This window comes from Nocardia sp. NPDC050412, from assembly GCF_044458825.1.
In the GTDB taxonomy this organism is placed as follows: Bacteria; Actinomycetota; Actinomycetes; order Mycobacteriales; family Mycobacteriaceae; genus Nocardia.
Genome location: NZ_JBITIJ010000001.1, coordinates 288071 through 343735, shown reverse-complemented (window position 1 = coordinate 343735; position 55665 = coordinate 288071). Strand labels below are relative to the sequence as shown.

Sequence of the window (55665 nt, the reverse complement as noted above, 5' to 3'; positions counted from 1 at the left end):
GTACACATTGAATCCCCCGGTGATGATCATGTCTTTGGCGCGGTCGACGATATAGAGGTAGTTGTCGGCATCGAGGTAGCCGATGTCCCCAGTGTGATGCCAGTCGTACCGCGACACCTCGGCGGTCGCATCCGGATTCTTGTGGTACCCGGCCATTACCAGCGGACCCCTGACCACGATTTCGCCGCGCTCCCCCGCGGCAAGCAGCTGACCATCGGCGGCCATGATGGCCACCTGGGTGAGCGGGGTCGGCCGTCCGGCCGATGACAGTCGTTCGGTGGCGATCGAGCCGTCGGGACGGAAGTGTTCTTTCGGCGCCAGCGTGGCAACCATCATGGGCGCTTCGGACTGCCCGAACAGCTGCCCCATGACCGGTCCGATCCGATCCAGCGCCGCCGCCAGCCGGGCGGTCGACATCGGCGCAGCGCCGTACCAAAGACACTGCAGCGAGCCGAGATCGGCTTCCGACAGCGCCGGATGATCCAGCAGCATGTAGATGAGTGTCGGAGGCAGGAAGGTGTGGGTGATCCGGTGTCGTTCGATCAGTGTGAGGAATTCACCGAGATCTGGGGCGGGCATCACCACGATCTCACCGCCGAGGGTCAGGATCGGAAAGCACAGCACGCCCGCCGCGTGGGTCAGGGGTGCCAGTGCCAGGTAGCGGGGCCGGGGTTCGAACGGATAACTCATCAGGGTCAGTGCGGTCATCGTCTCGATATTGTGGCCGGTGAGCCGGACCCCCTTCGGCCGTCCGGTCGTGCCACCGGTGCCGACAAGCATGGCGAGTTCATCGAGCGGCTCGACCTGCCACGGATCATCAGGACATTCCCGCACCCAGTCGTCGAAAGATGATGCGTCGGAGGCATTTCCGTCCAAACAGACCAGTGTCCGCAGCCCGGGTAGGCGCGGTGCGACGGCGGATACCAGTGGCGCGAAGGCGGATTGGAATATCAGGCAGGTGCAGTCGAAGAGGTCGAGCAGTTCGTGATTCTCCGCCGCCTCGTTGCGCGGATTGATCGGACACCACACCGCACCGGCGCGCGCGATGCCGAAAACGCAGGCGAAGGCCAGTGTGTCGTTCGCTGACAGGATCGCGACCCGTTCACCGGGCCGGATACCGGATCGCGCCAGTGCCCGGGCGATGCGCCACGACAACTGTTGCACCTGCGCATAGGTCAACGTGTGCCCGTTCATGGTCAGGCAGGGCGCAGTGGCGCCGAGCGAGGCGCCCTTGTCGAGATAGTCGGTCAAACGCACGGCAATCCTCTATGGAAGCTGTTGTGGAAATGGCTAATTCGGGCCACGGGGGGCAAATTCCCCCGCGGCCCGAGGCCCTGATCAGCGGTGGACGTTCAGTACCGGTTCACCGACCAGCCCGAAACCGCGCAGCACCCCCAACAGCTCCCGATGGCCGAAGGCCTGGCACGCCGATGCGAACCCGGTTCGCATCGGTGCGGTCTGCAGCAGCGCGTTCGCGGCGAACGCCTGCAGCACACCGGTCTGCTTGTAGTTGCAATTCCCGTGGATCACGCAGTGGGCACGCCCCAGCGGTCCGGACGCGTGCACGGAATCGAGCGAGGTGTTGATGCGCGGATTCTCCCGCGGCGGCATCTCGTCGCGAACCAGTGCGGCCTGTTCGGCAAGGACACGGTATTTCTCCTGCACCGGAAGGTCTTTTACCTGTTCGACGACCGCCTGCACGATCTGCGGCACGCCCTGCATCAACGGCCGATTGAATACACCGCCGAGCACCTTCACATTCGCGACCCGCGGATCGCGTTTGAACCACACCGGATGGGAGGTGCCGCCCCAGGGCAATGCGAGCCCGATCTCATGCTGACCGGGCACGACCACATCGTAGAGTCCACCGTCCGCGGGCCACTCCACATACTGGTTCTGTTCGAGGTAGTAGGCCTTGGACAGTGCGGCATTGACCAGGATCGTCTTCGTGGACGCGACCGTCGGGAATCCCTTCCAGAAGACCTGGATATCGAGGGTGTCCAGACCGGGTGTTTCCAAGCAGATGTTCGCGGCGATCTCACCGGTGGTGTACATCTGCGCAACGCCCGGCGCGAGCAGCAGCCCTCGCGCGGCCATCTCGGCGCCGTATTGCTCATCGCAGTCGATCAGCCAATCCTGTTCGCCGGTGGTGTCGAGGTAGTGGGTCCCCGCGGCCACGCAGGCCTGCACCACCTCGTGGCCGTACTGCGCGAACGGCCCGACGGTATTGCAGACAACCGCGGCGCCACGAAACAGCTCGCTCAAGGGTGCGACCTCGTGCGCGACCTCGACGACCTCATGCGCCACGGTGTCGATGCCGGGAATCTTGTCGATCGCCTCCTGCAGCCGGGTCTTGTCCCGGCCCGCGGCAACGAATGGAATATTGAATTCGCGGAGGTACTCACAGACCAGTCGGCCGGTGTATCCGGATGCGCCGTAGACGACGACGGGCTTATCGGTGCTCATGGGATCTCGAACCTTTCGTTGTCATCGGTGCTCACATGCCCATGCCGCCATCGACCGGCAGACCAGCACCGGTGATGAAGCGCGCGGCATCGGAGGCGAGGAACACCACCGCGTCGGCCATATCGGTGACCTCGCCCAGCCGCCCCTGCGGTGTCTGTTCGATGACCGCGCCGACAGCCGCTTCGGCACTGGGGAACAAGCCGATCCGAGCGACATCGTCGGCCAGCCGGGCACCCATCTCGGTCGGCACGAGTCCCGGGTACACGCAGTTCACGCGCACGCCGTAGCCGAGTTTCCCGGACTCCATCGCCGCGACCCTGGTGAGCCGATCCACTGCGGACTTGGTCGCCGAGTACACCGATATGCCGGGAAAGGCGATGGTCGCGGCGACCGAGGCGATATTCACGATGGCGCCGCCGCGGCCCGCCGCGCCGCCGGGGCGCATCGCGCGCAACGCGTGCTTGATGCCCAGCGCGGTGCCGAGCACATTCACCTCGAGCATCCGGCGCACTTCTTCCGGGTCGAGATCGACTATGAGGCTGGTGATTTCGACACCGGCGTTGTTCACCACGATGTCCAGACCGCCGAGCGTGGCGACGGTATCGGTGACCGCCTGGGCCCAGTGCGCGTCGTCGGTGATATCGAGCGGCACGAATTCAGCCGTCGCGCCGCTGGCCCGCAACGCCTCAACCGTGTCTTTGCCCAGATCCTCGCGCACATCGCCGATCGCGACCGCCGCTCCGGCGCGGGCCAGCGCCTCGGCCATACCCGCGCCGAGCCCTCGCGCACCACCGGTTACCAGGGCCGTGCGCCCGGTCAGGTCGTACCCACTCATCCGCCCACCTCTTCCTCGAGATCGTCCATTCGGCTTTCGCATTCGACTGATCGGATGCGACGTGGATCACAGTGTGCGCGCATCCTTGACAACCGTCAAGGATTTTTTTGACAGTCGTCAAGCTTTTCTTGCACGACCGTCAAACCAGCTGGTCGCCCTTTCCCGATACCGCGATACACTGGGCGAATTCACATGAGCGGTGACGGAGAGAAGCCACGATGACCGAAATCGTCGAGTCCAGGCGGGCTCGCATCGCGCGCCGGCAGGTCGACAAGTTCGGCGAGCGGCGCGCACAGCTGGCCGCCGCCGCGCTGCATACCCTCGCCGAACTCGGTTACGCCCGGACCAGCCTGCGCGAGATCGCGCAGAAATCCGAGTTCACCCACGGGGTGCTGCACTACTACTTCAACGACAAGGTCGAACTGATCACCCACGCGGTGCGGCAGTACGAGCAGGTGTGCGTCACCCGTTACGACGACATCGTCGCCGCCGCGACAACGGCCGAGCAGCTCCGGCACGACTTCGGCGCCGCGATGGCGGCCACGCTGGACGCCGACGCGCTACTGCACCGGCTCTGGTACGACTTGCGCAACCAGAGTCTGTTCGAGGAGTCCTTCCGCGATGACGTGCTCGAAATCGACGGCCATCGCGAGGAGATGATCCGCAACGTCGTCGACCGCTTCGCCGAACTGTCGGGTCAACCGCTCCTGGTCCCCTCCGCCACGGCCTACGCCATCTTCGACGGTTTATTCCAACAGGCGCTGCTGCGCAAACTCGCCGGACACAGCGATGCCGTCGACATGCTCGCCATCGAAGCCGCCGCCCTGCTCGACGTGGTGATCGGACAGCGCAAGCCCTAGCCAACCTCCGGAATTGCACTGTTGCACAGCCATTTACGGCCGCGCATAAGGCGCTGTCCGCGCGACGCGTCCGTTACGTCACTCGTTTGCGGGGGGTCAAGGCGCACCGGGGATGATCAGGTCCACATGGTCGCGTGTGTGTTCGGTGGCGAAATGGGCGTCTTCGGCGGCCATCCACTGCTCCCACAAGGGCAGGGTGTGCGCGCCGTCGCGTTCGAGACCGCGCGCCAGGCGCACCGCGCGCGGGGTGTCGATCCATACCGCGAGCGATAGCCGATCGCGGACGACAGCGCGAGCCGAGGAGACACCTTCGAGAATGAGCACTCCCCCGGGCCTGACATCGTGCCATTCGGCCAAATCCCGCTTGTTCCAGTCGTATCGCTGATATCGACCGACTCGGCCCTGGGCGATCGGCACCAGCACCTGCTGTTCGAGCCGCGGCCACCAGGGGAGTTCGTTGTTTCCGGCCGCGAAGTCGTCGGCGTGTACCACCTGGGCATCGCACAGTGCCGCCAAAGACGCTGCGAACGTTGACTTTCCAGCTCCAGCCGGCCCGTCCACCGCTACCAGGCGGGTCGAACCGAGTCGCGGCGCGAGAACGGCGACCCGACCCGCGATCTTCTCGACCACCGGACTCCTACCCAGCGGCACAGGCCGACCGGTCGGTCACAGCTCGTGGACGAGTTGCACCAGGGCGCTCAGCACGCCCGGATCGGTATCGGGCAGCACACCGTGTCCGAGGTTGAAGATGTGCCCCGCCGCACCCATGGTGATCGCCTCGTCCGCCTCGTGCGCTATGCGCCGCGCCTCAGCCTCGACGGCGGCGGATCCGGCGAATAGCACGGCGGGATCCAGGTTGCCCTGCAACGCTTTTCCGGGTCCGACCCGGCGCACCGCCTCGGTCAGCGGCACCCGCCAATCGACGCCGACGACATCGGCGCCCGCCTCCCCCATCGCACCGAGCAACTCACCGGTCCCGACCCCGAAGTGGATCCGCGGCACCCCGGCCTCGGCGACCTCCGCGAACACCCGCTCCGAATGCGGCAGCACAAATTCGCGATAGTCGGCCAGCGAGAGCGCACCGGCCCAGGAATCGAACAATTGCACCGCGTCCACACCGGCGGCCAACTGCGCCTGCAGGAAGGCGATGGTGATATCGGTGAGAACGCCGAGCAACTCGTGCCAGGTCGCCGGGTCGGCGTGCATCATCGCCTTGGTGCGCTCGTGGTTCTTACTCGGCCCACCCTCGACCAGATACGACGCGAGCGTGAACGGCGCACCGGCGAATCCGATCAGCGGCGTGTCGCCGAGCGCGTCGGTCAGCAGCCGCACCCCGTCGGTCACGGCGCCCACCTCTTCGGGCCGCAGCCGCGGCAGTGCGCGCACATCCGCGATGGTGCGCACCGGCGCGGCGATCACCGGTCCGACGCCGGCCACGATATCGAGATCGATACCGGCGGCCTTCAGCGGAACGACGATGTCGGAGAACAAGATCGCCGCATCGACACCGTGGCGCCGGATCGGCTGCATGGTGATCTCACACACCAGCTCCGGATCGAAGCACGACTCCAGCATGCCGATGCCCTTGCGCAGTGCGCGGTACTCGGGCAGCGACCGTCCGGCCTGCCGCATGAACCACACCGGACGACGGCTCGGTGCGGCGCCGGTGGCGGCGGCCAGGAACGGGGCATCGGTCAACCGGCGACGGGTATGAGTGCTCATCACCGCCTATCGTATGCGGCCCGCAAGGCCATCTAGCGGCGCGCCTCCGACTGCGCCGGGCACGCAAGGTCTACCGTCGCTTCCGTGACACCGCTCGACTTCCGCGACGGAGCCGCACCGACCGAAGGACCCAACGGCGAGCCAGCTCAATTTCGCGCCGCGGTCGATGCGATGGGCACCGCAACCGTGCATCCTCGAATCGAGCTGGCACCGATCCGACCGCCACAACGCCTGGCACCGTTTTCCTACGCACTAGGCGCGGAAGTCAAACACCCCGAAACGAATGTGGTGCCGGTCGATTCCGAGGGCGATGCCTTCGGCAGGCTGATCCTGCTGCACGATCCCGATGGCGCCGAGGCCTGGCACGGCATCTTCCGCTTGGTCGCCTACATCCAGGCCGATATCGATGCCGCATTGGCCACCGACCCACTGCTGCCGGAGGTCGCCTGGAGCTGGCTGGTCGACGCGCTCGAAACCCGCGGTGAGCCGTTCACCGCGCTCGGCGGTACCGTCACCTCCACCAGTTCGGTGCGCTACGGCGATATCGCCGGACCCCCGCGCGCACACCAGTTGGAGCTGCGCGCCTCCTGGACCGCGATGACCACCGATATGCGTCCGCATGTGGAAGGCTTCTGCGAAGTGCTGGCCTACGCGGCCGGTTTGCCGCCCGCCGGAATCACTCATCTGCGACCGGAGTCGTATACCAGCAACGACCACACCTGATCGCCACGTAAAGTTCAGGTTTATGTCGTTAGCAGACGAGTCCGAGCAAAGCAACACGCCACCAGAAAGCACGGCAGAGCCGCTGCTCATGCCAGCTGACGGTGTACCGCCCGTGCTCGTCACCGCCGATGAGGTCGCCGATGCCGCCGCGCGGCTCGCAGCGGGCACCGGTCCGCTGGCCGTCGATGCCGAACGCGCCTCCGGTTTCCGGTATTCGGCGCGCGCATACCTGATCCAATTGCGGCGGGCGGGTGCGGGCACCTTCCTGATCGATCCGATTCCGGTCACCGACGCGCTCGAACCGCTGGCCGCCGCGATCAACAATCTGGAATGGGTACTGCATTCGGCGGACCAGGATCTGCCCGGGCTCGCCGAACTCGGTCTGCGGCCCGCGCGCCTGTTCGACACCGAATTGGGGGGCAGGCTGGCCGGATTCGAACGCGTCGGACTGGCGGCCATGGTGGAGCGACTGCTCGGCCGGGCGCTGCGCAAGGGTCACGGCGCGGCCGACTGGTCGACCCGGCCGCTGCCCGACGATTGGCTGAACTACGCGGCACTCGATGTCGAATTGCTGCTCGAGCTGCGCGACGAGGTGGCCGCCTCGCTCGAGGCCCAGCACAAGACCGACTGGGCCACACAGGAATTCGAACACGTCCGGATCACCGAACCCGGCACACCCAAGGCCGACCGCTGGCGGCGCACCTCCGGCATCCACACCCTGCGCCGCACCCGCCAACTGGCCATTGTGCGCGAACTGTGGACCACCAGGGATACCCTCGCGCGTACCCGCGATGTCGCACCCGCCCGCATTCTCCCGGATGCCGCGATCATCGCCGCCGCGAATGCCGAACCGCGCACCATCGCCCAACTGCGCACCCTGCCGGTCTTCGGCGGACCACGCCAACGCCGCTATTCCCGCGACTGGCTCGCCGCCGTCGACCGCGGCCGCACCCTTCCCGACACCGATCTACCACCCCTGACCCAACCGTTCGAGGGTCCGCCGCCGGTCAACCGATGGGAGCGCCGCGATCCGGCCGCCGCCGCACGACTGCTTCGAGCGCGCGCGGCAATGGGTGAACTGTCCACCGAGTATGCGATTCCAGTCGAAAATCTGGTCTCCCCCGACCTGGTGCGCCGCTTGTGCTGGGACGGACTCCCCGATTACGACCGTGTCGGCGATCCGGACGACCTATCCGCTGCGATCGACGGGTTCCTCAAGTCGGGCGGCGCCCGGCCTTGGCAGCGCGAGCTCGCAGTCCCCCGGCTCGCCGCCGCCCTTACCCCGACCCCCGAGTAGGCCAACGACTTAGTTGGTGGCGGGCCATCATCGAGGCGATTCAGCTCGCCAGGCGCTGACAACGCCCGTGTCCCTCACCTCGAACGCCGCGTCGCCCGGTGCACGCGGAGCGTCGTCGACGCGCGAGTCGAAGGATTGCCCCCCAGGCGTGCGCTCCAGGCGCGCGCGGCGCTCCTCTACACGTCGATCGCCGGGCTGAGCGGCGACCGAACTCTGCTCTCAGGACGAGGTCGAGGCGGCAGTCTCGACGGTCTGCTTGAAGACCTGCAGGCCGTGCTCCATGGACGCCCCGAATGCGTCGGCGAGTTCGTGCGGCAGGGTGTCGTGGATCCAGACGAAGCGGCTGCCGTCGGAGTGCGGGAAAACCTGCATGGACGAGTTGTCGTGCGCCGGGGTGACGCTCCCGCCGACGATGGAGAACACGATCCGGCGTTCGGTTTCGTCGAGTGCGATGAACCGTTCGTGCAGCACCGTGCCGTTCGCGAAGGTGACGACGCGCAGGTCCGGATCATCGAGGGTGCTGTCGGTGACGAAGCCGGGCGCCATTCGGATCGGGCCCTGTGCGAAGTCGCCGATGATCTTCCACAACTCCTCGGCAGGCGCCTCGACGATGATCTCCCGCTCGACCGATCCCATGACTGATCCTCCTGTGCCGGAGCGGAGTCCCGCTCGGGATAACTACTGTTCGATAAACGGTAGTTACCTAACTAGCCATCGTCAATGGACAGTTATTATGGATTTCATGTCCGACATGGTCGATGCCGCACCTGCGGCGCTCGCTCGTCTGGTGGAATTCGTCAACACCCGCCGCGCGGACGGCGACACCATCGGGACACCCGAAGAATTGACGAGTTGGCTACACGCCCACGAATTGCTGCCAATAGGCGCGGCCGACACGGCCGCACAAGAGCGAGCCGTCCGTGTCCGCGAGGGGCTGCGTGCCCTGCTCGCCACGAACAATGCCGAACCTGTCACCAGCCCGCGCCCGGACGGCCTGAACCCGGGGGCCCGCGCCGAACTGGCCGCCCTCACCGCGACGCTACCGCTGAGTTTGGACGTGACCAGCACCCCACCCCGCCTCGTCCCCAACACCGACGACGTGGTCGACCACGCCCTGACCACCCTGCTCGCCGACGTCGCCACCGCCGTCGCGGCGGGCACCTGGTCACGCCTCAAGACCTGCCGAGAACCGAGCTGCCGCTGGGCCTTCTACGACCATTCCCGCAACCGCGGCCGTACCTGGTGCTCCATGGACGTCTGCGGCAATCGCGTGAAAGTCCGTGCATCCCATCGCCGTAACGCCACGCGTTAGTCGCCCGCGCACAGACACAGACAGACAATCGCCGATGAAATGGCGACCAGAGCGTGCCGAAACGGAACGGCACCGAGGACCCGTCGTGCGATCCCGCAATCACCAGCCGAAGCACCGAATCATGCCGCCCGGCCCCAGGCCCCGGGCGGCGTGCGCGCTCAGCGTGCGTCGAGCCAGCCCGAGATGCGGCGGGCGATATCGGGAGCCGTCAGACCGAGCTCCTCGTGCACCTCATTGCGCGACGCATGGTCGAGGAAGTGCTGCGGCACACCGAGATCACGGGTAGGCACATCCAAACCCGCACCGCGCAACCGAGCGGAAACGGTGGACCCGATCCCGCCGTGCAGTCCGCCGTCTTCCAAAGTCACCACGAGACGGTAGTTTTCGGCGAGCTTGACGACGGTATCGGAAACCGGCAGCACCCAACGCGGATCGATGACAGTGACCGAAATACCTTCCGGTTCCAATAAATCCGCGATCGCGACCGCGGTCGACGCGAAGGGCCCGACCGCGACCAGCAGCACATCGCCGCGCTGAGCTCGAGCAGAGCCGCCCTCGCGCTCGGGCAGCCGCAGCACATCGACCCCATCGAGCCGCTCGACGGCCGAAATATCCTCGGCCACACTGCCCTTCGGGAAGCGGATGGCGGTCGGCCCGTCGCTCACCGCGAGCGCCTCGGCCAACTCCTCACGCAACGTCGCCGCATCACGCGGGGCCGCGACGCGCATGCCGGGAATGATGCCGAGCACCGACAGATCCCACATACCATTGTGCGAGGCACCGTCCGGACCGGTGATCCCGGCACGATCGAGCACCACGGTAACCGGCTGCTTCAGCAGCGCGACATCCATCAGCAACTGGTCGAACGCACGGTTGAGGAATGTCGAGTAGATCGCCACCACCGGATGCATGCCACCGAGAGCGAGTCCGGCCGCCGAGGCCATCGCGTGCTGTTCGGCGATGCCGACATCGAACATCCGTTCCGGGAAGCGCTCCCCGAATGCCGCTAGACCGGTCGGTCCGGGCATGGCCGCGGTGATCGCGACGATATCGTCGCGCTTCTCCGCCTGCGCGATCAGCTCCTCCGAGAACACCGACGTCCACCCGAGCGCCTTCGGGCCGCCCAGCGGGCGTCCGGTCAGCGGGTCGATCGGATCGCAGGCGTGCATCTGATCGGCGACGTGGTTCTCGGCGTGCGAGTAGCCGCGCCCCTTCTGCGTCACCACATGCACGACCACGGGCCCGCCGAAATCCTTCGCCCGACGCAGCGCCGCCTCCAACGCGACGGTGTCGTGACCGTCCACCGGTCCGACATACTTCAGCCCGAGATCACTGAACAGCTCCTGCGGGCTCACCGCATCCTTGATCCCGGCCTTCACCGCATGCACCATCGAGTACGCGGATTCACCGACGCGCGGAATGCTTTTGAGGATCCGCTTACCCGCATCCAACGCGTGCTCATAGGCGGGCTGGGTGCGCAGCGCGGTCAACCGGTCGGCGAGACCGCCGATGGTCGGGGCGTAGGAGCGCCCGTTGTCGTTGACCACCACGACGACGGGCCGGTCCGGTGCGGCGGCGATATTGTTCAGCGCCTCCCAGCACATACCTCCGGTGAGCGCGCCGTCGCCGACCACCGCGACCACATGCCGGTTCTGACCGGTCAGCGCGAAGGCCTTCGCCAGACCGTCGGCATAGGACAGCGAGGCCGAGGCGTGCGAGGACTCGACCCAGTCGTGGGCGCTCTCGGACCGGCTCGGGTAGCCGGACAACCCACCCTGCTTGCGCAGCGTGTCGAACTGATCCTTGCGACCGGTCAGGATCTTGTGCACGTAGGCCTGATGCCCGGTGTCGAAGATCAACGGATCGGCCGGCGAGTCGAAGATCCGGTGTAGTGCGATCGTCAGCTCGACCACGCCGAGATTGGGGCCGAGGTGCCCGCCGGTGACGGCGACCTTCTGCACCAGGAACTCGCGAATCTCCTCTGCCAGTTCACCCAATTCGGCAACGGCTAGCCGTCGCAGGTCTTCGGGCGTATCGACCCGGGAAAGCACTCCCACCTGAACTCGCTCCCTCCGGAAAGCGCATCTGATCCGATCAGTCTACGGAGCCGCGCCAGTGGCTCCGCACGACATTGCCCCGCCACCAGCCGACTTCGCGCGGAAGTGTGAGCCTCCACACGAATCGCCAGCCCGTCCGCAGACACGCTCGGGCGGACGAGTTCGCCTGTCACCTTAGAGCGTATCCGAGGACGCGGGACGGAATCGTGTGGCACAGTCGGTCACCCGGGGTTCGCCGTTGCTGTCGGTGGCCGGTGTCACACTCGCCGGTGATGAGCCGCCACACCACGTTCCGGTACTGCCTCGACCCTGTGCGTGTCTGCCGGAACGATTCGACGTGCTCACCCAGCAGGCACCGCAACTGGAACTCGCTATGCTCGAGCGCCTCGCCGCGGGTGCGTATGCGCAGATGGATGCGGCGGTACGCGCGAGCGCCGTGCGCGGCGGCGGCTATCGACCGGTTTCACCCGTCCCGAGGGACATTTCCGAAGCATCGACCGTTGCATCTGCAACCGAGGAAGTCAGGAGAGCGCCGTGAGCAAGAAGAAGTCCGACGACACCGCTGGCATGGTCACCACCTTCGGATCCGGCAGCGCCCGTGCTACTGCGGATCTGATGCGCGTCACGATCTCCATCGAGACCCGGGCCAGCAAGGTCGCGCTCGCCTACGGCCAGGCCGGCGAGCGCGTCGCCGCCGTCACCGATTCACTGCGCTCCGATGGCGTTCCCGGCACCGATATCGCCACCAGCGGACTGTCGGTGCGCACCGAAACCGTCTGGCTCGAAGGCGGCGGCTCCAAGATCACCGGTTACGTCGCGACCACCGACCTCACCGTCGTGCTGCGTGAAATCGGCGAAACGGCTGATCCGGGCCCCGCCACGATCATCGCCAACTGTGTCGAGGCCGGTGGTGACGATGTCCGTCTCGGCGGCCTCAATCTCGGTTTCGCCGATCAGGAGAACCTGCTCATCCGGGCCCGCGATGCCGCATGGGACAACGCGCTCGCCAAGGCCGAGCAGTATGCGGGCCGCGCACGGCGCAGCCTCGGCGCGGTTCTCGAAATCACCGAGAACGCCACCGCTACCCCGCCCACCACACCCCGACTCATGGCCATGTCGGCCCCGATGAACGAGTCGTACGGCGGCGCTCCCGTTCCGGTCGAACTCGGCGAATCCGAAATCTCGGCGACCATCCGCGCGACCTGGCAGCTCGACTGATTGCAGCTAACCTAACGCTTGCTTGGGTATAGTGAGGACCTCATCGCGTCTGATTAGGGGTCCCGCATGTCGTTCGTGCTCATCGAGAAACCGCGACCGCAGGTCGCGCTGGTCACACTCAACCGGCCGGAACGGATGAACGCGATGGCCTTCGATGTGATGATCCCGCTGCGCGAGGCCCTCGAAGCGGTCAGCGCCGATAACGAGGTACGAGTCGTGGTGCTCACCGGCGCGGGCGACGGCTTCTGCTCTGGCGCGGATCTGCAGAACGCGGGCCGGATTCCCAATACCGAGGGCCTGACCAAGACGAGCGTCGCGCGGCGCTCGATGGATCTGCTCAACGATGTGATGATCACGCTGCGACGAATGAACCAACCGGTCATCGGCGCGATCAACGGCGCGGCGATCGGCGGCGGATTCTGTCTCAGCGTCGCCGCCGATATCCGAATCGCGGGCGAGGACGCCTACTTTCGTGCGGCGGGCATCAATAACGGCCTCACCTCAGCGGAATTGGGCATCAGCTATCTGCTGCCGCGCGCAATCGGCGCATCCCGTGCCTTCGAAATCATGCTGTCCGGGCGAGATGTCGACGCGGTCGAGGCCGAACGCATCGGTCTCGTCTCGCGCGTCGTGCCCACCGCCGAACTTCTCGACACCTGCTACGACCTGGCCGAGCGGATCATCAGTTTCAGCCGGGTCGGCACCGAGCTCACCAAACGCATGCTGTGGAGCGGTATGGAGGCAGGCGGTTTCGAATCCCATATGCAGCACGAGGGCATGTCCCAGCTCTATGTCCGCCTCACCACCGAGAATTTCGACGAGGCCATCCGGGCGCGGCGCGACCGTCGGCCACCGGTGTACGAAGACTGACCTTCACGAGCGCCGATCGATGCCCTTGACCAGCAGCGTCACCGTATCCGAGCCCGCATGTCGGTCCTTCGAGATCTCCTGGTACTCAGGGGAATCCGCCCACTCACGAAACGACGGCTCGTCCGGGAACGACATCAGCACGACCTTCTCGCGATCCGAATCGCCCTCGATCACCTGCGGGGATTCGTCGGAGGCAAGCAGGGTGCCGGAGTAGCGGGTGAACACCTCGAGGAAGCGTGCACGGTAGCGATCGTAGGCGGCGCGATCGGTGAACGTCAGCTGTGCGACGACGTACACGGTCATGGTGCGACTCTAAGCCGCGCGCGTTACAGGTCTCAACGCTCCAATAGGGCGAGGCATTCGACATGATGGGTGGCGGGGAACGCATCGAAGGCGCGCAGATCGGCGAGGTGGTAGCCCGCCGATTGGTAGAGGCCGAGGTCGCGGGCGAATGAGGCCGGATCGCAACCGATGTGGATGATGCGCGACGGGCCGCTGGTGGTCACGGCGGTGACGACCTCCTTGCCCGCGCCCGCGCGAGGTGGATCCAGGACGACCACCTCCGGGGCGGCGCTGCTGGCATGTTCGGCCAGCCAGTGTTCGACGCGCTGGGCGCGCAGGTCCAACCAGGACAGATCGCGCAGCGCGGCATTGCCGTCGGCGACCGCGGACCGCGTCGATTCCACCGCGAGCACCGAACCGGTCCGACCGACCTGTCCGGCCAACCGGGCCGCGAAAACCCCGACGCCGCTGTACAGATCCCACGCCCGCTCCCCGGGACCGAGCCCGGCCCACCCGGCGACCACATCCGAATAACATTGCGCCGCACCACGATGCGCCTGCCAGAACCCGGTCGCCGCCAGCTCCCACCGACGCCCGGCCACGTATTCGACCGTCCGACCGCTACCTCCCATCACCCACTCGTCCCGGGCCGCATGCGTCGCCGCCCGCCGCGCCGCCGCCCGCCGCCGTTCGTCGCCGAGTCCACGTGCACCGGCACGCGGCCCAGGTCCCCGCTCGGCGGTACGACGTTTCCCCGCGCGCCGATCTGTCTCCCGCCTGCCACGCCGATCCTCACCGCGCGCCGAGGGCCGTTCACCCCCATGCTCAGCTGGTCCCGCAACCGCCGACGGAGCCAACTCGACGATGTGCCGCATCCCGTCGCCGTCCACCGCGACCACCAGATCCGCACCGGGCGTCCACATTCGGTCCGCGATACCGTCCATCGCGCCCGAAACCGGTTGGGGGCAGCGCAGATCGGCGATCACCTCGGTACTGCGATACCCGTGCACTCCGGCTCGGCCCGCGGCGTCGACGGCCAGCCGGACGCGGCTGCGCCAACCGCCGGTGGCGTCGGCCGTATATCCGGCGATCGGCTCCACGGTGATATCGCGTTCGATTCCGGCGATGCGGCGCAACTGCTCCGCGACCACCGCCGCCTTCAGCGCCCGCTGCGCGGCGGGGGTGGCGAAGGAAAAATCGCAGCAGCCCGCGCCACCGGGACCGGAGACGGGGCAGGTAGCGGGGACGCGATCCGGGGATGCCTGCAGAATCTCGATCGCATCGGCCCGGCAGAACGAACCCCCGCGATCCTCGGTGACCCGCACTCGAACCAGTTCATCGGGCAGCCCGTGTCGTACGAACACAACCCGGCCCTCGTGCCGGGCGACACAGAACCCGCCGTGCCCGGGTGGTCCGAGCCGGACCTCGAAGGTGTTCGAACGCCAGTCGGTCACCCTCGGTCCTCGTACCCACGCCGCACCGCACCCGGGGCGTTCACCACGCCCGCCTGCCTGGCCTTCGCGGACGACGTCAACTGCCACGGCACACTCGTCACCATGACTCCGGGCTCGAACAGCAATCGGCCCTTGAGCCGCAACGCGCTCTGGTTGTGCAGAATCTGCTCCCACCAGTGTCCGACAACGTATTCCGGAATGAATACGGTCACCACATCGCGCGGCGAATCGCGCCGCACCCGCTTGACGTAATCCAATACCGGCTTGGTGATTTCGCGATAGGGCGATTCGATCACCTTGAGCGGCACCGTGATATCGCTGCGCTCCCATTCCCGCACCAGCGACCTGGTATCGGCCTCGTCGACGTTCACCGTCACCGCCTCCAAGGTATCGGGGCGGGTCGCGCGCGCGTAGGCCAGCGCCCGGCGCGTCGGCAGATGCAGTTTGGACACCAGCACAATCGAATGCGACCGACTCGGCAGCACGCCGTCCCACTCCTGCTCATCGAGTTCGCGGGAAACCGAATCATAGTGCCGCCGAATGAGTTTCATCACAATAAAGATCGACACCATGGTGCAGATCGCGATCCAGGCACCGGCGAAGAACTTGGTGATCAACACGATGACCAGCACCGTCCCGGTGGCGCTGAGCCCGATCGCGTTGATCACTCGGGACCGCTTCATCCGCGCCCGCTGCGCGGGATCGGTTTCGGTGCGCAACAGCCGGGTCCAGTGTCGCAGCATGCCGGTCTGGCTGAGCACGAACGAGACGAACACCCCGACGATGTAGAGCTGGATGAGCTTGGTCACCTCGGCACCGAACACCACGACGAATGCGACGGCCGCGCCCGAGAGGAACAGAATGCCGTTGCTGAACGCCAACCGGTCGCCGCGAGTATGCAACTGCCGTGGCAGGTAACGATCCTGCGCCAGAATCGAACCCAGCACCGGGAAGCCGTTGAACGCGGTATTCGCCGCGAGCACGAGGATCAGCGCGGTCACCGTGGTGATGAAGAAGAAGCCGAGCGGGAAGCCGTGGAATACGGTCTCTGCCAGCTGTGCGATCAGCGTCTTCTGGTGGTAGTCCGCGGGCGCGCCGATCAACTCGGATTCGTTGTGCGCGTATACGATCCCGATCTTCTGGGCCAGCACGATAATGCCCAGCAGCAGTGCGATCGCGATGCTGCCGAGCATCAGCAGCGTGGTCGCGGCATTGCGCGACTTGGGTTTCCGGAATGCGGGCACGCCATTGCTGATCGCCTCCACACCGGTCAGCGCGGCACAGCCGGAGGAGAACGCCCGCGCGATCAGGAATGTGAACGCGAGTCCGTATAGGTGCTCGTCCTCGGCATTGAGCTGGAAGCCGGCCGATTCGGCGCGCAGGTCGTCGCCGAGTACGAAGATGCGGAACAGGCCCCAGCCGAGCATCGCGAACATGCCGACGATGAAGGCGTAGGTCGGAATCGCGAAGGCAACACCCGATTCCCGGATGCCGCGCAGATTGATCGATGTCAGCACCACGATGGCGACCACCGCGAACAACACCTTGTGCGTGGCGACGAACGGAATCGCCGACCCGATATTCGACGCCGCCGAGGAGATTGATACCGCCACCGTGAGCACATAATCGACCAGCAGCGCACTGCCGACGGTAAGCCCGGCATTGGGCCCGAGATTGGTGGTGGCGACCTCGTAGTCACCGCCGCCGGAGGGATAGGCGTGCACATTCTGCCGATAGCTGGCGACCACCACCGCCATCACGAATGCGACGGCCAGACCCACCCAGGGCGCATAGACGTAGGCAGAAATACCTGCCACCGAAAGGACGAGGAAGATTTCCTCCGGAGCGTAGGCCACCGAGGACATCGCATCGGAGGCGAACACCGGAAGCGCGATTCGCTTCGGCAGCAGGGTATGGCCCAGCGCATCGCTACGGAAAGGCCTGCCCAGCAGCACACGTTTGGCTGCCGTCGTCAACTTGGACACTGGAGCGAGCATAGATCCCCGCAGGATGGAGCGCTCCCTCGGCCGGTTCGCGTCGTATGTTTGGTTGACGGGCGGAGGGGAAATTGGGCCATGGAAACATCTGGCGGGTACGGTTCGATGCCGAGGTAAGCAAACCGAACGCCCTGCGGCGTGAGCTCAGGGCCGGAGGAGGAAGCTTGCGTAACCACGTAGGGCCCGCGAGCGCCGCCAATTGAACACAGTTTCCAGGAACGAGGTTGCGGTGTACGTAGTGATCATGGGTTGCGGACGGGTCGGCTCATCGCTGGCACGCGCCCTGGTCCGGGTCGGCCACGAGGTCACCGTGATCGATCGGGACCCCAGCGCCTTCCTGCGCCTCGGCGAAGACTTTCCTGGCGAGCGGGTGGTCGGCGTCGGTTTCGACCGGGATGTGCTGACCCGCGCGGGAATCGAGCGGGCCGACGCCTTCGCCGCGGTCTCCTCCGGCGACAACTCCAACATCATCTCCGCGCGGGTGGCCCGGGAAATGTTCGGCGTACAGCGCGTGGTCGCGCGCATCTACGATGCCAAACGCGCCGCCGTCTACGAGCGCCTGGGCATCCCGACCATCGCCACCGTGCCGTGGACCACCGACCGCTTCCTCACCACGCTGATCGGCGACGGCGGCACTACCACCTGGCGCGACCCGACGGGCACCGTGGCGGTAGCCCAGTTGCCGCTGCACGAGGAGTGGTACGGGCGCACCGTGCGCGATCTGGAGAGCAATGTGGGCGCCAGGGTGGCCTTCATCATCCGGTTCGGTCAGGGCCTGCTCCCCGAGAGCAAGACCGTGGTCCAAGCCGACGACATCGTCTATGTCGCAGCCACCTCCGGCTCCGTCGGCGAGGCCGTCGCCTTGGCCGGTAAGCCCCCAGCAAGCGAGGACTGAACATGAAAGTGGCGATCGCCGGAGCCGGCGCCGTCGGCCGATCGATAGCCAGGGAGCTATTGCGCGGCGGCCATCGGGTGATGCTGCTCGAGCGCCAGCTCGACCACATCGACCCCGCCGCCATCCCGGATGCCGTCTGGGTCCATGCCGACGCGTGCGAACTCGCACTACTGGAGGACGCCGGTCTGCAGACCTACGAAGTGGTCATCGCCGCCACCGGCGACGATAAGGCGAATCTGGTGCACAGCCTGCTCGCCAAGACCGAATTCGGCGTGCGCCGGGTGGTGGCGCGGGTCAACGATCCGCGCAACGAATGGCTCTTCGACGCGTCCTGGGGCATCGATGTCGCGGTGTCGACACCGCGGCTGCTGGCCTCGCTGGTGGAAGAGGCGGTATCGGTCGGCGATCTGGTCCGGTTGATGACGCTGCGGCAGGGGCAAGCCAATCTGGTCGAGATCACCCTGCCCAGCGATACCGCCTTGGCGGGCAAGCCGGTCCGCACGCTCACCCTGCCGCGCGACGCCGCCCTGGTGACGATTCTGCGCGGCGGCCGAGTGATCGTGCCGCAGCCCGACGACCCCTTCGAGGGCGATGACGAGCTGTTGTTCGTGACCTCCGTGGAGGCCGAGGAAGACCTGCGGGTGGCGCTGGCCACGCACGGCATCAAACCCTGACTCCCCGACAAGGCTGACACGATCAGCGCCTTTACCGACCTCAGGCTGCGGCCGCGAGCTCCGCACGCAGCTTGTTGAGCGCGCGATGCTGCATCACTCGAACCACGCCGGGACTGGTGCCAATGGCCTCGGCGGTCTGCGCCGCGGTCCAGCCGAGCACGATCCGCATCACCAGGACCTCACGATGCGCGGGCGCCAGGATCTTCATCAATTCCCGGGTGGCCTCACGACGTTCGGACGCGATCGCCCACTCCTCCGGACCGGCTGCGGTCGACGCCCTATCGGGCACGTGGTCGACCGGGTACATCGGGTGCAGCTGCGAACGCCGGAACGCGTCGGCTACCTTATTGGCCGCGATGCCGTAGACGAAGGCCAGAAACGACTTGCCCTGATCGCGGTAGCGCGGGATGGCGTTGACGGTGGCCAACAGGATCTCCTGCACCACATCGTCGGCCGTGACGTGCAGATGTGCGGTATTGCCAAGGCGCGCACCGCAATACCGGCGCACGAGCGGGTGGACCAGCCGGATGATCTCGGAGACCGCCGAACGGTCGCCCGCGGCCGCCGGAGCGATCAACTTTTCCAGTTCACCCGATACCCGACGGCTCTCCGACAGGGCCGGGTTGTGGTGGGCTTGGTTCTTCGACAGTGTCGCAATGTTGTGCTCGGTAGCCAACGTCCGAGTCCTTCCTCGCCGATCGTGCATTTTTTTGCTTGCACTGATCGTCTGATGAACTCGATCGCCCAACCAGGCACCCCAGGGTGCGTACTCCCCCACCTCCGGCTGCGATTCGTTAACACCCCAGCGAAATTGGGGCCGGAATTCCTAGGCCGTTTCGGCGGCCGCACCCCGGCTCACCGGCAGATGTCCGGCCCGGCGCACAGCCCACACCGTGACGGCCAGCGCGACGGCGGTCAGCGGCCAGCCCATCGCGATGCGCGCGAAGGCCAGCCAGCCGGTGCGATCGGTGTCGTAGAGCTGGGACTGCACCAGGTAGCGCGCGCCGAATACGATCACCCAGGTGGTGGTCGCGAGGTCGTAGAGGCGCACGATGCGGCGGTCGGACCGCCATTCGGTGCCGTGGCCGTTGAGCACACCCCAGATCACGCCGACCAGCGGCCAGCGCACCAGCATCGAAACCAGGAACACCCCGGCGTACACCAGGCTGGTGTAGATGCCGAACAGGAAGAAGCCTTTCGCCTCACCCATGCGGTAGGCGATCAACGCGCAGATGCCGACCCCGAGGAAGCCTGAGATCGCCGGCTGGATCGGACTGCGCCGCACCAGCCGCCACACCAGAATCGCGGCGGCCACACCGAGTGCGGACCAGATCGCCGCAGTGAGCCCGGCGAAGGTGTTCACGGGCACGAAGACCAGCACCGGCAAGGTCGAGTAGATCAGGCCGCTGAAGCCGCCCAGCTGCTCGAGGAGGGTTTGTTCGGCCTCTTCGGTTTCGGCGTCTACGGAGCGATCTACGACGTCGGACGGGCCCTTGTCGATCGGCTCACGACCTGCGGTGTGGATCTCGGCGGCGTTCTCGTTGCTCGATGGCATACGTCAGCTGTTCTCACGCAATTCGTAGTAGGGGTTGTAGATCACCTTACGACCATCCCGGTCACCCACTCGACCGCGGACGAGGATCTTGCGGCCCGGTTCGATGCCGGGAATGCGGCGGCGGCCGATCCACACCAGACTGATGGCATCGGTGCCATCGAAGAATTCTGCCTGAACACTGGCACCGACGGACTTCGGACACGCCTCGACGCTGCGTAGTCGGCCGAGCATGGTCGCCTCGTCACCGCGCTGACAGTCCGAGGCCCGGCAGGCACCCGACGCATCGGCCGATTCGGCGAGTTCCTCGGCGTCCAACTGATCGATATCCTCGGTCAGCCTGCGGCTCAGACGGCGAAAATAACCTGAGGCGGCTGATGACATTTGACGCTCTCCTGCGTGGAGCAAGACGACGTGGGTCACACGCCATCGTGGTTGTTCCGGTGACGACCGGCTTAAGGCCGTATACCCGCCACTGTAGATGGGCAACCCTCCCCCCGCTACGCTCGGACCGGTGTTCGACTCCCCACATTTCGCGCCGGACCGCAGCGGCCCCGCCCCGATCGCCGTGGCGTTGCCGGGAACCGGATCGGATGCCGACTTCGCCCGCCGCGCCTTCGGACTGGCTTGTGCGGCACGCGGAATCGAATTCATCGCCGTCGAACCCGACCCGTCCGGCGTGGTTGCCGGGTACCGTGCGGCGCTCGATCAGGCCGCCATGCGCGGGCCGATTCTGGCCACCGGGATCTCCCTCGGCGCGGCGGTCGCGCTCGAATGGGCGGCTGAACATCCCGAGGCAGCAAGCGGCGTAGTGGCGGCGCTACCGGCCTGGACCGGCCCCGATACCGCCGCGTGCCCGGCCGCGCTCAGCGCCGCCGCCACCGCGGCCCAGTTGCGTACGGACGGGCTCGACGCGGTGGTCGAACGCATGCGCGCGAGCAGCCCGCGTTGGCTCGCCGACGCGCTCACTCAGTCCTGGCATTCGCAGTGGCCGCGGCTGCCCGAGGCGCTGCAGGAGGCCGCCGACTACAAGTGGCCCGACGCGGAACGGCTCGGCACTGTCGAGGTACCCGTCGCCATCGTCACCGCCGTCGACGATCCGGTGCATCCGCTGTCGGTCGCCGAAGAATGGGCCGAGCTGATCCCGCACGCCGAATTGATCCGGATCACCCTCGATGAACTCGGCGCGAATCCCGCGATCCTCGGAAACGCGGGACTCGCGGCGTTCTAGTTCAGTCCGAGCTGCTGCATGGCCGAGCCGTCCGCGCCGCGGCGCGGTTCATTCGGCATGCGCGGCGGGACCAGCGGCTGTGGTGTGGGCTGGACCGCGGCCTGCTGTGCGGCCATTGCCTGCTGCTGGGCCTCCACCTGCGCCTGATGCGCGGCGGCCAGCTGCTCGGCCAGCTCCGGTGGCAGCACGACGGCCAACGGCTCGCGCACCGGCATCGGCTCGTCGCCACGCCGAATCACGGTTTCGGTCAAGATCGCTCGCGCGGCCCGCACCAGCGGCGCACCGTCATCGGCGGCGCCCTGCGGCCCCGCGGCCACCAGCCGCACCATCCACCGCGGACCGTCCACTCCGATGAAGCGCAGATCCGCGCCCTCGGTGATGGCGAGCAGTTCCCGGCCCCATGGTCCGGTCTCCACGGCGACCCTGGCGCCGTCCTTGCGTAGCGACTCGGCGAGATCGGCTGCCACCGAACGCCATTGGCCCGCTGACTTGGGTGCGGCGTAGGCCGCGACGGTGATCCGACCGTGTTCGGTCGCCAGGTGCACCGCCTGCGGCGTGCCGTCCGGGGTCATCTCGACCTGCAATTGGCCGCCCGGCGGCACCGGCAGGATCACCGAACCCAGATCGAGGCGCTGATCGGTGACATTGTCCAACAGCTCGGCCACTTCGTCGTAGTCGTAGGGGCCGGATTTGGGCATTTCCACGACGTCGTCATCGTCGTAGTCGGCCTCGTCGTACTCGGCCTCGCCGTACTCGGACTCGCCGTACTCGGGCTCGCCGTAGTCGGGTTCGTCGTGGTAGTGCGCTGCGACGTACTCGGCCGGGACGATCGGATTCTCGTCGGTGATCGGATCGATGATGGGATTCTCATCGGTGATCGGCTCATCGTCGTAATCCGCGTCGCCGTAGGCGCGGTACTCATCGGCGTATTCGTCGTTGTAGCGGTCCTCGACGTATTCGTCACGTCCGCCGGACTTGCGTCTCTTTCCGAACATTCTCGTCATGCCTCCTTGCCGAGAGTGCCCGCCTCGTCGGCCGACGCGGCCAGACTCGCGTGGCCACCGCTCGACCCGTAACCGCCCGCACCCCGCGTGGTGTCATCGAGTGCCTCGACCTCCACGAAATCGACCAGTTCCACCCGCTGCACCAGCAGCTGCGCGATCCGATCACCGCGACGCAGTTCGATCGGGGTGCGCGGATCGTGATTGATCAGGCACACCTTGATTTCACCTCGATAGCCCGCATCCACGGTGCCCGGCGTATTCACCACGGACAGACCGGTTTTCGCGGCGAGTCCGGACCTGGGATGGATCAGGCCGACCGTGCCGACCGGCAGTGCCACCGCGACACCGGTGCCGACCAGCACACGCTCCCCCGGCTCGATGATGACGTCCTCCGTAGTGCACAGGTCCACGCCCGCGTCTCCGTGGTGAGCACGCGTTGGCACGGGGATGCCGGGATCAAGCCGCAGCAAAGGTATGGGTGAAAGGGCGCTCATGACCGCGCCTCGCTGACGCTCGGCTCCGTCATGACCGCCCGGGCTGCGGTGTTCAATATTCGCTCGCTGCGCTCGCTCACGTTGTCCGAGCCTACGCGTAAGCCCTCGACCTCCGTGAATTAGTGTTGAGTCGTGTCGGACCAGCCCAACCCAGTGCCTATGGACGAACAACAGCGGAGCTTCGAGCCCTATCGCGAGCGCCTCTGGGTGCCGCTGTGGTGGTGGCCGATCGCGTTCGCCATCGCCGGGTTGCTGGCCGCCGAAATCCATATGGGCGCACCGGGACTGCGCGCCTGGTTGCCCTACGCGTTGCTGTTTCCGGTGCCGGTGTGGGTGCTGTTGTGGCTGAGCCGCCATCGGGTGGAAGTCGCCCGGGAAGCCTCCGGTATCCGCGAACTCCGCGCCGATCGCGCGCATCTGCCGGTGAACTTCGTGGCCAGATCGGCCACGGTGGCCCCTACCGCCAAGAGTGCGGCGCTGGGCCGCCAACTCGACCCCGCCGCCTATGTCCAACATCGGCCTTGGGTGGGGCCGATGGTGCTACTTGTACTCGACGACCCGGACGATCCGACGCCGTACTGGCTGATCAGTACGCGACGGCCGGACCGGGTCTTGGCCGCGCTTGGCATACCTGGCTGAAGCCGGGCGTGCCGAGCGCGGGCTGACCATTGATCTCGGCTGGAGATCAGATCTCGCGCCGCAGATCAGGCTGCGCAGTCCATGCAGATCAGCTGACCGCCACTCTCACTGGCCAGCCTGCTCCGGTGATGGACCAGGAAACAGCTGGAACAGGTGAACTCGTCGGCCTGCTTCGGGATCACCCGAACTGTCAGGACTTCCTCGGACAAGTCCGCGCCGGGAAGCTCGAACGACTCCGCGGTATCGGATTCGTCGATATCCACGACGGCGGACTGTGCCTCGTTGCGACGAGCCTTCAGCTCCTCCAGCGAATCTTCCGACACTTCGTCGGATTCAGTGCGCCTCGGTGCGTCATAGTCGGTTGCCATGTCGTCTTCCCCTCGTCCTTACTCCGTATATCCCGGACCGGGCCACTCACACCGATTCCCTCGAATCGGAATGACCAGCACCGCCCCGCCGGTGGTGCACGTCACACGTACACCGGTCCCCTATCAGGGCGGATCATGCGGACCCACCTTTGATAGCGCTCGGTAAACGCAGGACATGCCCTTCTTGTTCCCGCGACCGACCACCGATTTGGGCTGCGATGTTTCGATCTGGGCCGCCAGACAATAGCGGACGCCAGAGCAAAAGTCGCAATCAAAACACAGACGATTCGAAACTGAGGGGTAATCGACATCAACCGTGAACTCGCCGAGACCTTACGCACCGCATTCACACCCAGCTCGCCCGGCCCGCCGTCGCCCTGGCGCGGACACATTTTCGTAGAGTATGCCCGTGGTTTCACTCATCACCGAAGGCAGCGCAACGGATCGAACGGGTCAACCCTTCCTCCGGCGACGCAACCAGCCATGGTTGATCTTGGTCGGCGTCCTACTCCTGATCTGCACCGTGGTGTGGATCAAGGCCCTGACCACCGAGGACAGCAGCGGAACCGCGATGGCGTGCAATTCGCCGAGCCCGGCTACCGACGCGAAGTCGCCCCAACCCGCCCCGATGGGGCAGCGGGTCGGCCAGTCGCGGCTGACCGACGTCGAACCGGCTGCGCTGGCCTCGTCAAAGGTCCGCGTGCTGAACGCGAACAACAAGAGCGGGCAGGCCTCGCACATCGCCTCGGCGCTCGGCGACCTCGGCTTCGCGAGCGGGCCGGGGCAGCAGTTCGGTAACGATCCGGTCTATGTCAACGGCGACCTGAACTGCACTGGCCAGATCCGCTTCGGTGTGAACGGCCGACCGGCCGCCGCCTCGGTTCAGCTGGTCGCGCCGTGCGCCGAGCTGATCGAGGATCAGCGCAACGACGACACGGTGGACCTGGTGCTCGGTTCGGTATTCGGCGAGTCGCTGCGGCCGAGCCCGGACGCCGAGGAAGTGCTGAAATCGCTGAAGAATCCTGCCCCGGGCGGATCGACGTCCATCGATCCCAAACTGCTGTCCGCGGCACGCACGGCACGCTGCTGACCTCGCCTGACCGACCTTCATCGCCCCGGTGTGCCGCTTCGGCAGACCGGGGCGATCCGTTTTCAGACGTCCGGAATCGCGGTTGTCGCGCCGACGCGTTCGAGCAGTTCGGTCAATTCGTTCGCTACACCCGGTGCGGCGGCGACGACCAACTCACCTGCCGTACCCGGGCTGGTCGCCGCGGGCAAGCGCAGCTGCGCACCCGCCTCGGCGGCGATCAACGCGCCCGCGGCCCAGTCCCAGGCGTTGAGTCCGTGTTCGTAGTACGCGTCTATGCGACCCTCGGCGACGAAGCACAGATCCAGTGCCGCCGCGCCGAGGCGACGGATATCGCGGATCTGCGGCAGGATCTGCGCGACCAGTTCCGCCTGCTTGGCCCTGCGGTGCTTGCCGTAGGCGAATCCGGTGGCCACCAAGGCCATCGACGCCGATCGCACCGGTGTGCAGCGCAGATGTTCCACCGCGCCGTCACCGGTCACCTTCGTGGCTCCCATCCGCACCGCGGCGCTATAGGTCGCGGCCCGCGCGACATCGACCACCGCACCGGCGATGGGCTGTCCGGCGCGCACCGCGGCCACCGAAATCGCGTAGCCCGGAATGCCGTACAGGAAGTTCACGGTGCCGTCGATCGGGTCGACCACCCAGTGCACGGTGTCCTCGTCACCGCCGGCCAGGCTGCCGCCGCCCTCCTCGCCGAGGATCGGATCACCGGGGCGCGCTTCGGCGAGCAGGCGCCGGATCAGCTCCTCGGTCTCCGTATCGACGATGGTCACCGGGTCGGTAGGGTGGCCTTTGGTCTGCACGGCACCGTCGCGCGCACCCTCCGGACCGAATATCTCGGGGCGGCGCGAGCGCACATGCGCGGCCGCGGTTTCGGCGAGTTGGACCGCGATCCGACGCAATTCGGCAACATCCTCGGATGGCGTCGCGGTCGGTCGGTCGGTAACTGACGCTCTGGTCTCCGGCATGCCCCCATGCCATCACAGATCCTCGGCGAACGGGAACCGATACCCGCCCATTACTCTTGTCGTGCACGACACAACGCCGTCGTCGGGCACATCGCCGCATGCTCCGCGACCAGCCGGTGGTGAGCTCCTGTGCGGCGGCGCGTTCATCACATCGGCCAGCACAGGGAACGAGGGAACGTCATGTCCGCTCGGGGGCACGCATTCGGTATCGATATCGGTGGCAGCGGCGTCAAGGGCGCCGCGGTGGATCTGACCACCGGAGCATTGGTCCACGAGCGGATAAAGATTCTGACACCGCATCCCTCGACACCGCAGGCGGTCGCCGACGCTGTCGCCAAACTGGTCGCCCAGGCCGATTGGGAGGGCCCGGTCGGCATCACACTGCCCTCGGTCGTGCTAGGGGGCGTCGCGCAGACGGCCGCCAATATCGATAAGGCGTGGATCGGTACCGACGCGCGGGCGCTGTTCTCCACCGCACTCGACGGTCGTGCCGTCACCGTGCTCAACGACGCCGACGCGGCCGGTCTGGCCGAAGATCACTACGGCGCGGCAAAGGATTTCGACGGCCTGGTGCTGCTGCTGACCTTCGGCACCGGCATCGGCTCGGCGCTGCTGTTCCACGGCACGCTGGTGCCCAATACCGAACTCGGCCATCTGGAGATCGGCGGTATGGAGACCGAACATCGCGCCGCCGCCTCGATCAAGGATCGCGACGGCCTGACCTACGAGCAGTGGGCAGCACAGGTCAGCATTGTGCTCAGCGGGCTGGAGAATTTGTTCTGGCCGAAGGTCTTCGTCGCAGGTGGGGGCATCAGTCGAGATGCCGAGCAATGGATTCCGTTGCTCACCAACCGAACCCCCGTGATTCCCGCGCGGCTGGAGAACACCGCGGGCATCGTCGGCGCGGCCATGGCGATCGATGCCGGCATCGCGCCGTAGACGCGCGGAGGGTATGGCATTAGCCGTTGCCGGGATCGTGCCGTAGGTACCCTGGTTCGATCGTTACAATGGAACGTACTCCGGCCGCGAGCCGGAAACCCCAGACCCGGCGCTCAGCCGGTGAAACCCGACAGACCGCTCCGCCGGAACACCACTCTGGCGTGACGCCGCACGAGACCGTCACGAAAGGGCGTACGTGGTAGCCACGACCCGTCAGACCGCCGAATCGGCCGACGCCGACTCCGCAGATGTAACCGAAGCACGGCCGGTCCGCAAGGCTGCCGCGAAGAAGGCTCCGGCCAAGAAGGCCGCCGCCAAGAAGGCCCCGGCCAAGAAGGCCGCCGCCGCGAAGGCGACGAAGGGCCCAGCCAAGAAAGCCGGACCGAAGAAGGCCGGTCCGGAGGGCGAACCCGGCGACGAGAACGCCGAGACCGAGGATCTGGATCTGGAGGATCTCGGCGATCTCGAGGTGTCCGAGGACGATCTCGCCGATGAGGCCGAGGAACTCGTCGAGGAAGTCGCCGAGGGGGTCGAGGAGGGCGAGGCCGACGAACCGTCCGCCGCGGACAAGGCCTCCGGCGACTTCGTCTGGGACGAGGAGGAATCCGAGGCGCTGCGCCAGGCCCGCAAGGATGCCGAGCTCACCGCATCGGCCGACTCCGTGCGTGCCTACCTCAAGCAGATCGGCAAGGTCGCACTGCTCAACGCCGAAGAGGAGGTCGAACTCGCCAAGCGGATCGAGGCCGGACTCTATGCGGCGGAGAAGGTGCGCGAATTCGCCGAGCAGGGTGAAAAGCTGCCGGTCGCTATGCGCCGCGACTACACCTGGATCGTGCGCGACGGCAACCGTGCGAAGAACCACCTGCTGGAAGCCAACCTGCGTCTGGTGGTCTCGTTGGCCAAGCGCTACACCGGTCGCGGTATGGCATTCCTGGACCTGATCCAGGAGGGCAACCTCGGTCTGATCCGCGCGGTGGAGAAGTTCGACTACACCAAGGGCTACAAATTCTCCACGTACGCCACCTGGTGGATCCGGCAGGCCATCACCCGCGCCATGGCCGATCAGGCCCGCACCATCCGCATCCCGGTGCATATGGTCGAGGTCATCAATAAGCTCGGCCGCATCCAGCGCGAGCTGCTTCAGGATCTGGGCCGCGAGCCCACCCCGGAGGAGCTGGCCAAGGAAATGGACATCACGCCGGAGAAGGTCCTCGAGATCCAGCAATACGCGCGTGAGCCCATCTCGCTGGATCAGACCATCGGCGATGAGGGCGACAGCCAGCTCGGCGACTTCATCGAGGACTCCGAGGCCGTCGTCGCGGTGGACGCGGTGAGCTTCACGCTGCTGCAGGATCAGCTGCAGTCGGTGCTGGAGACGCTGTCCGAGCGCGAGGCGGGCGTGGTCCGGCTGCGCTTCGGCCTGACCGACGGTCAGCCGCGCACCCTCGACGAGATCGGCCAGGTGTACGGGGTCACCCGTGAGCGCATCCGGCAGATCGAGTCGAAGACCATGAGCAAGCTGCGCCACCCGAGCCGCTCACAAGTCCTGCGCGACTACCTCGACTAGTTCGTTCTGCTCGATTTTCGCAAAGCGCCCGCGCCCCACAGCGCGGGCGCTTTGCTTTTCGCACCCGGCCTCCTTGTCGTCGTATCGACCGGCAACTCTGCCCGCATTCAACCCGCCTGCGACCCGGCTACCGTCGAATCAGACTGTGCCCATTGCGGTTTTCCACACTATTGAGCCGAACTGCTTCTGCCACAGAATCTTTCGGCGTTCTGCGGGGCAATCGATCAGCCATGTAGCGGCAACCGAGACAGCGTCCGTTCCGCTAACCAATTCGGGTTTCAATCAAACCTAAAAGTGACCGAAACCACTTCTGCGAACCCAAATTTCGGCCCCCGTTGGTTCGATCGCTGTCGTATCGTCTGACCCTCTGTTGTTTCAATCGCCGATGTTGTTCTTCGGCAGTGGGGGCGTGCGTGCTCGATATCTACCATTTCAGTTACGGTCTGCTGACCCCGCTGCTGGCCTACACCATGTCGGTGACCGGATGCCTGCTCGGCTTGCAGTGCGCCGCGCGCGGCCGCACCGGCAAGGACCGGATCGGCTGGCTGCTCGGCGCGGCCGTCGCCATCGGCGGCACCGGCATCTGGGTTATGCATTTCATTGCGATGCTGGGCTTTTCGATCCGCGGCAGCGAAATACGGTTCGACATTCCACTCACTCTGCTGAGCGCGATCACCGCGGTCGCCGTGGTCGGCATCGGACTTTTCATCGTCGTCAAACCCGAACCGTCGCTGCTCGGCCTGCTGGCCGGCGGTGCGGTCACCGGATTCGGCGTCGCGGCTATGCATTACATGGGCATGTACGCGATGAAGTCGAATGCGATGATCAGCTATGACATGCGCCGCGTCGGGTTGTCGGTGGTCATCGCGGTGGCCGCGGCGACAGTTGCGCTCTGGTTCACGTTGCGGGTCAAGGGATTTCCCGCGACCGTCGGCGCCGGACTGATCATGGGCGTGGCGGTCTGCGGTATGCACTACACCGGGATGTCGGCGATGCACGCGCACACCGGAAATACCCAGACGCCCGATGGAGCCGGCGCCATGGACCTGATCGCACCGCTGATCGTGGTGGCCAGTGTGGTGACCATGCTGCTGCTTATCAGCGTCAGCCTGACCGAGATCGACCGTAATATCGAACTGCCGCCGCTGCGCATCGCACCGCGCGCCAAACTCGATCCGCTACCGCCGCTGCCGCCGGTGGAGTCGGAGATAATGCCGTCGGCGACCGCGTACTGGCCGACGCGGACCGAGGTGCCGCGCCACTGAACCTATCGAAATCGCCTGTGCGACATGCTCTCCGGGCTGAGCGGACTCAGTCCCTGGTCGGCCAGTAGCGCGTCGAGCGCGGTCCGCGCGCACCGTCGTATGCCGGATCGTCGACATCGGTGATGCCGATATGCAATAGCAGCATCATGGTTACCATGCCGACGCCGACCGTCAGCGGAGTCAGCAATTGGGTCGCGCCCGCGCCCGTGGGCGAGTGCATATGGTGGCCGTCCTGCACATGCATCGCGAACATGCCGGTGTAGTGCATGCCGCAGACCGCGACGCCCATGACCAGTGCCGCGCCGATGGTGGCGAGGGTGCCGCGAATATGCAGCGCGAACCACAGTGCCGCCGTCGCGGCGATCACCGCGATCACCATGGACAGCAACACGATTCGTCCGTCGTATTCGATGACCGCATCGGATTTCATCGCATACATGCCGGAATAGTGCATGGCGCCGACGCCTACACCGGTGATCGCACCGCCGATGTACAGCGCCACCGGAGCCAAGCCCGGCATCTGTGCGACCCGTAAGCCGATCCACACCACCACCATCGCGATCACCGCGCTGAGCAGGGTGATCGGCACGTCGTAGCGGATCGAGGCGCCGTGGATCGAAAAGCCCAGCATGGCAATGAAATGCATGACCCAGATACCGGTGCCGCCGATGGCGACCGCCGCGGCGACGAGCCATCCGGCGTGTCCGCTACCGGCCCGCGCTCGGACCACGCACCGCAGCCCTAGCAATGATCCGGTGAATGACATCAGATAGGCCACAACCGGCGTGAGCAACCCGTGGCTGAAGTGGTTGATTTCCAGCACGCGAACTCCCTCGTTGGGCAGACCTCGGCCACTATCTCGACAGCGCGAGCCCGCCCGCTTGTACAAACCAGCAGGTAGGCGATTTACAGTACTACCGTCCGCTAAATTTGTCATGGGATGAATCCAGTCAGTAAGACGGCGCCCGCTACTCGGCGGTGACCATACATACCGAATGGTTCCTCGCCCCCGAATCGTGTAGATTGCCGCTTCCGGCAATCGATCAGCACCGATATTGCTGGGACACAATGCATCTCGCGAATACGACAGTCCACGGCGGGCGTTCGCACATCTGCAAGAACATCGCAGCAATTTCGGTACACATGCCGAGTCTCATTGCGGCCCAGGACCGCCGAGCCGGATCAGCGTCAGTCGCCAACCGGACTTGACCGGCGTCGTGTGCTCGGCACCCGTCGGCAGTATTCGCGTGCGAACTAGCAGAGGTTGCCGAAGGTGGTGGACCTCAGGGTCGTGCCTTCGGCGATCCGTCGCCTGGGGTCACCGAGCAGGATGTATTCGCGGTCGGAATCGTCATACCCGGCATAGAAGGCCGATCGCATGTCGCCGAACGAGCGGGCGCCGTCGGATCGGGCGGGCAGCGTCTCGCCGGTTGCTGATCGTGCAGCAGCCGAGGCCAGTGCGACCACTAATGCGCGCAGCGGCGAGGACAACCGTCCAACAGGAAGTACTCGGTCACCCCCTTGGTCGGCGGACCGACTCTGCGGAGCCGGACATGAATCGCCAACAGGTCCGGAAAGACCAGCTCAGGTGAGCCAGGACACAGACCGGGCGGGTCTACGGGCAGAAGAGCCCTGGAACCGGCAGACTTGTGTATGTGGTTGCCCCCACTTTGCGCCGAATCCACTCCCCCTGGACGCAGACCGTCGACCTCGGTGACGAGTCACGCGCGATCTGGTCGTGGGCACGTCGACCTCGGTTGCTGCGCCGACTGCTGCCCGAACTGCGCCAGCACCTGTCCGGCGCACCGGCCAGCACGGCCTACGCGTTCACTCTGTTCGTCACCTGGTGGACGCTGCGCGGGGTCGGCGATTCGGTGGAGCGCAGGCTGATCTTCTCGGCCTCCACCAATCTCTACAACATGCAGCACAACCCGATCCAGGTGCTGGTGGCCTCGGCGTTCTGGACCCAGGGCCAATTTCCCTGGGTCACCATCGCCGAGATCCTGGTGGTGATGGGCTTCGCCGAACGTTGGCTCGGCACCAGCCGCTGGATTCTGCTGTTCGCGACCGGACATATCGGCGCGACGCTGCTCACCGTCACGGCGATCGACCATGCCATCGATCATCACGTCATCCCGGTGCGCGTGCAGTACGCGGCGGATGTCGGCACCAGCTACGGATTCACCGCAGTGCTGGCGGCCATGGCCTTCCACTTCCGCGGTGTGGTCCGCGCGCTGTGGGCCGGCGTCATCGTCGTATTCCTCGCCTCGGCGCTCTTGATCGGACCGACTTTCACCGACTACGGGCATATGTGCGCGGCCCTGATCGGTTTGGCGGTCGGATTCGTCGCATCGACCTTCTGGCGACGGATCGAACGCCTGCGTGCCGAACGCCAGGCGACTTCCGCCGCGCCGATACCGGTTACGGCGACGAATCCGCTTGCGGCCGCCCGGATTCCCGCGGCAGGTGGCGATTCCGAGCCGAGTTCCGTCGCGGCGCAACCACTATCCGGTGCTGACGGCGGGGTTGAAGCGGCGCTGCACCACGCCGATGACCGGTTCGACGACGCGGGCCGCGATCGGGCCGAGCACCGCCATCAGTAGCACATAAGCCGAGGCCAGTCCGGCAATTTGGGCGTCTACCCCACCCACGCTCACCGCCAGACCCGCGATGACGATGGAGAATTCACCATGCGCGACCAGCGCCGCGCCCGCGCGTGCCCGACCCATCCGGCGGATGCCCTGTCGACTCGCCGCCCACCAGCCGGTCGCGATCTTGGTCACCACGGTGACGACCGCGAGCAGGATCGCCCAACCGAGCACGGGCGGAATGGCACCGGGATCGGTGCTGAGTCCGAAGGCCACGAAGAAGATCGCCGCGAACAGGTCCCGGATCGGTTCCAATAGTTTCGTCGCCTCGTGGGCGGTCGAACCGGAAATAGCGATGCCGAGTAGGAATGCGCCGACCGCCGCCGAGACATTCAGCGCCGACGCCAGCCCGGCGACCAGCAGCGCAGCGCCCAGCAGCTTCAATAGGAAGACCTCGCGGTCGGCGCTGTCCACGATCGCCGAGACGTACCGGCCGTACCGCAGCGCGACGACCAAAACGACGGTCACGCTGGCCAAGGCCAGACCGAGCACGGTCAGCCCACTCAGCAAGCTCGTACCGGCCAGCACCGCGGTGAGGATCGGCAGATACATCGCCATCGCGAGATCCTCGAAGACCAGAATCGACAAGATCACCGGGGTTTCCCGGTTACCGAGGCGTCCGAGGTCGTTGAGCACCTTCGCGACGATGCCCGAGGACGAGATGTAGGTGACTCCGGCCATGGTGATGGCTCCGGTCATTCCCCAGCCGAGCACCAGGGCGACTACCACGCCAGGTGTCGCGTTCGCGACGAGATCGACCAGACCTGCGGCCCAGGAGCGACGCAATCCGGTCACCAACTCGACCGCGGTGTACTCGAGGCCGAGCAATAGCAACAGCAGCACCACACCGATTTCGCCTGCGATATGGCCGAATTCGTTCGCGGCGCCCAGTTCGATGAAACCGCCCTGGCCGAAGGCCAGCCCACCGAGCAGGTAGAGCGGAATCGGGGACATGCCGAATCGTGCCGCCACTCTCCCGAGCATTCCTAGGGCGAATAACACCGCCCCGAGCTCGATGAGGGCGAGCGCGGTTGCGTTCACGCTCTCACCCGTGCGTCAGGATCTTCGCGGCCGCGTCCAGACCGTCGGGGGTTCCGACGACCACGAGTATGTCATCGGCGGTGAAGGTGAAATCCGGTCCCGGCGAGGGATGCAGCTGCCCCGCGCGCATCACCGCGACAATGGAAGCCTTGGTGCGCGTGCGCATTCCGGTCTCGCCGAGGGTTCGGCCCTCGTACGGCGAATCCTCGGCGATGGGTAGCTGGCGGGTGGTGATCCCGGGTAGGTCGCGGTGGTCCTCGCGTAGCTTCGCCACCAGCTGCGGCGAGCCGAGTAGGTTGGCGAGTACCGAGGCCTCGTCGGGAGTCAGCGGCACTTGCGCGGCGCAGGAGTCCGGGTCATCGGGTTTGGAGACGATCAGATCGATGCCGCCGTCGCGGTGATCGACCACACCGATCCGGCGACCCGACCGCAGCTGGAAGTCTTTGCGTACCCCGATCCCGGGTAGGGCGGTGACATCGACGTTCACACCCTCCACCCTAACCGGCAAAAAGGGCTGACCGCCCGAGCGGCTCCGATCAGGTCGGTCGTCGGATCGACCGGAACTCATTCCTTCGGCGGACCCCGGAACGCGGGGCGTGTGCTGTGATGGGGCGATGCGACGGCAGTGGGAAGCTTTGTCGGCGACCGCGCAGGACGCGCTGGTCGCCGCCTTCGCGCTCGTACTCGGCGCCGCGCTCTATCTGACCGGGCTGTCCGAGATGGCCAGTGACCTGAGCCGCCACCCGTCACTGCCGGTGCGGTTCGGGGTGCTCGCGCTGATCTGCGTGACGACCTTCCTGCGGCGGCGCACGCCGATGTCGGCTCTCGCTATCGGGCTGATCCCCTTCGCCATCGATTTCGCACTCGGCCCTACGGTGCCGGTCTGGCTCATCTATTCGGATCTCATCTATGCCGGCGTGCTGTATGCCGCACCCGCGCGTTCGCGCTCGCTGGTCACGGTGTGTGGGGTGGTCTCGGCGGTACTGACCGTGCTGGCACTGGTGCTCGGCGACTGGCGGGTCGCGGTGATCACCATCGCCGCGCTGTTCGCCTTCGTCGCGACCCCGCTGTGGTGGGCCCTGTCGGTGCGCGGGCACAAGGAGATCGCCGAAGCCGAACGCAAACGCGCACAGGCGATGACATTGGTCGCCGAATTGGACCGACGTGCCGCCATCACCGATGAACGCAAGACGATGGCGCGCGATCTGCACGATGTGATCGCAGGACATCTCTCGGCCATCGCCATCCAGTCCGAAGCGGCGCTGGGGGTGCTGGCCCGGCAGGACACCGATCCCACTGTCGCCGGGATCATTTCGTCGATCCGGTCCAATAGTGTCAGCGCGCTGCAGGAAATGCGCACCATGATCGGTCTGCTGCGCCGTGACGACGGCGCCGAGGACGATGCGGCCGCACCGCGCAAACTGGCACAGCTGCGGATTCTCGTCGATGCCGCCCGCGCGGCCGGAATCACCGTGCGCGTGCGGGATGCACTGAACGGGACGGCGCTGCCGAGCGCGGTCGACCAGGCCGCGTACCGAATCGTCCAGGAAGCATTGACGAATGCCATGAAACACGCACCGGGACAGGAGGTCGAGATCGACGTGCGCACGGAGGCAGCGGATTTGGCCCTCTCGGTGCGCAATCCCATACTTGTGCGCAACCGACCGACCGACGACGCGCGCCACAGCGGCCTGATGAATATGCGGGAACGGGCGGTCGCGTTGGGCGGCACCTTCACCGCCGGACCCGGCGCCGACGGCTGGGAAGTCCTTGCTCGGCTGCCGATCTCGACGACGGAGGCGCGATGATCCGGGTACTGATCGCCGACGACCACGGCGCGATCCGGGCCGGACTGCGGATGATCCTGGAGACCGCCGATGGCATCGAGGTGGTCGGCGAGGCCGCCGACGGCGATATCGCGGTGGCACAAGCCAGGGCGCTGCGCCCGGATGTGGTGCTGATGGATGTGCGCATGCCGGGCGTCGACGGCATCACCGCCACCGGCCGCATCACCGACGACGGCCTGGCCAGGGTGCTCATCCTGACAACCTTCGATCTGGACGAGTACGTCTTCCGGACGCTGCGCGCCGGCGCATCCGGCTTCGTGCTGAAATCCGCGTCGGGACAAGCAATTGTCGATGCGGTGCGCGCGGTGGCCGCGGGTGACGGCGTACTCGCCCCCGAGGTGACCGCCGCGGTGATCAATGCGTTCGCCTCGACCGATGGCGAATCGAGCCGGCCCGCACCGGACGGTCTGGACGAGCTGACCGAACGCGAACGCGAGGTGCTCGACTGTCTCGGCGACGGTCTGTCCAATGCGCAGATCGCCGCGCGGCTGTTCATCGGCGAGACAACAGTCAAAACGCATGTCTCGCGAGTACTCACCAAACTCGGTGTGCGGTCCCGCGTTCAGGCCGCGATCGTGGCGCGCGAGGTCAGGGACCGGTAGGTCAGGACGCCGGAAACTTCGGGTCGAGTGCGGCGAAGGTGCCGTCCGGGCTGGGCTGGTACTCGACCACGGCGATGACCGCGCCGACCGGCAGCGGACCGTACAGATGGGGGAACAGCATCGAGTCGGGATCGGTGGGCACGCCCGGTTCCCATTTCACCGGCGCGCCGACGCGGCCCGGATCGATGCGCAGCAGCACCATGTCACGCCTTCCGCCGAAAAGTCGGTTGGCGGGCAGGTGCACCTGCTGTGGGGTGGAGAGATGGATGAATCCGATCTCCTCGAACGACTCCGGGCGGTACTCGCCGGTTTGCCGGGCGGTCAGCCATTCGGCGAGAGTGCAAATGTGAACGAGCGTGTGAGTGTCATGGATCACGGGTAATCTCCCGGTAGACAACTGGATAGGCCTGTTCGTGATCGTGGTCGAGTGGAGTTCGATACCTAACCAGCGATGTTCGCCAGTAGCGAAATCCCAGGTGGTGTTATCGAAAACACACAGAATCACTTCCGGGAACAAAGCCCCCGTCCCGAACGTCTGACAGAGTAGTCATACCCCTGCTGGGAAGTAGCGGTAGCGAGCCCGCGGAGTGACCACGGGCCCCACACCAGGTGAACGGACTGTAGTGCCGGGAGCCAGGACGGAGGAGTCATGCCAGGAACCCTGACAAGCACCCCACTGACCGCGGTCGATCGTTGCGACCGCTGCGGTGCTGCCGCACGAGTTCGTGCTGTATTGCCCGCAGGTGGCGAGTTGCTCTTCTGCCAGCACCACGCGAATGAACACATGGATCGCTTGCGTGAGCTCGAAGCCGTGATCGATACGGAATCGGCTCCCGCGCTCTGACCTATCCTCGCGTCCCGACACAACAGCATCGAACAACAGAACAGCGCTGATAGACGACAGCGGGCGACCTACAGGTCGCCCGCTGTCGACGTGTCCGGTCCCGCTACTCCGGACAGGATGCCGTCGAGCAGTTTTCCGAGGCCGAAGGCGAAGTCGCCCTCCGGGTCCGACGGCGCTTGATAGCGTTCGCCTACCGCCGCACCTACCCGTGAGGCGATCGGAAACTCCTCGGCCGACATGACCTCGGTCAACAGCGGGCCGTGCTGCTCCCACCACTGCGCGTCGGTCAGCTCCGCAGTACTGCGGATTCCGGCGATCGCCATCCGCGCGTTGCCGGTCGCGAATTCCGACAGCACCGCGATCACCCGATCCATAGCCAGATCGGATAACCCGATCCCCTCGATCGCGGCCAGCTGTTGTTCATAGCGGCGCATCCGGCCCGGACCGAGCACCAGCCGCCACGGTGGCACCTCGAGCAGCCACGGATGCGCCATCAGTTCCGCACGGACCTGCTCGGCGATCGCGGACATGCGGTCACGGACCGGGATATCGGTCGGGATGGGTACGTCCTCCAATGCGACCGTATCGACCATCAAAACGGTCAAAGCCTCTTTGCTCGGCACATAGGTGTAGAGGCTCATCGGGCGCAGGCCGAGTTCGGCGGCGACCGCGCGGATCGACACCTTCTCGTACCCCTCCCGATCGGCGAGGGCGATCGCGGCGGCGATGACCGCATCGACACTCACCGTCTGCTTCGGGCCTCGCCCGCCCGGTCGCGGCGGCACAGCATGCCGCCAGAGCAGGCATATGAGCTGTTTCGCCTGGTCGGTCACGTGATCCTCTCGGAATTAATTCGGTACGCTGTACGTTGTTATAATACTCCGTACGCAATACGACGATTTAGGGGACCGCTCTGCCCAGCACACAGGCCACCTACCTACCCGACCGCCATATGTTCGCGCTGTGGACTTGGACCGGCTCCACGCCCGGCCGCGCGCCCGATGGCGATCGAGAAACGCTCTCTTTAGCGGTGCCCACGGGAACTCGGGGCGCGATCGCGGTCATCGATGTCGAGTGCGCACTCGTTGATCCCGACGAACTGTTGAAGCTGGACCTCGGTAACGCGGGCCCATCCGTACATGCTTGGCGCGCGGTGCTGCTGGATGGACTCGAACCATGCGCTACACAGCCGGATTCAGGGATTGCCACACCGACCCAGCACACCCCAGCCCACAACACGTCTCGTCGCGAAGCCGCGGCACCATCCGGCTGCCCGGCCGCGTCTGATCAGGCGGGCGGCATATCGCCGCTGCGATCCGAGGCGGAGGGTCGTCCGGACGATTCGGTACTGCTGCCCATTGCGGCGCACGCTGTCCCTGACGCCGCCGGGACGTCGATCGTGTCCGCCGCGCGAGCGGCGCGGGTGTTGCGTGAAACACGGTGCGTCGGGGCGGAATTGCGGGCGGGGCTGAAGGCGGAGCTGCGGCCCTATCAAGTGCGGGGCGCGGGGTGGTTGCACGAGACCGTCGCGGCGCACGGCGGGGCGGTATTGGCCGACGAGATGGGGCTCGGGAAGACGGTGCAGACCATCGGGTTTCTGCTCGGGCGGGCCGAGCGTGGGACGCAGCTCGTGGTCTGCCCGACGTCCCTGGTCGGGAACTGGGCGCATGAGATGACACGGTTCGCACCGGGACTGCGGCCGGTGCTGTGGCGTGGGGGTGAGGTCGCGGATGAGGCCGGGACCATTGTGGTGACCGGGTATCCGATGTTGCGGTTGCACGGTGGCGTGTTGGCCGATCAGTCCTGGGCGACAGTAGTTTTCGATGAGGCGCAGGCGTTGAAGAATCCGCGCACCCAGGTGTCCAAGGCGGCGCGGGCGTTGACGGCGGAGGCGAAGGTCGCGCTGACGGGTACGCCGGTGGAGAACCATCTCGAGGAGCTGTGGGCGCTGCTGAATCTGGTGGCGCCGCGGCTGTTCGGACATCGCACGCAGTTCCGGCGTAGGTTCGTCCGGCCGATCCACGAGGGTTCGACGGCCGCGGCTTCCCGGCTGCGGGATGCACTCGAACCGGTGCTGTTGGCGCGTAAGAAGGCGCAGGTCGCCGCCTCGCTGCCCGCGAAGATCCACAGCGATCTGCTCTGCGATCTGACAAATGAGCAGGAACGGCTGTACGACCAACTGCTCGACAAGGCAATCGATGACGGCTTCGGCCACGGCGTGCAACGACAGAGCCGAGTGCTCGCGGCGCTGACCGCCCTCAAGCAGGTCTGCAACCATCCGGGACTGATCACCGGTGAGCTGGGCGAATTGGCGGGCCGATCCGGAAAGCTGGACCTGTGCACCGATATCGTGGCCAACAGTCTCGAAACCGGTGACCCGACACTGATATTCACCCAGTATCGTGCCACCGGCGACCTGCTGGTCCGCCACCTGCACGAACAACTCGGAGTGCGGGCACCGTTCTTCCACGGCGGACTCGACCAGGCCGAGCGCGCCGAGATCGTTTCGGGCTTCCAGGCCGAAGACGGTCCGCCCGTGCTGATCCTGAGTCTGCGGGCCGCGGGCACCGGGCTCACCCTGACACGTGCCGCCGATGTCATCCACTTCGATCGGTGGTGGAATCCGGCCGTGGAAGCCCAGGCCTCCGACCGGGTGCACCGCATCGGGCAGACCCGCACCGTGACCATCACCACCCTGACCTCGGGCACCACCGTCGAGGAACACATCGCGGGCATGCACGACCGCAAATCCGCGCTCGCGGACCTCAACGATTCGGCGGGCATCGCCGCACTGGCCCGCCTCGATGACGACCAGCTCATCGAGATCCTGCGCCGCAAGAGGGAGAACTGATGGCGGACAACGAATTCGGATACACGGCATGGGGCATGGACTGGGTCCGGCTCGCCGAACCGCTGCGCCAGACCCGACCGGACTCGCTGCTCCCCCGTGCCCGCAGCATCGCCCGCAACCACGGTGTCCAGGCGAGCATCGAGGGCCGCATCGTGCGCGCCGCCATCCACCGCGGTGGGCAAGCCTCGGTAACCCACCTGGAAGTCGCGCCGCTGCCCCGCTCAGCGATCACCGCGATCGCCGAAATCATTCCGGACACAACAGTCCTCACCGACGAGATGCACCGTGCGTTGGTCAACGCCGGCACCACTCCGGCGCCGAATCCGGCCGGGACGGACTGCTCCTGTTCGGCTCGCACCGCGCGGTGCGTGCACGTCCTCGCGGTGTACTACGACATAGCCCGGCGCGTGGACGAGAACCCTCGACTAGCCCTGGAAATCCAGGGCTATTTCCAAGCGGCACCTGAAGATTCGGCGCCACCGGTCGAGTCACCCCGCTGGACGCCGATAAATGCACTCGACCCTGCGGAATACTTCGAGGCCGCAATAACGATGCGCTGAAACGATTCCGGCGGACGCCCTGGGGCGAGCCACCGATGATCAGTTCGACATCGAACACGAGCAGGTCGCGAACGGCCACGCGCTTGTCGGTGACTGGTCTGACGTGCACTATTCGCGCTGATGTGGCGATAGCTGCCGGATTCGACGGAAAGTGCACGCCAGAACGCTCGACCTCCTCACTCGGGACAGCGGGCGCGGAAGCGGAAACTGCGTTCGCCGGATTCGATCTCGACATCGGTGAAGCCGACTCGGGTGAGCCGGTCGGCGGCATGCTCCGGCGGAACCGGCACGCAGGTGTCGCCGAGGTGCAGCAGACGGAATACCCGGCCGTCGAGACCGTCGCTGCCCGCAAATACACCGCCGGGACGCAGGACGCGTAGGGCTTCGGCGAACAGAGCGTCCTGTGCGCCGACGGTGGGTACGTGGTGCAGCATCGTGAAGCACACAACGGAATCGAATTGCCCTGGCGGCAAGGGCATATCCGCGCCGTCGCCCTGGATCACCGTCATCGCGGCACCGTGTCGGGTACGCAGCCGATCGACGAGCACCGGATCGATCTCGATACCGGTCAGTTTGCCGGTGCGCTCTCGCAAGGCGCGGATATTGGCACCGTAGCCGGGGCCGATCTCGAGTGCGGACGCACCGAGGTCGAGGCCTGACAGCGCCCACGGCACGATCCGCGTCGTACTCGTACGCTCCCACGCCGCCGATCGGCACATCAATTTGTGGAGGTAGTTCATCGCCATGCGACTCACGCTAGGAGCGACCGACAGTGACCGCGACAGGCTACGGTGACAAGTTGTGTCGCGAAACGGCCAATCCCTGGTACCCGGCCAGCCCGGGACACCCCAGCCGAACGACGGATCCGTGGTATTACCCGCCGCGATCGGTGATACCGCCATGGTCTTCGGCGCGGGCGTCATGTCCGCAGGCCACTGGTTCGACACCCATGAACATCCGCAGCACCAAATAGCCTGGGCAGCAAGGGGTGTCATCGCCGTCGAAATCGGCGACGGGTACTGGGTGCTGCCACCGACACGCGCACTGTGGATCCCCGGCGGCACCCGACACCGAACCGGCACCACCCAGGGCGCGATCATGCGTGGCATCTTCGTAGCACCCGATCGATGCCCGGTCTCATTGACCACCCCGACGATGCTGCGAGTATCGCCATTGCTGCGCGAATTGTTCGACCATCTCACCGGACCGGACACCGCCCTCGCGCGAGCAGCGGATGCGAAGCGGCTCGAGCACGTCGACGAGCCCACTCGCAGCGCCCACCCGCTCGAGGGCACTCATGCCGAAGGGTCCGCGGCGCCGACCCGCAACCCCGCCGACAACGTCGCCACCGCACGACGCGAACGCGCGGAAGCAGTTCGATTCGAGCGCGTCGACGAAACTCCGCTCAGCGCCCGGCCGCCCGAGGGCACTCATGCCGAAGGGTCTGCGGCGCCGACCCGCAATCTCACCGATGACATAGCGTCCGCACGACGCGAACGCGCGGAGGCAGTCGTCTTCGACCTTCTCGAGCCGGTCGAGGTGATTCCCGTCGGCGCCCGCCGACCGGTGGATGGCCGAGCCGGACAGGTCGCCGACGCCCTGACCCGAAACCCCGCCGACCCCCGCACCCTCGCCGAATTCGCCGCCTACGCCGCCACCAGCCCCCGCACCCTGGCCCGACTGTTCCTCACCGAAACCGGGATCTGCTTCGGCCAGTGGCGAACCCAGATCCGCCTGGCCGCCTCGCTCCCCCTGCTCGCCGAGGGCCTGCCGGTCGCCCGCATCGCGGGCCGGGTCGGCTACGCCACCCCCAGCGCCTACGTCGCCGCCTTTCGCCGCACCGTCGGCGTCTCTCCCGGCCGCTACTTCGCCGGGTAATCGCGACGGAATCAGGCGTTGGTGCCGCCATCGACGGTGAAGGTCGCGCCGGTGATGCTGCGGCCGGAGGGGCCGGCGAGGAAGGTTACGGTGGCGGCGATGTCGTCGGTGGTGCCGAAGCGACCGAGGGCGGTCAGGTCGATTTGGTGCGGGGCGTGGTCGCCGTCGGCGGGGTTCATATCCGTGTCGGTGGAGCCGGGCTGCACCAGGTTGACCGTGATGCTGCGCGGGCCGAGTTCGCGCGCAAGGGCTTTCGTGAATCCGTTGAGTGCGGATTTACTCAGGTTGTACAGCGCGAGTCCGCCGAATGCGGCGCGCTCGGACAGGTTGCTGCCGATGCTGATGATCCGCCCGCCCTCGGTCATATGTTCGACCGCTGCCTGCGCACCGACGAATGCCGCCCGCGCGTGGATATTCAGCGCGCGGTCGATCTCCTCGACGGTGAATTCCTCGAACGGCTTGGCCGGGAAGATACCCGCGTTATTGACCAGCACATCAAGCCTGCCGAGTTCGACCGCGGCCCGATGCACCGCCGCGACGACCGCGCCCGCGTCGGCGCTGTCCGCCTGGATGGCGATCGCGCGCCGCCCCAACGCTTCCGCCTCGGCTACCACCGATTTCGCCTGCGACTCGTTGTGCTGGTAGGTCAGCGCCACATCCGCGCCCGCGGCGGCCAGGTGCCGGACGATAGCCGCTCCGATCCCCCGACTGCCCCCGGTCACCAGTGCCACCTTTCCCGTCAGATCCGACATCGCAACTCCTCCTAATTCTGTGTCGATCAGTACATAAATAGCTAAGCGCATGGGCGGCGATGCCGTCAAGGGGTATATTTAACGATCGACACAGAAAGGATCGGGCCATGGCCGAACGGGGACGCCCACGCGCGTTCGATCGCGACGTCGCGCTACGTCGCGCCATGGAGGTGTTCTGGGAGCACGGCTACGAGGGCTCGTCGATGAGCGATCTCACCGCGGCGATGGGCATCAACTCACCGAGCCTTTATGCCGCCTTCGGCGGGAAGGAAGAACTATTCCGCGCGGCTGTGGAGCTGTACGGCGAGACCGAAGGCGGCTACACCGCACGCGCCTTGCGCGAGGAACCCACAGCCCGTGCGAGCATCGAAGCCATGCTGCGCGACAACGCCATGGCCTACGTCCACGAGGACAAACCGCACGGCTGCATGGTCGTGCTGGCGGGTTCCACCTATACCACCCGCAGCGAAACCATCCGCGACTTCCTGGTCGAAAAGCGCCGCCAGACAACCGAAGACATCCGCGAACGCCTCGAGCGCGGTGTCGCGGAAGGTGATATACCGCCGGAAACCGATACCGCGGCCCTCGCCAGCTTCTACACCACGGTGCTGTACGGACTGTCGATCCGAGCCCGCGACGGGGCATCACACGCCGAACTCACCCAATCCATCGACTGCGCCATGGCGGCGTGGCCCGCATCGGCCATCGCGCGCTGATATCTATCGCTACCCGACCGCGTAGCGCTGTTGGCCGCAGCGATCGCACTTGCGCGGTCACCGAAGCCATTGTGCCGTACTCGACGGCGCCGCGATCACTTCCCGCGCAGGGCTGCGATGCGCTCACCGAGTTGGTCCGCGGTGGCCAATGCCGTTGGCGGACCACCGCACTCGCGGCGCAACTCACCGTGGATCACACCGTGCGGCTTGCCGGTGCGATGGTGATGCATGGCGACCAGGCTGTTGAGCTCGCGACGCAGCTCACCGAGCTTATCCGCGGTCGCCACCCGCTCGGCGGCCGAGGCGACCTGCGGACCAGGGTCGGGCGTCGCCGTCGAACCGCGTTCAGCGAGCTGCTTCGACTGACGTTCACGCAGCAGCGCCCGCATCTGCTCCGCATCCAATAGTCCGGGAATCCCGAGGTAGTCCGCCTCCTCGGCGCTGCCCGCGAAAGTGGCTGTGCCGAAGGAGGATCCGTCGTAGATCACCTGGTCGAGTTCGGCGTCGGCGGCGAGTGCGACGAAGGGCTTCTCGTCCTCGCCCGGCTCGTCCTTCTGCTTGTTCGCATCGATCAGCAGTTCGTCTTCGAGGCCGTTCTGCTCGCGGTGCGGCTTGCCGATAACGTGATCGCGCTGCAGCTCCAGCTGCGCGGCCAGATCGAGCAGCACCGGCACCGACGGCAGGAACACACTCGCGGTCTCACCGGGCCTGCGCGCACGCACGAACCGGCCGATGGCCTGGGCGAAGTACAGCGGTGTCGAGGCACTGGTCGCGTAGACGCCGACCGCGAGACGCGGCACGTCGACGCCCTCGGACACCATGCGCACCGCGACCATCCAAGGCTGGGTGTTCTTGCTGAATTCGGCGATCCGGTTCGAGGAGGACGGATCATCCGACAGCACCACCGCGGGCCGCTCGCCCGAGATGTGTTCCAGCAGTTCGGCGTAATCGCGGGCCCGCTCTTGATCGGTGGCGATCACCAGCCCACCGGCATCGGGCATGCCGGTCGCGCGCAACTGCCGCAGCCGAGTGTCCGCGGCGACCAGCACCTTCGACATCCAGTCGCCGGCCGGATCCAATGCGGTGCGCCAGGCACGGGCGGTGTGTTCGGCGCTCAGCGGCTCACCGAGGCGGGCCGAATACTCCTCGCCCGCACTATCGCGCCAGTGCGCCTCGCCGGAATACGCCAGGAAGACCACGGGCCGGACGACGCCGTCGGCCAATGCCGCCGCGTAGCCGTAGGTGTGGTCGGCGCGAGAGCGCGGGAAACCGGCCTCATCGGGTTCGTAGGTGACGAACGGGATCTGGCTGTCATCGCTGCGGAACGGGGTACCGGTCAGCGCGAGTCGGCGGGTGGCATCACCGAAAGCCTCGGCGGTCGCCTCACCCCAGGACTTCGCATCGCCCGCATGGTGGATCTCGTCGAGAATCACCAGCGTTCTGCGTCTTTCGGTACGGACGCGGTGCCGCGCGGGATGCGAGGCGATCTGCGCGTAGGTGACCACGACGCCGTGATAGTCGCCGGAGGTCGCACCGGTCGCGTTGGAGAAGCGCGAATCCAGCTGAATGCCCACGCGGGCCGCGGATTGGGCCCACTGATGTTTGAGGTGTTCGGTCGGGGCGACCACGGTGACCTGGTCGACGGTGCGGTCGGCCAGCAGTTCGGCCGCGACCCGCAGTGCGAAGGTGGTCTTACCCGCGCCCGGCGTCGCCACCGCGAGGAAGTCCCTGGGCTTGGTGGACAAGTACTTCATCAGGGCCCGGCGCTGCCAGGCTCGGAGCGAACCACCTGTGGAACCCGCGGCGCTCGATTTTTGCGAATCGCCCGGTGTTTCCGCTTCTCCCGCCACAGCGGCGCCACCCGACACAGTCACGAAGACGACCCTAGCTGCCCCCCATGGCGTGTCGCCAAACCGACGCGGTGTGGGCGACGGGCATCACACGCCGAACCGTGCGCCACGCTGTGTTCACCTGGTTCCCATCGACTCGATGCCATGGCAAACCGGAACAATATGCCCGGATGCGCGATGCTGTTAAGCATCATGACCGACGAAAGTGCGCTACCGCGCAACACCCAGGGGACCGGCGACCAGCCGATCCACAGCGGCGGAGGCGGCACGGAACCCACCGCGGCGACCTATGTCCGCGACGTCGCAACGCGGGTTGCGCGACAGGGTGGCAAACTCCTCGTGCGGGTGGCGGTGAAGTCGTGGAACGATTCGATTTTCGCCAAATCCGCGGCCGCGGCGTTCTGGCAGACGATGTCGCTGGCACCGCTGCTGCTCGGGGTCCTGGGCAGCCTCGGTTACGTCGGTGAATGGTTCGGACCCGACACCGTGCAGATCGTCCAGCAGAAGATCATCGCGTTCAGCCGGGATCTGTTCAGCACCAGTGTGGTGAGCGACCTGATCGAACCGACCGTCAGCGATGTGCTCAGTCGTGGACGCGCCGCCTTCGTCTCGGTGGGTTTCGTCATGTCGCTGTGGGCCGGATCCTCGGCTATGTCGACCTTCGTGGATTCGATCGTCGAGGCGCACGGGCAGCAGGATGCCCGGCATCCGGTGTGGCAGCGCCTGTTCGCCTTGCTGCTGTATGTGCTGTTCCTGGTGGTCGCGGTGTTCCTACTGCCGCTGATCGCGCTGGGGCCGACTTTGATCGGTCGGGTGCTGCCGGATTCGTGGCGCGAACCCGGGCTGCGGTTGATCGACTCGTTCTACTACCCGGGCGTCGGCCTATTGCTGATCATCGGGCTCACCACGCTGTACAAGCTGGCGCTACACAAATCGCTGCCGTGGCATCGCTTGTTCGGCGGGGCGCTGGTCGCGGGCGTGTTCTTCATGGCCGCCAGCGAGGGGCTGCGCCGCTATCTGGCCTGGGTCACCAGGACCGGCGTCAGCTACGGCGCGCTCGCGACGCCGATCGCGTTCCTGCTGTTCACGTTCTTCCTCGGCTTCGCGGTCATCCTCGGCGCCGAATTCAATGCTGCGGTGCAAGAATTCTGGCCCGCCCGCAGCACCCGCATCGACCAGGTGAAGGAATGGTTGTCCAATCAGTTGGGCGGGGACGACACCGACACCGACCAGGATGATCCGGGCACAGCGAAGCCCCCGAACCCACCGGAGGCTCAGGGGCCGATCGAGCGGACAGACGACAACGGCGCCGATGCCGACCGGGCACGACTCAGCGCGCCCGGCGATCCATCACCGGCGTCGGCTCAGTCGCCCTTGCGCAAGCCGTCGTAGACCTTCTTGCACTCCGGGCAGACCGGCGAGCCGGGCTTCGCCGAGCGCGTGACCGGGAAGACCTCACCGCAGAGGGCAACCACATGGGTGCCCATGACGGCGCTCTCGGCGATCTTGTCCTTCTTCACGTAGTGGAAGAACTTCGGGGTGTCGTCGCCCGTCGTCTCGTCGGTGGTCGTATCCGGGCGAACCAGAGTGTCGGTACTCACGGATTCCATGATGCCGCATACTCGCGGGCTCGGCTGATGACGGTCGGTGTTCATCCAGCTGACCAGGCCATGTGCGGTGTGCCATCGACAGTGGAAGACTCAGGGTATGCAGCAGTACGGCGACACCCCCGACGCCGACGACATCGGCAGCGGTGATCGCCCGGACGTGACAAAGCCGACGCCACCTCACAAGTCCAGCGGCTACTTCCCCGGCAATGACGAGAAGCACCCTGTGCTGATCACCGAGGCCGCGCCGTCACTCGAGGATCAGCACCGAACCAGGGTCCGCCGCTACACCATCATCATGGCGTTCCGCATTCCCTGCCTGATCTTGGCAGCGATCGCCTACAGCGCCTTCAGCAATGCGCTGCTGTCGATCCTGATCATCGCCGCCTCGATTCCGTTGCCTTGGATCGCGGTCCTGATCGCGAATGACCGGCCGCCGCGCCGCAAGGACGAACCGAGTCGGTGGGACCGGCCGCGTACTGCGATCGAATCGCGGCCGCACCGGGCCATCGATTCCTGAGGGCGGTCTCGGGGCGAGGTTCCGGCGGCCGATGGGGGAAGGCGAGCCACGAGCCGAAGGCCTGGCAAGGGACACAAGCACGAGAAATGCCACCACACGGGCACCGACCCGCCGATACTCAGCTGGACGAGCGATCAATCATCATGCGCTGGTGTATGCAGACGTCAGCGCATTCTCAGGGCTGAGTTCAGGGGTGGCGGCGTTCAGGGGTGGCGGCGGATGCCTGCGGACATGAGGGCTGCGGCGGCGCAGAGGGCGCCGGCGATGTACCAGGCGAGGTTGTAGGAGCCGTGGACGTCGCGGATGATGCCGGCGCCGGTGGCAGCTACGGCGGAGCCGATCTGATGTGAGGCGAAGACCCAGCCGAAGGCGACGGGGCCGTCCGCGCCGAAGAGTTCACGGCAGAGCATGACCGTCGGCGGGACGGTGGCGATCCAGTCCAGGCCGTAGAAGACGATGAATACCCACATGCTCGGCTGGGTGTCCGGCGCGAACAGCGACGGCAGGATCAGCAGCGACAGCCCGCGCAGTGTGTAGTAGCCGACCAGCAGGTAGCGGGGATCGGCGCGGTCGGTGAGCCAGCCGGAGAAGATGGTGCCCGCCACATCGAAGATGCCGACCAGTGCCAGCAGACCCGCGGCGGTCGTGGGTGGCATGCCGTGATCGTGTGCGGCGCTGACGAAGTGGGTGCCGACCAGGCCGTTGGTCGATGCGCCGCAGATCGCGAATCCGCCCGCGAGCAGCCAGAATCCGGGACTGCGTGCGATCGTGGCCAGGACCGTCAGCGCGCGGGTCGCACCGTCGGTCGCCTGCACGCGCAGTCCCACGGTGCTGCCGGGTTCGGCACCATACGCCGAAACGCCTGCATCACTGGGGAAGTCACGGATGAACAGCAGGACCAGCGGCACCACGGCGAGCGCGACTCCCGCGACGATCAGCGAGGGCACCCGCCAACCGTGCGCATGTGCCACCGCGGATACCAGCGGCAGGAAGATCAACTGCCCGGTCGCACCCGCCGCGGTGAGTACGCCGGTCACCAGTCCGCGCTGGCGCACGAACCAACGGCCGGTGATCGTCGCCACGAACGGCATGGACATCGATCCGACCCCGACCCCGACCAACAGGCCCCAGGTCGCCACCAAATGCCAAGGCTGGGTCATGAATACGGTGAGCCCGCTACCCGCCGCGACGAGTACCAGGGCGCACGCCACCACCCGGCGGATACCGAATCGGTCCATCAGTGCCGCGGCGAACGGCGAAATCAGCCCGTACAACAGCAGATTCAGCGAGACCGCGGCCCCGATGGTGCCGTGCGACCAGCCGAACTCCTCGTGCAGCGGATCCAGCAGCACGCCCGGCACCGACCGGAACGCCGCCGCGCCCAACAGCGCGATGAATCCCACACCGGCGACGATCCAGGCGGGATGCAGCCGCCTCGGCACGGAATCGACAGGTACCGGAGGCGTCTGCAGTTCAGTCACCCGCTGAGCGTGCCGGAATTTCGCTCATCGAACGAGTGGCCGGAATGCCATAAACCGCCAAGATCGTGCCAGTTTCGGCCCCATCCGAAACCGGCTCGACAGCATCGCGGGCGAACACTTACTCTGTGGCGGGGGTAAGAGACGGGAACTCTCTCAGCATCAGTGATGTGCGACACATCCGCGTCAACACGGCGCGGGCGGCTCCGAATCGCCGGAAGATGCGACAACTGCACGCTGGTGGCGGCGCGGGAACTCCCGCCAGGAAACAGGAGAAAGCATGATTCGGTGGGTCTGGGCCTTCCTCGACCGCCCGACGCAACGTTTCGACGAATGCGCGACATTCTGGTCGACGATCACCGACACCCAACTCTCGCCGCGACGCGGTGAGAACGACGAATTCCTAACGCTCCTACCGGATCCCGCACTCTTCGCCGATGCGGGGGTCAAGATGCAGGCGGTGACCGGACTCGGCCGGGTACACCTGGATCTCGACGTCGAGGATGTCACCGCCGCGGTCCGCATCGCACTCGATCTCGACGCGGAACTGGTCGCCAACCACAAGAGCTACGCCGTGCTGCGCTCGCCGGGCGGTCAGATCTTCTGCTTCACTCCCAGCGGCCGCGCGAAGGGCACCCCCGCTCCGGCCGTGCGTGCTCCGGACGGCCCGCTCACTCGCCTCGATCAGGTCTGCCTCGATATCGGCCCGACCGACTACGCCGCCGAAACCCGGTTCTGGACCACCCTCACCAACTGGGACCTGACGCAGGGCCGCCTGCCCGAATTCACCCGGCTACGCGCGAAGGAGCCGATGCCCATCCAGCTTCTGCTGCAGCGCCTCGGCGAGGACCGGCCCGCCAGCGCACACATCGACCTTGCCTCCGCGGATATCGACGCCACCGCAGCGTGGCACGAGTCCCTCGGCGCGACGCTGGTCGAGCGGCACGAGCACTGGATCGTCATGTCCGATCCGGCCGACGCGCCCTATTGCATTACCGGCCGCGATCCGAACGGCGTCTGAGGTCGCGCGCTGTCCATGTGACACGACGAGCACGTTTCGGTTGCTGGCGTGTCGCGGTGGCAGAGTACCGGTGTGCCTACCAACCAGACGACCACCGGATCGCTGCTCACCGCGCTGTGTCCAGATCTGCGGGCTGCGCTGACCCGCGTCGGTTACACCGCCGACACCCTGCTGGAAGTGCTCGGCCAGGACGTGCACGCCGCACTGGGCCGCTCCGAACCGGTACCGGTGCGACGGGCCGCTCGCCAGGCTGGCACGCTCGGCACACTGATCCGCCTGTTGCTGCTCGGTGACGCACTGCCCGAACGCGAGGTCGCGGCCGCTCTGGCACCGGTGGGTATCGACCGCGCGGTGGCCGCTGGCCTGCTCGCGTGCGACGGCGATGATGTGCGCGCGGCCCTCGACCTGCGTCCGCTCGATACGGGCGAAGGCACTCGCTGGATTCTGTCCGACCTCGACGACTCGATGTTGCGGCGCACCCTGACCGAGGATCATGTGCTCGGCGTCGGCCACGCCTCCCTCTCGCTGCTGCGCGCCACTCCTACCCGCCGCGTCGGTTCGGTCCTGGACCTGGGCACCGGCTGCGGCGTTCAGGCCGTCCATGCCGCCGCGTATGCGGACCGGGTGACCGCGACCGACGTGAACCCGCGCGCCCTGTGGTTGGCCGAGGCGACGGCCGCACTCAACGGACTCGATATCGAACTTCTACCTGGTTCCTGGTTCGAGCCGGTGGCCGGTCGGCGCTTCGACCAGGTGGTGGCCAATCCGCCGTTCGTCGTCGGGCCGGCACGCATAGAGCACACCTACCGCGACTCCGGCCTAGCACTCGACGGCGCAAGCGAATTGGTGATCTCGCAGGTTCCTAGTGTGCTCGCCCCCGGTGGCACCGCCGCGATGCTGGCCGCGTGGGTGCATGTGGACGGCGAGGACTGGCGCCAGCGCGTCTCGTCCTGGCTGCCGCCGCACGGCGTCGATGCCTGGGTGGTCCAACGCGATATCGCCGATCCGGCCCTCTATGTCGGAACATGGCTACGCGACGCGGGTTTGGATCCGCGCGACCCGGCCGCACAGGCCCGCGCCGAACAGTGGCTGGACGCCTTCACCGCCGCGGATGTCGAGGGCATCGGCATCGGCTTCGTCTATCTGCATGCCATCGATGGTCCGACCGAACTGCTTGCCGAGGATCTGACGCACGGCTTCGACGATCCGCTCGGCGCCGAAGCCACTGCGTATTTCGAGCGCTCGGCCTGGTTGCGCCGTGCCGCCGCCGAGGAAAACCTCGCCTGGTCAACACGTTTCGTGGTCGATCCCGCGACCGCACTGGAACGGGTCTATCTGCACGGCGAATTCGGTTGGGAGCAGCAGGTCGCACGGCTGCACCGCGGCGACGGTCCGCGCTGGCAGCACGAGGTGGACGAGTCCACCATCGCACTCGTCGCGGGAATGCGCGCCGACGGTTTGCCGTTACAACAGCTGATAGAACTGCTCGCGCTCGCCCACGGATCGGGCGAAGTCACCGAGGAGTTCACGGCGGACGCATTATCCGTGGTGGCCGGGTTGGTTCGCCACGGTTTGGTGCGGCCCGTGTAACGAAGCGGCAACCATTCCCGTCCCGCCGGACGCTTCGCGCACGGGTGGTTCCGACAGGGTGGGGTTCTCAGGAACTTCTCAGACGCAAGTGATGGAAACCGCAGTTCAGAGCGGTTTATCGGAGCTATAGCGGGGAACTTTCTACTTGTCGGGTCCGTTGTTCGGAGTGAGACACCACCGACAGGAGGCAAGTCATGACAAGCCCCGCCACCACTCGTGTGCGCACCAGCGATTCGGACCTCGACGCCCAGAGCCCTGCAGCCGACCTGGTACGTGTGTACCTGAACGGGATCGGCCGTACCGCACTGCTCACGGCAGCCGATGAGGTCGAGCTGGCCAAGCGCATCGAGGCGGGCCTCTATGCGCAGCATCTGCTGGAGACCGGCAAGCGATTGTCGGCCACCCGCAAGCGCGATCTGGCCATCATCGTTCGCGAAGGCCAGTCGGCACGCTCGCATCTACTCGAAGCCAACCTCCGGCTCGTGGTCTCCCTCGCCAAGCGCTACACCGGCCGCGGTATGCCGCTGCTGGACCTGATCCAGGAGGGCAACCTCGGCCTGATCAGGGCAATGGAGAAGTTCGACTACTCCAAGGGATTCAAGTTCTCCACCTATGCCACCTGGTGGATTCGGCAGGCCATCACGCGCGGTATGGCCGATCAGAGCCGCACCATCCGCCTGCCCGTGCATCTGGTCGAGCAGGTCAACAAGCTGGCCAGGATCAAGCGCGAACTGCATCAGCAGCTCGGTCGCGAGGCCACCGATGCCGAACTCGCCAAGGAGTCCGGCATTCCGGTCGACAAGATCTCCGATCTGCTCGACCACAGCCGCGACCCGGTAAGCCTGGATATGCCGGTCGGCAATGACGAAGAGGCACCGCTGGGCGATTTCATCGAGGACTCCGAGGCCACCTCGGCCGAATCCGCCGTGATCGCCGGGCTCCTGCACCACGATGTGCGCAGCGTGCTCGCCACCCTGGACGAGCGCGAGCAGCAGGTCATCCGGCTGCGCTTCGGCCTGGATGACGGCCAGCCGCGCACCCTCGATCAGATCGGCAAGCTCTTCGGACTCTCCCGCGAGCGTGTTCGTCAGATAGAGCGTGAGGTCATGTCGAAGCTGCGCAAGGGTGAGCGGGCCGACCGCCTGCGCGCCTACGCCAGCTGATTTCGCAATAACCCGTGCCGGTGATCCCGGCACGTGCCCATGACGCCGGACCCCTCCGAGGCCGCTCCGGCGTCCGGCTTGGTGACCCGGGCGGTCACCTCGAACGCCGGCCGGTGACCGCGCGTCCCGCCCCCTCCGGGTTCGCGCGAGCCGGTCGGCGAACCTCATTCAATCCCCGCCGAGTCCGTCGTTGACCGTGACGTTCTCCGGTTTCAGTGCGAGTGCGGAGTTCTCGGCCTGCAGATCGAACCGAATCGCCAAATCCTCCTGCACTCGGCCGATTCCGACGCTGGCCTGGACAGGTCGTGCGGTGGCCGGCGCGAGCGGCAGGCACATCGAGTTGCCGCCCATCCCGCCTGCCATCCATCCCGCCTGCCATCCATCCCGCCTGCCGCCTATCGGGCGCACCGCCTATCGGGCGCACCGCCTATCGGGCGCACCGCCTATCGGGCGCACCGCCTATCGGGCGCACCGCCTATCGGGCGCCGCGGCCCATCGGGCGCCGCGGCCCATCGTTATCGCGCGCCGCCGCCTGTCCACCGCACGCTGCCGTCTATCGCGCTTGCGCCGATATCCGATACCCGTCGCCACTGATCACCCGCCGCCGGCGTAAACAATTCGACTCAGCTGAACGCCCGAACCACGCCAGATGGCGGCTGTAGTCGTTATCGGAGGACAGCAGAGGGGTACCTGCCGCGCGGCTGATATCTGCGCGCCATGGCGGGCAGGCTGCTCCAGGATCTGAATCCGGCGCTTGGAGTAGGGATGACGGGAGGTGGGGTGGTGCGGCGGCCGCTTAGTATTTCTGCGATGCAGGGACCCACGCTCCGGGATGTGGCCAACGCGGCTGGTGTGCACACGGCAACGGCGTCGCGCGCTTTGAATCCCAATGCCCGCGCCTTGGTGAATCCGGAGACCGCGCGGCGGGTGTTGCGGGCGGCGGAAACGCTCGGTTATCGGCCGAATCCGATTGCCAGGGGTTTGAAGACCGGAAAGTCAGGGACGATCGGGCTGGTCATCCCCGATCTCACCAACCCGTTGTTTCCGTCGATCGTGCGCGGCATCGAGGATGTACTGGCCGCCGCCGGGTACAGCAGCCTCATCGTCGACACCGACCACCGGCCCGATCGCGAGCAGGCGCAGATCACCTCGCTGCGCTCGCGCCAGGCCGAGGGTTTGATAATCGCCACCGCACTGCTGGAACATCCACTGCTGCAGCAGTTGCATGAGCAGCGCGTGCCGATGGTGCTGGTCAATTGCCGCACCCAGGGTCTCGCTGTCGGATCTGTCGCCGCCGATGACGCGGCTGGCATCGGGCTCGCCGTCAAGCATCTCGTCGAACTGGGCCACCGCCGGATCCTGCACCTCGCAGGCCCACAAACCACCTCCACCGGTGTCGAGCGTCTGCGTGCCTTCCGGACCGCCGCTCACGAACACGGTCTTGACGACTCCGATCGAATCATGGTGTGCGACAGGTGGACCGAAGACGCCGGAGCCCGAGCGCTGCACACCGCACTGAACTCCGCCGACGATTTCACCGCGATTGTCGCCGGAAACGACCTCATCGCCCTCGGCTGCTACGACGTCTTCGCCGAACGAAACATCAGCTGCCCCACCGACATCAGCGTGACCGGCTTCAACGGCATGCCCTATCTCGACAAGCTCAGTCCCCCGCTGACCACCATCGCCATCCCGCACCGCGACATCGGCCGCGAAGGCGCGCGCATGCTCCTGGAATCCATCGCCGAACCCACCCGAACCCACCGCTCCGTTCTCCTCCCCCCGTCCCTCGTCGTACGCAGCTCCACCGCCCCACCGCACCGCTGATGTATCCCGCGGTTACTACGCGTGCTCCCGCGCACAGGCCACAGTCCCTGCATACTCACCACCGATCGAACTGGGTCCGTGCGCTACGCAGCGGCGATGCGAACTACCTGCTCCGGGCCTCCGCGCTGACCGATCCGACCGCAACCGCAACCCCACAGATTCCTCGGCCGCAGCCACGGTCCTCTGCACCGCTAACCACCGAGCGAATCGGTATATGCGCTACCCGACGGCGCTTCGCACCAGCCAACGCGAGACCCCTACGCTCGCGAGTGCAGCAGGCCGCCGCCGCGTTGACCGGACAGCACCAGCAGCCCGCGCAACTCCGCGGTGGTCGACGAGCGCCCGATACTCCCCGGCGCCGCCGCGGGTGCGGGTGCACTGCGCGCCCCGATCGAACCGGCCAACGCCCGGCGGCGATTCGCACCGCTGACGTGGGATTTCGATGCGTGCGAGAACAGCAGATCGGCGAATTGGGTGGCGGCGGGCTCGCACGGTCCGGGGCAGCGGGGCTCAGCCGAGGCGGCGGGGGCCGGAGTCGAAGCGGCTGGGTTGGCGGCCGAAGCGGGCTCGGGCGTAGAGGATCGCGGCGGCGTTGGCGGAGGCGAGGACGGGGTCGAAGGACAGTTCTCGCATTTCGGGGAGGTCGTCGAAGAGGGCCGAGACGCGTTGGACGAGTTCGACAAGGGCGGGTTTGTCGACGCGGGGGCTGGCGGGGGTGCCGGAGAGGAGAGGGGCGGCGCGAGGGGCGTCGATGAGGGCGCTCGCTTCGTCGGCCGTGAGTGGGAGGGCGCGGTAGGCGCGGTCGCCGAGGAGTTCGATGATCATGCCGGAGAGGCCGAATTCGATGACCGAACCGAAGGACGGGTCGTCCTGCACCCGCAGCACACAGCCAACACCGGGGGAGGCCATCTTCTGGATGTGCACGGCCGGATCACCGCACAGTTCCACCAGATGCGCATAGGCTTGGCGAACGGCCTCCGGGCGCCACAGGTCCAAACGAACCCCGCTGAGATCCGGTCGGCGCCGCCACATTTCGCCGGTCGCCTTGGCCGCGACCGGATAGCCGAGTTCCTCGGCCGCCGCCACCGCCT

58 protein-coding genes and 1 pseudogene (2 of these 59 only partly in view) are annotated in these 55665 nt (G+C 66.4%); 29 read left to right on the top strand and 30 right to left on the bottom strand.

The window, feature by feature from the left end:
* The 3 genes from ACIBI6_RS01600 to ACIBI6_RS01590 form a co-directional block, all read right to left on the bottom strand.
* A protein-coding gene (locus tag ACIBI6_RS01600) for a long-chain fatty acid--CoA ligase (RefSeq protein WP_364339927.1) crosses the window boundary here: on the bottom strand, nt 1–1257 show its 5' portion. Its footprint begins 279 nt before the window's first position; only the first 1257 of its 1536 coding nucleotides appear in the window; its start codon is at nt 1255–1257; its stop codon lies off the left edge, out of view.
* 81 nt (nt 1258–1338) lie between these two features.
* Nucleotides 1339–2466, bottom strand: coding sequence for a DUF5938 domain-containing protein (locus ACIBI6_RS01595; protein WP_364339925.1), 1128 nt, complete (start codon nt 2464–2466; stop codon nt 1339–1341).
* Nucleotides 2467–2497: 31 nt separating this feature from the next.
* On the bottom strand, nt 2498–3301 hold the full coding sequence (locus tag ACIBI6_RS01590; RefSeq protein ID WP_364339923.1) for an SDR family NAD(P)-dependent oxidoreductase: 804 nt from the start codon (nt 3299–3301) through the stop codon (nt 2498–2500).
* A 218-nt stretch (nt 3302–3519) separates the two neighbouring features.
* On the opposite strand from ACIBI6_RS01590, the gene ACIBI6_RS01585 reads away from it, so the two are divergent.
* A complete protein-coding gene (locus ACIBI6_RS01585; RefSeq protein ID WP_396954997.1) occupies nt 3520–4161 on the top strand; it encodes a TetR/AcrR family transcriptional regulator in 642 nt (213 codons plus the stop codon).
* 96 nt (nt 4162–4257) lie between these two features.
* Here ACIBI6_RS01585 and ACIBI6_RS01580 read toward each other — a convergent pair whose 3' ends face one another.
* Together ACIBI6_RS01580 and hemE are read right to left on the bottom strand one after the other, a co-directional pair.
* On the bottom strand, nt 4258–4791 hold the full coding sequence (locus ACIBI6_RS01580; RefSeq protein ID WP_364339919.1) for an aminodeoxychorismate synthase: 534 nt from the start codon (nt 4789–4791) through the stop codon (nt 4258–4260).
* A 36-nt stretch (nt 4792–4827) separates the two neighbouring features.
* Nucleotides 4828–5883 carry a uroporphyrinogen decarboxylase gene (hemE, locus tag ACIBI6_RS01575; protein ID WP_396954996.1) on the bottom strand — a complete coding sequence of 352 codons (1056 nt, stop codon included), beginning with the start codon at nt 5881–5883 and terminating at the stop codon, nt 4828–4830.
* A 171-nt stretch (nt 5884–6054) separates the two neighbouring features.
* Between hemE and ACIBI6_RS01570 the strand changes: the two genes are divergently transcribed.
* Both ACIBI6_RS01570 and ACIBI6_RS01565 read left to right on the top strand, forming a co-directional pair.
* Entirely contained in the window at nt 6055–6606 is a 552-nt protein-coding gene (locus tag ACIBI6_RS01570; RefSeq protein ID WP_364340696.1) for a DUF3000 domain-containing protein, read from the top strand.
* Nucleotides 6607–6628: 22 nt separating this feature from the next.
* A complete protein-coding gene (locus ACIBI6_RS01565; RefSeq protein ID WP_396954995.1) occupies nt 6629–7903 on the top strand; it encodes an HRDC domain-containing protein in 1275 nt (424 codons plus the stop codon).
* Nucleotides 7904–8122: 219 nt separating this feature from the next.
* On the opposite strand, the gene ACIBI6_RS01560 is transcribed toward ACIBI6_RS01565, so the two are convergent.
* Complete coding sequence (locus ACIBI6_RS01560) at nt 8123–8539, bottom strand: SRPBCC family protein (RefSeq protein ID WP_396954994.1); 417 nt, start codon at nt 8537–8539, stop codon at nt 8123–8125.
* Nucleotides 8540–8645: 106 nt separating this feature from the next.
* Between ACIBI6_RS01560 and ACIBI6_RS01555 the strand changes: the two genes are divergently transcribed.
* Nucleotides 8646–9215: a CGNR zinc finger domain-containing protein gene (locus ACIBI6_RS01555; RefSeq protein WP_396954993.1), complete on the top strand. Its 570-nt coding sequence runs from the start codon at nt 8646–8648 to the stop codon at nt 9213–9215.
* Between the two features lie 158 nt (nt 9216–9373).
* On the opposite strand, the gene dxs is transcribed toward ACIBI6_RS01555, so the two are convergent.
* Nucleotides 9374–11272 carry a 1-deoxy-D-xylulose-5-phosphate synthase gene (gene dxs, locus ACIBI6_RS01550; RefSeq protein ID WP_396954992.1) on the bottom strand — a complete coding sequence of 633 codons (1899 nt, stop codon included), beginning with the start codon at nt 11270–11272 and terminating at the stop codon, nt 9374–9376.
* A gap of 337 nt (nt 11273–11609) precedes the next feature.
* On the opposite strand from dxs, the gene ACIBI6_RS01545 reads away from it, so the two are divergent.
* The 3 genes from ACIBI6_RS01545 to ACIBI6_RS01535 all read left to right on the top strand — a co-directional run bounded on the left by ACIBI6_RS01545 (nt 11610) and on the right by ACIBI6_RS01535 (nt 13360).
* Nucleotides 11610–11810 carry a hypothetical protein gene (locus ACIBI6_RS01545; RefSeq protein WP_396954991.1) on the top strand — a complete coding sequence of 67 codons (201 nt, stop codon included), beginning with the start codon at nt 11610–11612 and terminating at the stop codon, nt 11808–11810.
* The gene (locus ACIBI6_RS01540) at nt 11807–12490 is read left to right on the top strand and encodes an SIMPL domain-containing protein (RefSeq protein ID WP_364339905.1); all 684 of its coding nucleotides are present in this window, start codon (nt 11807–11809) and stop codon (nt 12488–12490) included. Before ACIBI6_RS01545 ends, ACIBI6_RS01540 begins: the two co-directional genes overlap by 4 nt.
* Nucleotides 12491–12556: 66 nt before the next feature.
* On the top strand, nt 12557–13360 hold the full coding sequence (locus ACIBI6_RS01535) for an enoyl-CoA hydratase (RefSeq protein WP_364339903.1): 804 nt from the start codon (nt 12557–12559) through the stop codon (nt 13358–13360).
* Between the two features lie 3 nt (nt 13361–13363).
* Here ACIBI6_RS01535 and ACIBI6_RS01530 read toward each other — a convergent pair whose 3' ends face one another.
* Genes ACIBI6_RS01530 through ACIBI6_RS01520 form a run of 3 tightly spaced genes read right to left on the bottom strand, consistent with a single transcriptional unit; the run spans nt 13364 to nt 17081 of the window.
* Nucleotides 13364–13663 (bottom strand): DUF1330 domain-containing protein, encoded by a 300-nt coding sequence (locus ACIBI6_RS01530; protein ID WP_364339901.1) that lies wholly within the window; start codon nt 13661–13663, stop codon nt 13364–13366.
* A gap of 32 nt (nt 13664–13695) precedes the next feature.
* Complete coding sequence (locus ACIBI6_RS01525) at nt 13696–15096, bottom strand: class I SAM-dependent RNA methyltransferase (protein ID WP_396954990.1); 1401 nt, start codon at nt 15094–15096, stop codon at nt 13696–13698.
* On the bottom strand, nt 15093–17081 hold the full coding sequence (locus ACIBI6_RS01520) for an APC family permease (RefSeq protein WP_364339897.1): 1989 nt from the start codon (nt 17079–17081) through the stop codon (nt 15093–15095). Before ACIBI6_RS01520 ends, ACIBI6_RS01525 begins: the two co-directional genes overlap by 4 nt.
* A 241-nt stretch (nt 17082–17322) precedes the next feature.
* Here ACIBI6_RS01520 and ACIBI6_RS01515 point away from each other — a divergent pair, with 241 nt between their 5' ends.
* Both ACIBI6_RS01515 and ACIBI6_RS01510 read left to right on the top strand, forming a co-directional pair.
* Nucleotides 17323–17988: a TrkA family potassium uptake protein gene (locus ACIBI6_RS01515; RefSeq protein WP_364339895.1), complete on the top strand. Its 666-nt coding sequence runs from the start codon at nt 17323–17325 to the stop codon at nt 17986–17988.
* A gap of 2 nt (nt 17989–17990) precedes the next feature.
* Complete coding sequence (locus ACIBI6_RS01510; RefSeq protein WP_364339893.1) at nt 17991–18662, top strand: TrkA family potassium uptake protein; 672 nt, start codon at nt 17991–17993, stop codon at nt 18660–18662.
* Between the two features lie 40 nt (nt 18663–18702).
* Here ACIBI6_RS01510 and ACIBI6_RS01505 read toward each other — a convergent pair whose 3' ends face one another.
* The 3 genes from ACIBI6_RS01505 to ACIBI6_RS01495 all read right to left on the bottom strand — a co-directional run bounded on the left by ACIBI6_RS01505 (nt 18703) and on the right by ACIBI6_RS01495 (nt 20598).
* On the bottom strand, nt 18703–19338 hold the full coding sequence (locus ACIBI6_RS01505; RefSeq protein WP_396954989.1) for a sigma-70 family RNA polymerase sigma factor: 636 nt from the start codon (nt 19336–19338) through the stop codon (nt 18703–18705).
* Nucleotides 19339–19488: 150 nt separating this feature from the next.
* Entirely contained in the window at nt 19489–20217 is a 729-nt protein-coding gene (locus tag ACIBI6_RS01500) for a DUF3159 domain-containing protein (protein WP_364339889.1), read from the bottom strand.
* 3 nt (nt 20218–20220) lie between these two features.
* A complete protein-coding gene (locus tag ACIBI6_RS01495; RefSeq protein WP_040692536.1) occupies nt 20221–20598 on the bottom strand; it encodes an OB-fold nucleic acid binding domain-containing protein in 378 nt (125 codons plus the stop codon).
* Between the two features lie 130 nt (nt 20599–20728).
* Here ACIBI6_RS01495 and ACIBI6_RS01490 point away from each other — a divergent pair, with 130 nt between their 5' ends.
* On the top strand, nt 20729–21445 hold the full coding sequence (locus ACIBI6_RS01490; RefSeq protein ID WP_396954988.1) for an alpha/beta hydrolase: 717 nt from the start codon (nt 20729–20731) through the stop codon (nt 21443–21445).
* On the opposite strand, the gene ACIBI6_RS01485 is transcribed toward ACIBI6_RS01490, so the two are convergent.
* Together ACIBI6_RS01485 and dut are read right to left on the bottom strand one after the other, a co-directional pair.
* Nucleotides 21442–22440, bottom strand: coding sequence for a DUF3710 domain-containing protein (locus tag ACIBI6_RS01485; RefSeq protein WP_396955250.1), 999 nt, complete (start codon nt 22438–22440; stop codon nt 21442–21444). The two genes, ACIBI6_RS01490 and ACIBI6_RS01485, sit on opposite strands and share 4 nt — an antisense overlap.
* Before the next feature lie 5 nt (nt 22441–22445).
* The gene (dut, locus tag ACIBI6_RS01480; protein WP_364339884.1) at nt 22446–22943 is read right to left on the bottom strand and encodes a dUTP diphosphatase; all 498 of its coding nucleotides are present in this window, start codon (nt 22941–22943) and stop codon (nt 22446–22448) included.
* 159 nt (nt 22944–23102) lie between these two features.
* Between dut and ACIBI6_RS01475 the strand changes: the two genes are divergently transcribed.
* Entirely contained in the window at nt 23103–23582 is a 480-nt protein-coding gene (locus tag ACIBI6_RS01475) for a DUF3093 domain-containing protein (RefSeq protein ID WP_364340692.1), read from the top strand.
* Between the two features lie 65 nt (nt 23583–23647).
* Here ACIBI6_RS01475 and ACIBI6_RS01470 read toward each other — a convergent pair whose 3' ends face one another.
* Nucleotides 23648–23950 carry a DUF4193 domain-containing protein gene (locus ACIBI6_RS01470; RefSeq protein ID WP_040692543.1) on the bottom strand — a complete coding sequence of 101 codons (303 nt, stop codon included), beginning with the start codon at nt 23948–23950 and terminating at the stop codon, nt 23648–23650.
* A gap of 409 nt (nt 23951–24359) precedes the next feature.
* Here ACIBI6_RS01470 and cei point away from each other — a divergent pair, with 409 nt between their 5' ends.
* On the top strand, nt 24360–25040 hold the full coding sequence (cei, locus tag ACIBI6_RS01465) for an envelope integrity protein Cei (protein ID WP_364339881.1): 681 nt from the start codon (nt 24360–24362) through the stop codon (nt 25038–25040).
* A gap of 62 nt (nt 25041–25102) precedes the next feature.
* Here the strand turns inward: cei and ACIBI6_RS01460 are convergent, their stop codons facing one another.
* The gene (locus ACIBI6_RS01460; protein WP_396954987.1) at nt 25103–26008 is read right to left on the bottom strand and encodes an inositol monophosphatase family protein; all 906 of its coding nucleotides are present in this window, start codon (nt 26006–26008) and stop codon (nt 25103–25105) included.
* A 180-nt stretch (nt 26009–26188) separates the two neighbouring features.
* Here ACIBI6_RS01460 and ppgK point away from each other — a divergent pair, with 180 nt between their 5' ends.
* The 3 genes from ppgK (at nt 26189) to ACIBI6_RS01445 (ending at nt 29779) form a co-directional block, all read left to right on the top strand.
* Nucleotides 26189–26947, top strand: a complete 759-nt coding sequence (ppgK, locus tag ACIBI6_RS01455) for a polyphosphate--glucose phosphotransferase (protein ID WP_364339877.1) — start codon at nt 26189–26191, stop codon at nt 26945–26947.
* Between the two features lie 196 nt (nt 26948–27143).
* Complete coding sequence (locus ACIBI6_RS01450; RefSeq protein WP_364339875.1) at nt 27144–28514, top strand: RNA polymerase sigma factor; 1371 nt, start codon at nt 27144–27146, stop codon at nt 28512–28514.
* 413 nt (nt 28515–28927) lie between these two features.
* Nucleotides 28928–29779 (top strand): MHYT domain-containing protein, encoded by an 852-nt coding sequence (locus ACIBI6_RS01445; protein WP_364339873.1) that lies wholly within the window; start codon nt 28928–28930, stop codon nt 29777–29779.
* Between the two features lie 46 nt (nt 29780–29825).
* Here ACIBI6_RS01445 and ACIBI6_RS01440 read toward each other — a convergent pair whose 3' ends face one another.
* Together ACIBI6_RS01440 and ACIBI6_RS01435 are read right to left on the bottom strand one after the other, a co-directional pair.
* Nucleotides 29826–30602: an MHYT domain-containing protein gene (locus ACIBI6_RS01440; protein ID WP_364339871.1), complete on the bottom strand. Its 777-nt coding sequence runs from the start codon at nt 30600–30602 to the stop codon at nt 29826–29828.
* Nucleotides 30603–31048: 446 nt separating this feature from the next.
* Nucleotides 31049–31198, bottom strand: a pseudogene (locus ACIBI6_RS01435) (hypothetical protein); the annotation flags it as partial.
* 236 nt (nt 31199–31434) lie between these two features.
* Here ACIBI6_RS01435 and ACIBI6_RS01430 point away from each other — a divergent pair.
* Nucleotides 31435–32382 carry a rhomboid-like protein gene (locus ACIBI6_RS01430; RefSeq protein WP_396954985.1) on the top strand — a complete coding sequence of 316 codons (948 nt, stop codon included), beginning with the start codon at nt 31435–31437 and terminating at the stop codon, nt 32380–32382.
* Here ACIBI6_RS01430 and ACIBI6_RS01425 read toward each other — a convergent pair.
* Together ACIBI6_RS01425 and ACIBI6_RS01420 are read right to left on the bottom strand one after the other, a co-directional pair.
* A complete protein-coding gene (locus ACIBI6_RS01425; protein WP_396954984.1) occupies nt 32284–33468 on the bottom strand; it encodes a cation:proton antiporter in 1185 nt (394 codons plus the stop codon). The genes ACIBI6_RS01430 and ACIBI6_RS01425 overlap by 99 nt on opposite strands.
* A 4-nt stretch (nt 33469–33472) precedes the next feature.
* Nucleotides 33473–33955, bottom strand: coding sequence for a cation:proton antiporter regulatory subunit (locus ACIBI6_RS01420; protein WP_396954983.1), 483 nt, complete (start codon nt 33953–33955; stop codon nt 33473–33475).
* 127 nt (nt 33956–34082) lie between these two features.
* Here ACIBI6_RS01420 and ACIBI6_RS01415 point away from each other — a divergent pair, with 127 nt between their 5' ends.
* Together ACIBI6_RS01415 and ACIBI6_RS01410 are read left to right on the top strand one after the other, a co-directional pair.
* A complete protein-coding gene (locus tag ACIBI6_RS01415; protein ID WP_396954982.1) occupies nt 34083–35276 on the top strand; it encodes a sensor histidine kinase in 1194 nt (397 codons plus the stop codon).
* Nucleotides 35273–35917 (top strand): response regulator transcription factor, encoded by a 645-nt coding sequence (locus tag ACIBI6_RS01410; RefSeq protein WP_364339859.1) that lies wholly within the window; start codon nt 35273–35275, stop codon nt 35915–35917. Before ACIBI6_RS01415 ends, ACIBI6_RS01410 begins: the two co-directional genes overlap by 4 nt.
* Before the next feature lies 1 nt (nt 35918).
* Here ACIBI6_RS01410 and ACIBI6_RS01405 read toward each other — a convergent pair whose 3' ends face one another.
* Nucleotides 35919–36293 carry a DUF952 domain-containing protein gene (locus ACIBI6_RS01405; RefSeq protein ID WP_396954981.1) on the bottom strand — a complete coding sequence of 125 codons (375 nt, stop codon included), beginning with the start codon at nt 36291–36293 and terminating at the stop codon, nt 35919–35921.
* Nucleotides 36294–36566: 273 nt separating this feature from the next.
* Here ACIBI6_RS01405 and ACIBI6_RS01400 point away from each other — a divergent pair, with 273 nt between their 5' ends.
* A complete protein-coding gene (locus tag ACIBI6_RS01400) occupies nt 36567–36761 on the top strand; it encodes a hypothetical protein (RefSeq protein WP_029903635.1) in 195 nt (64 codons plus the stop codon).
* 68 nt (nt 36762–36829) lie between these two features.
* On the opposite strand, the gene ACIBI6_RS01395 is transcribed toward ACIBI6_RS01400, so the two are convergent.
* Nucleotides 36830–37594: a TetR/AcrR family transcriptional regulator gene (locus ACIBI6_RS01395; RefSeq protein WP_364339855.1), complete on the bottom strand. Its 765-nt coding sequence runs from the start codon at nt 37592–37594 to the stop codon at nt 36830–36832.
* Between the two features lie 119 nt (nt 37595–37713).
* Here ACIBI6_RS01395 and ACIBI6_RS01390 point away from each other — a divergent pair, with 119 nt between their 5' ends.
* Entirely contained in the window at nt 37714–39612 is a 1899-nt protein-coding gene (locus tag ACIBI6_RS01390) for a DEAD/DEAH box helicase (RefSeq protein WP_396954980.1), read from the top strand.
* Entirely contained in the window at nt 39612–40172 is a 561-nt protein-coding gene (locus ACIBI6_RS01385; protein ID WP_396954979.1) for a hypothetical protein, read from the top strand. The genes ACIBI6_RS01390 and ACIBI6_RS01385 overlap by 1 nt, the downstream gene beginning before the upstream one ends.
* A 176-nt stretch (nt 40173–40348) precedes the next feature.
* On the opposite strand, the gene ACIBI6_RS01380 is transcribed toward ACIBI6_RS01385, so the two are convergent.
* The gene (locus ACIBI6_RS01380; RefSeq protein ID WP_396954978.1) at nt 40349–40918 is read right to left on the bottom strand and encodes a class I SAM-dependent methyltransferase; all 570 of its coding nucleotides are present in this window, start codon (nt 40916–40918) and stop codon (nt 40349–40351) included.
* 55 nt (nt 40919–40973) lie between these two features.
* On the opposite strand from ACIBI6_RS01380, the gene ACIBI6_RS01375 reads away from it, so the two are divergent.
* Nucleotides 40974–42050 carry an AraC family transcriptional regulator gene (locus tag ACIBI6_RS01375; protein WP_396954977.1) on the top strand — a complete coding sequence of 359 codons (1077 nt, stop codon included), beginning with the start codon at nt 40974–40976 and terminating at the stop codon, nt 42048–42050.
* An 11-nt stretch (nt 42051–42061) separates the two neighbouring features.
* Here the strand turns inward: ACIBI6_RS01375 and ACIBI6_RS01370 are convergent, their stop codons facing one another.
* Nucleotides 42062–42802, bottom strand: coding sequence for an SDR family NAD(P)-dependent oxidoreductase (locus ACIBI6_RS01370; RefSeq protein WP_396954976.1), 741 nt, complete (start codon nt 42800–42802; stop codon nt 42062–42064).
* A 107-nt stretch (nt 42803–42909) separates the two neighbouring features.
* Here ACIBI6_RS01370 and ACIBI6_RS01365 point away from each other — a divergent pair, with 107 nt between their 5' ends.
* Nucleotides 42910–43518 carry a TetR/AcrR family transcriptional regulator gene (locus ACIBI6_RS01365; protein ID WP_396954975.1) on the top strand — a complete coding sequence of 203 codons (609 nt, stop codon included), beginning with the start codon at nt 42910–42912 and terminating at the stop codon, nt 43516–43518.
* A gap of 95 nt (nt 43519–43613) precedes the next feature.
* On the opposite strand, the gene ACIBI6_RS01360 is transcribed toward ACIBI6_RS01365, so the two are convergent.
* Nucleotides 43614–45272 (bottom strand): DEAD/DEAH box helicase, encoded by a 1659-nt coding sequence (locus ACIBI6_RS01360; RefSeq protein ID WP_364340690.1) that lies wholly within the window; start codon nt 45270–45272, stop codon nt 43614–43616.
* A gap of 288 nt (nt 45273–45560) precedes the next feature.
* Here ACIBI6_RS01360 and ACIBI6_RS01355 point away from each other — a divergent pair, with 288 nt between their 5' ends.
* Entirely contained in the window at nt 45561–46760 is a 1200-nt protein-coding gene (locus tag ACIBI6_RS01355) for a YihY/virulence factor BrkB family protein (RefSeq protein ID WP_364339840.1), read from the top strand.
* On the opposite strand, the gene ACIBI6_RS01350 is transcribed toward ACIBI6_RS01355, so the two are convergent.
* Nucleotides 46733–46969 carry a DUF3039 domain-containing protein gene (locus ACIBI6_RS01350; protein WP_327100152.1) on the bottom strand — a complete coding sequence of 79 codons (237 nt, stop codon included), beginning with the start codon at nt 46967–46969 and terminating at the stop codon, nt 46733–46735. The genes ACIBI6_RS01355 and ACIBI6_RS01350 overlap by 28 nt on opposite strands.
* Nucleotides 46970–47075: 106 nt before the next feature.
* Here ACIBI6_RS01350 and ACIBI6_RS01345 point away from each other — a divergent pair, with 106 nt between their 5' ends.
* The gene (locus ACIBI6_RS01345) at nt 47076–47495 is read left to right on the top strand and encodes a DUF3099 domain-containing protein (protein WP_364339837.1); all 420 of its coding nucleotides are present in this window, start codon (nt 47076–47078) and stop codon (nt 47493–47495) included.
* Nucleotides 47496–47698: 203 nt separating this feature from the next.
* Here the strand turns inward: ACIBI6_RS01345 and ACIBI6_RS01340 are convergent, their stop codons facing one another.
* Entirely contained in the window at nt 47699–48976 is a 1278-nt protein-coding gene (locus ACIBI6_RS01340) for an MFS transporter (protein WP_364339835.1), read from the bottom strand.
* A gap of 277 nt (nt 48977–49253) precedes the next feature.
* On the opposite strand from ACIBI6_RS01340, the gene ACIBI6_RS01335 reads away from it, so the two are divergent.
* From ACIBI6_RS01335 to ACIBI6_RS01325, 3 genes are all read left to right on the top strand, one after another.
* Nucleotides 49254–49994, top strand: a complete 741-nt coding sequence (locus tag ACIBI6_RS01335) for a VOC family protein (protein WP_364339833.1) — start codon at nt 49254–49256, stop codon at nt 49992–49994.
* A gap of 72 nt (nt 49995–50066) precedes the next feature.
* Nucleotides 50067–51584 carry a methyltransferase gene (locus ACIBI6_RS01330; protein WP_396954974.1) on the top strand — a complete coding sequence of 506 codons (1518 nt, stop codon included), beginning with the start codon at nt 50067–50069 and terminating at the stop codon, nt 51582–51584.
* A 194-nt stretch (nt 51585–51778) separates the two neighbouring features.
* Complete coding sequence (locus tag ACIBI6_RS01325) at nt 51779–52747, top strand: sigma-70 family RNA polymerase sigma factor (RefSeq protein ID WP_364351959.1); 969 nt, start codon at nt 51779–51781, stop codon at nt 52745–52747.
* Nucleotides 52748–52915: 168 nt separating this feature from the next.
* On the opposite strand, the gene ACIBI6_RS01320 is transcribed toward ACIBI6_RS01325, so the two are convergent.
* Nucleotides 52916–53110: a hypothetical protein gene (locus ACIBI6_RS01320; RefSeq protein WP_396954973.1), complete on the bottom strand. Its 195-nt coding sequence runs from the start codon at nt 53108–53110 to the stop codon at nt 52916–52918.
* A 447-nt stretch (nt 53111–53557) separates the two neighbouring features.
* On the opposite strand from ACIBI6_RS01320, the gene ACIBI6_RS01315 reads away from it, so the two are divergent.
* A complete protein-coding gene (locus tag ACIBI6_RS01315; RefSeq protein WP_364351953.1) occupies nt 53558–54574 on the top strand; it encodes a LacI family DNA-binding transcriptional regulator in 1017 nt (338 codons plus the stop codon).
* Nucleotides 54575–55084: 510 nt separating this feature from the next.
* Here ACIBI6_RS01315 and ACIBI6_RS01310 read toward each other — a convergent pair.
* Nucleotides 55085–55665, bottom strand: partial view of a GNAT family N-acetyltransferase gene (locus ACIBI6_RS01310; RefSeq protein ID WP_396954972.1) — the final stretch only. Its footprint extends 2188 nt past the window's final position; the window shows 581 of its 2769 coding nt (coding positions 2189–2769); the start codon falls outside the window, past its right edge; its stop codon occupies nt 55085–55087.

Excerpts from the sequence above, each read along its gene's own strand:
- ACIBI6_RS01595 (WP_364339925.1), bottom strand. The coding sequence starts at position 2,466 with ATGAGCACCGATAAGCCCGTCGTCGTCTACGGCGCATCCGGATACACC.
- ACIBI6_RS01590 (WP_364339923.1), bottom strand. The coding sequence starts at position 3,301 with ATGAGTGGGTACGACCTGACCGGGCGCACGGCCCTGGTAACCGGTGGT.
- ACIBI6_RS01585 (WP_396954997.1), top strand. The coding sequence starts at position 3,520 with ATGACCGAAATCGTCGAGTCCAGGCGGGCTCGCATCGCGCGCCGGCAG.
- hemE (WP_396954996.1), bottom strand. The coding sequence starts at position 5,883 with ATGAGCACTCATACCCGTCGCCGGTTGACCGATGCCCCGTTCCTGGCC.
- ACIBI6_RS01570 (WP_364340696.1), top strand. The coding sequence starts at position 6,055 with ATGGGCACCGCAACCGTGCATCCTCGAATCGAGCTGGCACCGATCCGA.
- ACIBI6_RS01565 (WP_396954995.1), top strand. The coding sequence starts at position 6,629 with ATGTCGTTAGCAGACGAGTCCGAGCAAAGCAACACGCCACCAGAAAGC.
- ACIBI6_RS01560 (WP_396954994.1), bottom strand. The coding sequence starts at position 8,539 with ATGGGATCGGTCGAGCGGGAGATCATCGTCGAGGCGCCTGCCGAGGAG.
- ACIBI6_RS01555 (WP_396954993.1), top strand. The coding sequence starts at position 8,646 with ATGTCCGACATGGTCGATGCCGCACCTGCGGCGCTCGCTCGTCTGGTG.
- ACIBI6_RS01535 (WP_364339903.1), top strand. The coding sequence starts at position 12,557 with ATGTCGTTCGTGCTCATCGAGAAACCGCGACCGCAGGTCGCGCTGGTC.
- ACIBI6_RS01530 (WP_364339901.1), bottom strand. The coding sequence starts at position 13,663 with ATGACCGTGTACGTCGTCGCACAGCTGACGTTCACCGATCGCGCCGCC.
- ACIBI6_RS01510 (WP_364339893.1), top strand. The coding sequence starts at position 17,991 with ATGAAAGTGGCGATCGCCGGAGCCGGCGCCGTCGGCCGATCGATAGCC.
- ACIBI6_RS01500 (WP_364339889.1), bottom strand. The coding sequence starts at position 20,217 with ATGCCATCGAGCAACGAGAACGCCGCCGAGATCCACACCGCAGGTCGT.
- ACIBI6_RS01495 (WP_040692536.1), bottom strand. The coding sequence starts at position 20,598 with ATGTCATCAGCCGCCTCAGGTTATTTTCGCCGTCTGAGCCGCAGGCTG.
- ACIBI6_RS01485 (WP_396955250.1), bottom strand. The coding sequence starts at position 22,440 with ATGTTCGGAAAGAGACGCAAGTCCGGCGGACGTGACGAATACGTCGAG.
- dut (WP_364339884.1), bottom strand. The coding sequence starts at position 22,943 with ATGAGCGCCCTTTCACCCATACCTTTGCTGCGGCTTGATCCCGGCATC.
- ACIBI6_RS01475 (WP_364340692.1), top strand. The coding sequence starts at position 23,103 with ATGGACGAACAACAGCGGAGCTTCGAGCCCTATCGCGAGCGCCTCTGG.
- ACIBI6_RS01470 (WP_040692543.1), bottom strand. The coding sequence starts at position 23,950 with ATGGCAACCGACTATGACGCACCGAGGCGCACTGAATCCGACGAAGTG.
- ACIBI6_RS01460 (WP_396954987.1), bottom strand. The coding sequence starts at position 26,008 with ATGCCGGAGACCAGAGCGTCAGTTACCGACCGACCGACCGCGACGCCA.
- ppgK (WP_364339877.1), top strand. The coding sequence starts at position 26,189 with ATGTCCGCTCGGGGGCACGCATTCGGTATCGATATCGGTGGCAGCGGC.
- ACIBI6_RS01415 (WP_396954982.1), top strand. The coding sequence starts at position 34,083 with ATGCGACGGCAGTGGGAAGCTTTGTCGGCGACCGCGCAGGACGCGCTG.
- ACIBI6_RS01410 (WP_364339859.1), top strand. The coding sequence starts at position 35,273 with ATGATCCGGGTACTGATCGCCGACGACCACGGCGCGATCCGGGCCGGA.
- ACIBI6_RS01400 (WP_029903635.1), top strand. The coding sequence starts at position 36,567 with ATGCCAGGAACCCTGACAAGCACCCCACTGACCGCGGTCGATCGTTGC.
- ACIBI6_RS01390 (WP_396954980.1), top strand. The coding sequence starts at position 37,714 with ATGTTCGCGCTGTGGACTTGGACCGGCTCCACGCCCGGCCGCGCGCCC.
- ACIBI6_RS01385 (WP_396954979.1), top strand. The coding sequence starts at position 39,612 with ATGGCGGACAACGAATTCGGATACACGGCATGGGGCATGGACTGGGTC.
- ACIBI6_RS01380 (WP_396954978.1), bottom strand. The coding sequence starts at position 40,918 with ATGGCGATGAACTACCTCCACAAATTGATGTGCCGATCGGCGGCGTGG.
- ACIBI6_RS01370 (WP_396954976.1), bottom strand. The coding sequence starts at position 42,802 with ATGTCGGATCTGACGGGAAAGGTGGCACTGGTGACCGGGGGCAGTCGG.
- ACIBI6_RS01365 (WP_396954975.1), top strand. The coding sequence starts at position 42,910 with ATGGCCGAACGGGGACGCCCACGCGCGTTCGATCGCGACGTCGCGCTA.
- ACIBI6_RS01360 (WP_364340690.1), bottom strand. The coding sequence starts at position 45,272 with ATGAAGTACTTGTCCACCAAGCCCAGGGACTTCCTCGCGGTGGCGACG.
- ACIBI6_RS01355 (WP_364339840.1), top strand. The coding sequence starts at position 45,561 with ATGACCGACGAAAGTGCGCTACCGCGCAACACCCAGGGGACCGGCGAC.
- ACIBI6_RS01345 (WP_364339837.1), top strand. The coding sequence starts at position 47,076 with ATGCAGCAGTACGGCGACACCCCCGACGCCGACGACATCGGCAGCGGT.
- ACIBI6_RS01335 (WP_364339833.1), top strand. The coding sequence starts at position 49,254 with ATGATTCGGTGGGTCTGGGCCTTCCTCGACCGCCCGACGCAACGTTTC.
- ACIBI6_RS01325 (WP_364351959.1), top strand. The coding sequence starts at position 51,779 with ATGACAAGCCCCGCCACCACTCGTGTGCGCACCAGCGATTCGGACCTC.
- ACIBI6_RS01320 (WP_396954973.1), bottom strand. The coding sequence starts at position 53,110 with ATGGCAGGCGGGATGGGCGGCAACTCGATGTGCCTGCCGCTCGCGCCG.
- ACIBI6_RS01315 (WP_364351953.1), top strand. The coding sequence starts at position 53,558 with ATGCAGGGACCCACGCTCCGGGATGTGGCCAACGCGGCTGGTGTGCAC.